We start from the raw sequence: 57,671 nt of genomic DNA, 5'->3' as shown, positions 1-57,671 counted from the left end.
AGACGCATGGATTCAATAGGTGCATGCCCGTGTCCAATGGCAATTGTACAGATCGTTCTTATATCAACTTTTATTAGACATCGTTTTGGTTATAAATATCAGGGCAGGCATTCACAGCCTGCTTGTCACTGATATTTCTATGCGAAGAGCTTGATTACTCCTTCAGAGGACGGAAGAACCGTTTCTCTTAGGCACATAGTCGGCTTTCACTCCACCAGAATAACGATGTCTTTCTGTTTTCTTCTTATCGCCGCTCTCTCCAGCTCCCCCTCTTTCGACATTAGTTGACAAGCTGCCTTGTGTTTCCCTAATCTCCGCAGCCTTGATATCCGGTTCCCCCGCCCCCTCCTTAAACCCATTTCAAGATTATAGGACCATAGATCCACCCATTAATATTAGAAGACAATGCAACTACAAAATTCACATATGCGAATAAATTTCTCATTTATGAAAAATTTGTTGACTAATCAAAAGATTCATTATAGTATTTGCTTATCACCTAGAAATGAAAGCGCAACCTGTTATGTTTTCTAACATCATGAGTTTTGTATTCTTACTTCTCGAGTAACATTGTGTTAAAATCTCGATACCAGGAGGAAACAAAATGAACCATTCTCCCAAGAAGTTGATGGCAGGTATGTTAGCAATCGTATTAATGTTTACACTGTTAGTTGGCTGTAGCGGGGGCAACAACAACACACCTGCAGAGAACAAAGGGAACACAGGTGAGAAAGGGAACGGCGGCAATTCGGGTAACGGCGGCAACGCCGCAGAAGGCGAAGTCTATCCGGAAAATGGACTTTCCAAGACAGAGAAAATCACCATCAAGTGGGGCTATTGGGAAAACGGCTATGGCCGCGCTTGGATGGACCATGCAGTGGAGAAGTTCACAGAGAAATACCCTAACGTAACCTTCGATATCACCTCCTCACCTGTAATACGCGACCTGATCAGCACGAAGATGGCCGCCAAGAACGATGATGACATGTTCGACATCATCTCCCCAAGCTTCAACGGAGACGAAGGAACCATTGCCCAGAAAGCAGGCTTGTTCGAAGATATGAGCGACCTGTGGGAGCGCGATGTTCCGGATGCGCCCGGTCTGAAGCTGAAAGATGCCGTACTCGATAACACAATGGAATACGCTCAGAAAATCGACGGCAAGTTCTATCAAATCCCAATGGGCGCTTACGCGCTCGGATTATTCTACGACAAAGCCTTCTTCAAGGAAAAGGGCTGGAACGAGAATCCGAAAAACTATGATGAATTTCTGGCTTTGATGGAAACGATCAAAAACGATGGCATCGCACCAATTACGTATCCCGGTGTTTATGCAACCTATATCAACTTCGCTTTCCTAATCAAACAGTTTGAACTGGCCGACAAAGCCGGGAATATCGAGCAGTACACGAAGGATTTCAGACAGGGAATCAACATGTATTCTGCACCTGAAGTGAAAGAGTACTGGACCCGTATGTACGAAATGGGCAAGAAAGGGTACTTCGTTGAAGGCGCAGCAGCCCTCAATCATACCCAATCCCAAATGCAGCTGCTGCAACACAAGGCCGCATTGGCGTCCACAGGTGACTGGGTAGAGAATGAAATGAAGGATGCTATTCCGGAAGGATTCGAGTGGGGCTTTATGGCCATCCCGTTTGTCGACGTAACACAAAACAAGGTTTGGGTCGAGAACGGTATTGGCGCAGGCAGCTTGATGATCTGGAAGAACAAGCCTGAGAACGTGAAGAAGTGGGCCAAGGAATTTGCGCTCTTCCTGATGACTAACGATATTCAAGCGGTCAACGGCGAGAACGGAATCTCCCCGATCCGTAAGGACTTCGCTGAGAATGAAGCGAACCTCGCGAAGCTGCAAGCTGCTCCAAAAGCCGTTCTGGAGTACGTCAAGAATAACAACGGACAATTCGCTACCGGAGTTCGCGACGTCGCATTCGCAAGTCCTGATGCTGCTAAAGCGACTAAAATGATCGAAGAATTAATCATTGAGGTTACTGCAGGCAAGAAGGATCCGCTGCCGGTACTTGAAGAAGCGGATAAGCTGATGAAGAAAGTTCTGGAGAGCGAAAAGTAAGCTGATTATACACTAGACATAAAAGTTGGAAGAGGGAGGGGACTGCTCCTCCCTCTCCTTTACAGCATGTGCTGCGAAATCGTGGAAGGAGGTCGGTGTATGGCCCAAATTGGAGCTAGTGTGCCTGCGACGCCTAAGAAGGTGTCAACGTTAAGCAAACGGAAAGTGCAGACAACAATCTTTATTTTGCTGGCGTTAGGCCCCAGTTACTGTGGATATTTGCTGTTCACCTTGTATCCGAATATCTTGTCCGCTTATTATTCCTTACTGGAATGGAACGGAATTACCGATCCTAAATTCGTGTGGTTTGACAATTACAAGTATCTGTTTCAAGACGAATACGTCTGGAGAGCGCTTGGCCATAACCTTATCCTTATGGTTACGGTCCCGATTCTGACGATTATCCCTTCTATCTTTCTCGCCTACCTGCTCAATGTTAAAGGCTATAAGGAATCACCCTTGTATAAAGTGATTTATTTCTTACCGAACGTACTAGCCGTTATCGTTATTGCGTTGATGTGGTCCTTTATTTACGACGGCAGCAACGGGCTATTGAACGCTATATTGAATCTGTTTGGTATCGACAATAATGATTTTTACTGGCTGGGCTCTAAGAAAACGGCCATTTGGGCACTGCTGCCACCCTTGATTTGGGGAGGCGTCGGATTCTATGTCGTCATCTTCATGAATGCGATGAAGTCAATTCCGCCATCCCTTTATGAAGCAGCGATACTTGATGGGGCATCCCATATGACGCGTTTGCGTAAAATTACGATTCCTTTGATCAATCCGATTGTGCGTATCAGTACGCTGTTTCTCGTCCTCGGTGTATTCAAAGGGTTCGAAATCATGCTGATCATGACCAATGGCGGACCGGCCGGTTCAACTGAAGTCATCGGCTTGTACATGTTTAACATGGCTTTCGGCAAGAGCTCACACAACTACGGTTATGCATCGGCGATCGGCATGTTCTTGTTTGTAGTCTTGGTCATCGCCAAGCTGCTCATCGACAGGTTAAGCTCGAAAGATCACGCCGAATTCTAGTCATCGGCAATTTCGGAAGGAGGCCACCTTTGGAAACAAACAAACGCACCTTTATCGATGTTATATGGCGGCTTATCATGTTTCTATGCGCGTTATCCGTCATCTTCCCCCTTCTGTGGATCGTGCTGGAGTCATTGAAAACAAACAAAGAGTTTTTCGCTAATGTCTGGGCATTGCCGGATAAGCTCATGTTTGAAAACTACAAAAAAGCTTGGGACTCCTATCACTTAGGCTCGACCTTGCTGAATACGCTCTATTATGTTGGCACCAGCCTAGCTCTCGGTACGTTTCTCACAGCATTAAGCGCCTATGTGCTGACGCGCCTTGAATTCCGCGGACGTAAATTTATCTGGGGAACGATCATGCTATCCCTATTCCTGCCGGGAATCAACGCGCTCGTGCCGCAGTATATCTTAATGCGCGATCTGGGTCTGACCAACAGTCTTACAGGCCTGATAATTCTGGATAGCTTCGGTGAAAGTGTATTCTTCCTTATGCTGCTCGGCGGATTCATGCAGTCTCTTCCGAAGGAGATGGAGGAAAGCGCCTATATCGACGGGGCCTCCTTGTTTCAAGTGTTTACACGGATCATTCTGCCGCTGTCAACACCAGGCATCGTTACAGTAGCCATTTTTAAATTCCTTGGCTTGTATAATGCCTTCCTGGGGCCGTTCATTTACCTTAGCGACTCCTCAAAGTATACGATTGGTGTCGCGATGTATCACGCCAATCAGATTATGCAGTACAAGGCCGATTGGGTTACGCTGTTCGCTGGCGTTACAATCGCGATGATCCCGACCATTATCATCTACGTATTCTTCCAGAAACAAATTGCTGAAGGCGCTACTCTTGGAGGTCTTAAAGGATAAGGAGCCTTCCGGGTATCTAACGATACTTAGCGAGGCTTCTCTCCTTCTCTACTACAAATACTAGGAGTGAACGATATGGGAGCATTACAACTGGATGATAAAGTCATCCTGATCACGGGTGCTCTAGGGGCAGCCGGAAGCGAGGCAATCAAGCTGTTCTTGGAACGCGGCGCTCTTGTCGCAGCTTGCGATATTCGACCTGTATCCGACTTTGCCGAGCTGGACTCTTTAACAGAAAAGTACGGCAGCGGCCGATTGATGTTCGTCCAGGGCGATATGCGCAATGAAGCTGATGTTCGTGAAGCTGTTGCCGCTATCGATCAAACCTTCGGCAGATTGAATGGCACCTACCATAATGCCTATGTCAATAAAGTAGCCTTAATTGCGGAGCAGTCTCTAGAGGATTGGGAGGATTGCATTCGCGGATGCCTCACCAGCACCTTTCTTGTCATGAAATATTCGGCCGCTCTCATGATCCGATCCGGTGGCGGTTCGATTGTCAGCACCTCCTCCGTTCTAGGAGGCAATATTTTGCGGTCAGGGAATGCCGGCTATGGCGCAGGGAAAGCCGGGCTCGAGCAGCTGACGCGGATCGCCGCTCTCGAATATGCCCCTTATGGCATCCGTGCGAATGCGGTTGTACCCGGAGATTTCAAATCCGATGAAGTATTAGCTGCGATCTCCCAAGCTCATCTCGACACTATGAGTAAGATCAGCATGCTCGGAAGAAGCGGAAGGGCCAATGAAATTAATGAAGTAGCCGCCTTTCTGCTATCCGATGCCGCTTCCTACGTAACCGGCTCTATGTACCCGGTAACCGGGGGGATTATGTCATGAAACAAATACGGCTCCATTACCATACCCGAGATGAAATAAACGAGCTCGCACGAAGCGGTGCTGCCGTCGTCGTACCCTTAGCCGCAACCGAACAGCACGGGCCTCACCTGCCGGTGTTTACGGACAGCTTAATCTGCGAGCACATTGCCGTCGAGGCCGTCCGCCAAGCGGCGGAAAGCGTCCCGATCCTGGTGGCTCCCGTACTCACGATTGGCTGTTCCCATCATCATCTGAATTTCGGCGGTACGCTCTCTTATACGTCAACCACTTATTTGCAAATGCTTCGCGATATCGGAGAAAGCCTGATCACCGACGGATTTCAGAAGATCATCTTTCTCAACGCGCATGGCGGCAATGACCCGATCATGATGCAAACTGCAAACGACCTCGCAGTTCGTTACCCGATTTGGACGGCAGCTGCCTCCTATTGGAGCATTGCCAGATCGGCATTGAACGAGAGCGACGCCGCCGAGGTTGGTATGGTTCCCGGCCATGCAGGCGGGTTCGAGACAGCCGCGGTTCTGGCGCTGCAGCCGGAGCTGGTACGCACAGAGCTATTCAAGGATACACATATTTCCCGGCCGTGGATCAATTCCGGACCGGCTGGAACGTTCATCGGGAAGCATAAGGAGCTGACCGGCTACGATGGTTATACCGATGCGCCGAACAAAGCCACGGCTGAGGCAGGAAGCCGCTACTTAGGCATCATTACAGGCAGTGTATCCGCCTGGCTCGTTTCAACCATTCAAGCCATGACTGATGGAGGGAATTAAAACATGTTCAATATTAATCCCATGCCCAAAGGGAATGTGAAACGGGTTGCCGTGATCGTGACCCAGTATTTCTTCAACTCTCATGCTGACGTTATTCTTGGCCGGTTATTCGGCGGCTTCGATTACCATCCGCAGGTGGAAGTCGTCTCTCTCTATACCGACCAGGTGCCGGATAATGATATGAGCCGCGGAGAGGCCGCACGCTGTGACGTTCCCATCTATTCGACGATCGAAGAAACGATCAAGACACCTTACCACAATGGCGGTGTAGACGGCATTATCATCATCGGCGAACATGGCGATTACCCCGACGATGAGAAGGGTCAGAAGATGTATCCAAGACGCCGGCTGTTAGAGGACACGCTCAAAACGATGGATGAGTTGAATCTGAATGTTCCGATCTTCTCCGATAAGCATTTATCTTATGATATTAAAGATTCGGTCTGGATGTACGAGCAGCTTAGACAGCGCGGCATCCCGTTTATGGGCGGATCATCGATTCCCCATATTCCTCCGGTTCCTTCCTTTGACCCGAAGCTTCTGGAGCAAGCAAGCGAGCTTCTTGTCGTCAGCTATTCCGATTCCATCGAGGCCTATGGCTACCATGGTCTAGAGCTGATGCAGTCACTTGCCGAGAAACGGGCAGGCGGAGAAACAGGCGTGAAATCCGTAAGCGTCCTGCAAGGAAGAGAGGTCTGGGAATCCATGAGCCGGGGCGAATGGCCGGAGGACCTGATGCTGCAAACCTTATCCCTCTATGAAGATAGAGAGAATGTCCACCCGAAGGAATCGGATGATCTTACAATCCTGTTTTCAGTCGAATATATAGACGGCTTCAAGGGCTACGTCATTCAACAAAGCAGAATCGTCGATCAATGGGGATTTGCCTTCCGCGGCAAGGACGGCACGATCACATCCGCGATTAGCGCGACGGATACCAATCGTCCTTGGAAGCATTTTGGCCGGTTGACCGGTATGATTGAACAATTCATTATCACAGGTAAGGAGCCTTTCCCTGCCGAGCGAATTCTGATGTCAAGCGGACTAACAAACTTGTCCATGGAGTCTTTATACCAGAAGAAAGAACTGGAGACCCCCGAGCTGAACTTCAGCTACGGACAGAGCAACTCTTGATCATCAACCTGTAGGAGGACAACAAACATGCAAAAGCCGAACACGTCGGAAGTACCCACTGGTTTGCCATTTTCTCCAGGATTCGAAACAGAGTCTTGCCTCTATGTTTCCGGACAGGGAGGGATAGACAGCGTGACCGGTCAAATCGTCGGTCCCGACATCGAATCGCAAACCATTACGACCATGGAGAACATCCGCAGCGTTCTGCTTTCACACAATATGGATATGAATGATGTGGTTAAAGTGAACGTCTATTTATCCGACAGACATCTGTACCGTGAATTCAACGAAGTCTATGCCCGTTTCTTCACGGCGCCTTTCCCGGCTCGAACGACGATCTATTGCGATTTGAACTATGACCTGCTGGTCGAAATCGATGCGATTGCCGTTCCCGGGAAGAAATAAGCGGACTGGTCACGAGGTAAACAACCGCGTGAAATGATCAACAAACGACTTGATTGATTCAAACCAATAGCAAACGGCAGCCGGGTGGCTGCCGTTTCTTTATGTTTATAACGCTATCGCGTCCTATAACAGAAGGCTGCCCTAAAGCCCCTTCCAATCAATGGCTACCGAAGCTTTGGTGCGCGATGACTCCACCATGGTCTCAATGATTACATCGACATTGAATCCATCCACTTCCGTACAATGACCGCGTTCGCGATTGATTAAGCATTGATGGAAATAGCGCATTTCCTCATCAAACGGGTTCATGGCATCAAACCGATATTCCGTTGAAGTTCCTCGTTCGTTATCATAGTGTACAAGCAGCACAGCATTATTCTCCGGCTGGTCCCATAAGACAAAATATAACTCGATACGCCCGTTCACACCGTTGATTTCCAACTTTTCGTCCCAAGAATTGCGTTCATAGCCGATTTTTTTTAGCGGGTGACCGAGCGCTTCGAAGCTTACCGTCATTCCGCTGCCATATTCCCAAATCGATGTGACTTTACGATCCGTTTGGGTCTCAGGTATATAATCTACATGAGCATATAAGCTGGACGGACGCCCAAAGAAATATTGGGTCATATCGATCATGTGGCTTCCAGCCATCTTAATGACAGCTCCGCCATACAATTGGATCGCTTGATCTACCCACTCGGGATACGGAGATTCAAATATGTTGCCCCATGGATGATAAGCCCGCACCTGTGCGCTAAAAATGCGACCGAGTTCAGGGAACAGCTCCTTCGCCTTCTGTACGGCCGGGAAATAGCGTTTCATGTATGCGCTGAAAAACAACCTTCCCGACGCCTGGGCGGTGCGGACAATTTCTTCGGCTTCCTCGGCATTGTTAGCCATGGTCTTCTCGCAAATGACATCTTTGCCCGCTTTCAGGGCAGCGATACATATTTCATAATGCGATTTGGCCCCTGTCAGTACACTAACGACAGTGACATCCGGATCCTCGATTACACGACGGTAATCGGTCGAGCACTTTGCTCCAAACCGCTGTGCATAGGATTTCGCTGCTGCTTCATTAATATCGGCGACATGAACGATTTGCGCACCAAGCTTCTCCAATCCACTGAAATGAAATCTGCTGATCCCGCCGCAGCCGATGATACCGTATTTAGGCTCCATACATTTCCCCCCGTTATGATTCATATTTACTGCTTACCTGATTGATCATGAGGCACTGTAACGGTTGCAATCGTATCCGTTTTGTTATTCGCATTGTCGGTTACCGTGTAGATTACGGTATAAATACGTCCGGCTCCTGAACCCGAACGTTCCGCACGCAAAGCAAACGAACTCGCCGCCGTACCTGTATCGGCTTCAATGTCGCTTGGATCGCGATCCGGTTCATTGCTTTCAATAGAAGATAATATCACGGATGCAACGCCTGAGGCAGCATCATTCGAATTCAGCTCCGCATGCAGGGTTGCCATTTTATGATTAGGGGGCCATAGAATCGGTTTATCCAGTTGAACAGTCAGCGATGGTGCTGTTTTGTCGACTTTAATGGCAGCTGTGCGCGGAGCTTCGATATTGCCTGCATTGTCGACGCTCCAATAAACTAACGTATGCACCCCATCTGTTGTGAATGTAACGGAAGTACCGCTTTGTTCCGCGCCGCCGTTGACGGTATAGCGGGTAGCCTTAACCCCGGAACCACTGTCGCTCGCGCTAAAGGTTACCGTAGTGTCTTGATTGACCCATCCGGACGGAGCGTTGTCCGTTGTCGCCGGCGCTATTTGATCCGCCGATATCGCAAGATGGTACAAGCTTGGCCCATGTCCGTCTTGCGGGGTGCCGTCTGTAAATCGGACATAAATGGTTTTCGACGGATTATTGACCAGCCATCCGCTTAAGCTGCTGTTTATTGTCGTTCTGCTTAGATTGCCATAAGCATTGGCAGCGGGACTCCAGTTCATTCCGTCTTTGGATACGTCCACGACATAATTTCCGGCTATATCCATCGTAAGCGCCGCATTGTTGATGCCATTCTCCAGATCAAATTTATATATGAATTGCCGGGTCTCGTCTGCATAGCGATGATCATTGTCGATCGAACCTGTATTTTGAATCATAAACTGATTGTCCAAGTAGCTTGGCGTGGCGAAGCTTACGTTTGTTATCTCAGTCGACACCGTAAGGTGGTACAAGCTCGGCCCATTCCCGTCTTGTGGAGTACCGTCTGAAAATCTGACGTAAATGGTTTTCGACGAATTATTGCTCAACCATCCGCTCAAGTCGCTATTTATGGTTATCCTGCTTAAGTCACCCTGGGCATTGGCCGCGGCACTCCAGTTCACTCCGTCTTTGGACACGTCTATGACATAGTTCCCGGCTATATCCATCGTAAGTGTCGCATGATCGGCATCATCCGCGAGATCAAACTTATAGATCCAATTGCCAGTGAGGTCTGCATATCGATGCCCGTTATCCATGGCTGAGAAGTTATCCTCGTAGATGTATATCGTCTCTTTATCGGAGTTGTTCGCGTCAAAACTCACACCTTTTATATTGGTATTTAATTTATTGATGGTAGCCACTTGATCCTGAGGCTTAAGGAAGACAAATTTACCAGGGTAATCCTGATTCAGCCGGTCTACCTCTGCTTTCAGACGATCAAAGAATACCGATTGACCGTTGGCATCCATACCATAATAGGCCAGAATGGGATAAATATTATGGAAAACCGGTTTCGCGGGATCCATAGGCACGTTGCTCAACACATTGTAAATATCTCCATATTGGGTGACCATATGGCCTTGCGGAACCGTATAGATGCCATGGTAGGCATTGATGGGCGCGCCATCGTCCCCCCGCAGAAGCCCCGTTACGCCAGATCCGACCAAACTATCTGCCATCTGCTTATGGCTCACACTGTTAATCGGGCTATGCCAGATTTGAGAGGTATGGATGCCCGCATCTATCAACCACTGCCTGTTGCGGGTTAACCATGTTGCGTAGCCGCTGCTGGAATACTTCTCGGGATAGATGAATTGATACCCCGACGGTCCCGCGACGAGTTCAATATTGCTCCCTGTTCTCGAATAAAAGTAATCCAGTATGGGCGATCCGAGCTCCTGCAAGACGGGCGCGATGGTGATTCCTACCGGCACCTGCCCCGCAGTCGCGTTCTGGAATTGGTTAATGAGCTGTTGATCATATTGCAGATTGTCTCCGTCGCTTGCCGTTATTGAAACATATACTTTACCCGGCTGCGCTTCGACGGCTGCGCCTGCAGGCTGTGAATAGGTCTTGTTTGCAAAACTGGACCATACGCTCCCGTTGGAATAATAATCGGAAACGACATACCCGACTCCGTACGGATTGGTGTAATCGTTCAAATCATCGGCGTTCGGGGCATACCCCAGCACGGGCGTGCCCGGCGGATAGCCGCCTCGTTGAATGATTTTGACGATTTCGTCCCGTTCCGCGGGGATCCGGGGATCCAGGTAGAAGGCAAACGACTTGCTGGCTACGGCATAATCGAAGATATTCCACGGATAACCGGTCCAATCCGGCGTTCTTAATCCGGCGGAAAACAGGATCCGCTTGTCGAGAGACGGCATGAGGTTGTCCAATGCCCAGTCGTAGGCCTCCACTCGTCCGGCCCAGTTCAATCGGATATCTTCGGCAGGCTTGCTGCCAAACTCGGCAATGAGGCTGTTCTTGATCGCATCCGTGACAGGCAGGCCATTCTCAAGCGAACCTTTCATCATAGCGATGTTGAACGTCCAGTCGCGGCTCCCTTCCCATACGATCAGCTTATTAACCAATGTGCTATAGTCCCTGTACATCGTTCTTAGCCCGGGATTGCTGCCCGACAGAAGTGACACGGTCTGATAACTTTTGCCGCTTTCATCCAGCCACGTTTGATCAAGATTGCTTTCTCTGGTCAGCACATAAATTTTGGCCGAGCCTTGATTGATCAGTCCTTGCAGAACGAGCGCGGCAAGCTTCGCCTCCGCCGTATCGTTCCTGATGTCGTATACGTACAACGTTTGAGCTGGCGCCATCTTAGGGAACTCGCCGCCTGCAGCTTGTACGTTCTTGACATGCAGCGCTGACACTGCCGCTGCAAATATAAATGTAAATATCAGTCCGATTGATACTGCTTTGCACCGCTTTTTGAACATGTCCTTTCCCCTCTCCATACCATATTTGGTCAAGCCAATGAAATTGCCTCTATCATTAACGGTTCATTTACTGAAAGCTTAATTTAACCGTAACGATTTGTTTCGCTTTAGCCGTAATGACGAAGTCTTTCTTTGTAAAAGGCAGTTCGGATAGGAACTCCTCATCCAAATTAACCAACTGTACGGAAGCAAGTTCTCGCTCGAATGATACCACTCCTTGACCTTCTTCTTCCGACACGTTAAGGAAACGAATGATATAGGCATTATCTTGGTCTTCAGAAGCTTTAAAGGCACTCACGATAAGATTGTTCGAATCCAGGTTCACGTAAGACCTGCTCAAGGGCAAATCCTGTACTCTCTTTTCCGGCGTTTCCCGATATCGTTTTCTTTGCTTGCGGTTCATAAACCGGATTCCGGTTACATAGTGCTGATGCTCCCGCCATAGCTGCGCAGGGTGAGTTTCTTCGGCCGCGAAAGGCCTTATGGCATAGCTAAATTCCAGCTCTCTCAACAATTGACCGCCATCGCCGCCGCCCGTCAAAACTTCTTTGCGCGTACTGCGGAACAAGGTCAATGCAATCGTGCGTTGTTTGTTGTCGCGAACGGCAACCTCGTAAAGCCCTTTGCTGTAAATCGCCAATCCGTACTGGCCGTCATCAACGGAAACGATGCCGTTATGCGGAGCGACTTCAAAGTCTTTGCGCAAATAATCGGTGCGGTCCGGGCGCTGAATCTCCCGCTTAACCAAATCGAACGGCGTGCTCGTATAATAATGCTCCGCACCCAATCCGGTTGGAAACAGCAGGCGCAGCCGATGATCTCGGGCTGCATTCCGCACGACTGTCCGACAATAAACCACGGGATCATTTTTTTTCAAATCGATAAACGTCATGATTGGAATTTCAATGAATTCCCCGCTTCTGCTCGTTTCATCGTGCTCGATTCCCTTCGGAACGCGGAGATTGATCTCGATGCGAATACGCGTTTGATAGCGGCCGTCGAATTCAGTGGCTATCGTTGCTTGTACACCAAGAGACCGGATGATTTCGTTATGTACCGGCGCGATATGACTCCAGCCGTCGCCAATATCCGCTTCATCCTCGAACAACAACAAGCCTTCATGCGTGCGTCCCGTTTGATTATCCTGGATTTCAATCGTTCCGTTCGTGCGAACCCGCAAACGAATACGGCCATTATCCCACGTGTTCTCATCCGTCTGCATAGAACCCGGATAACGAACCGGCGCTACTAGCTTCGGCGCACTATATTCCAATGGAGCATGATTTTCTATCGTATACCGTTCCAATCTGTAAACGGAATAACCAAACGAAGGAACACTGGCCATCATAGCAATGCGGAAGCGATCTACTCTTTCTTCACGGGGAAGCTCCCTGTAAGGCCTGTACCGATCTAAGCTGTTTTTGTGAACGGCAACAACCTGATAAGGAACTTCACGATGCTCGTCATCATAAATTCGGAATGAAGTGCCGTTCAATGAATTGTTCATCATAATGGCCGCATCCGTATTGGCGGGAAGAGCAAGCTCCACCTCTATGACTCCATCTATAATGGACTGCGAAGGATTAAAGACCGTAATCGCATGATTGCCGTTCAGAAGTTCCGGGTTCAGATGATTGGAAATAAAGCTCATCTGTTCTTGAATCATTTGTTCGCTAATTAATCTGGATTGGTCAAATCGATAAATCATATCCTTGTGCACTTGATCGATCGAACATCCGCAAATGGAATCATGCGGGTGATTTTGCAGCAGGAATTCCCACGATTTTGCAATAAAGCTCTTGGAGTAGGGCCGCCCCTCCAAGGCCGCGATCACCCCCAGCGGTTCCGTCCATTTTTCCAGCAGGTTCTCGCAAAGCTGGTTGCTTTGTTTCAAATGAACACGCGATGACAAGGTGTTCTCCGGAACCCAATTGTTCAAGCCATTGTAAGCAAGCTCTTTTTGCTCTCCTTTATAAACGCGCAGATTTCCGACCTTCTCGCTCAAATCCCGCAAATACGTCTCCAAATGGGAATGAACGAATTGAACGCCCAATTTCTTGTTTTCGTTCAACATTTCCAGCATCCTGGACAACTGCGGTTCGATTTCGATATGATCCACGCCATCCATGCCCAACGCAATTGTGGTCGTAGCCCTCTCGTTTTTGTAGGCCATCCATTTTTGGGCGCGCTCGAACAGTTCGACTTTATGTTCGTCATAGGCGTTATCGCGATCAAAGAACGGCCACCGCAAGGCGAAATAGTAGTCGCTATAGGAGCGATCTTCATCCAGCTTCAATCCTAAAACTCTGCTGCCATCGGCGCCCTCCCACCACATTTCCGCCGGATCCGCGTCCCCGTGAAAACCGCGGAACAAGACGGCATTGTCAATGCCAACCCCGCGAAGAATTTGCGGAAGCTGACTGTTGTGGCCAAAAATATCGGTCACGAAGCCGGACATCATGGGACGGGCGCCCCAGGCACGGGCCTGCCGCATCCCTTTCAGCAGGTTGCGAATCAAAGATTCACCGCTGACCAGAAATTCGTCCGGCATCACATACCAGGGACCAATCGCAATTCGGTTTTCTTGAATCAGCTTTTGCAGCCTGCCGCGATTCTCAGGCCGAATCTCCAAATAGTCATCCAGCATGATTGTTTGCCCATCCATTGTGAAATAGCGATATTCCGCATCCTGTTCCATATGCTCAATCAATTCATCCATCATGTATACCAAGCGGGTGCGAAAACCTTGGAAATCCTGATACCATTCCCGATCCCAGTGCGTATGCGAGACGACATATACTTTCTCAATGCCCTTCGTTCTATTACTCATGTTCTTGGCTTCTCCCCTACTCATTTGAATGCTGTTTGCATCACTTCAAATTCTGCCTGACTATCCCTTTACTCCCGTCATAGCGAATGCCTGTACAAAATATTTTTGCAGCCATAAATAAACGACAATGGGCGGAATCATCGTAATGGTCGCCAGAGCAAAGATAGACGGATAATCCGGTACTTTGCCAACCTGCTTCGTAGCCGCCATCAGCGAGGAGATCCCCGTCGCGATCACTTGTTTTTCCGTGCTGCTTATGGCGATTAGCGGCCATAAGTAATCATTCCAGATCCCGATGAATGTCATGATGACAAGCGCAGCAAGAATGGGTTTGGTCATGGGCAAATAAATCCCGAAAATCGTGCGGGCTACACCCGCTCCATCCACACGGGCCGCTTCTTCGTAATCAAATGGGAGTGAATCCATCATCTGCTTCATCAAGAAGATTGAATACACCGGAACAAGCCCGCCTACCAGGAGGGCAGCCCAAGAGTCGATCAACCCATGGCCCCCCTGGCCCAACCAATCGTTGCCGCCCGCAAACGGCCAGCGGGCATATAATAAATAGGTGGGGACTAACGTCACTTGTCCCGGAATCATCATCGAAGCCAGAAAGATAAGAAACACGCTATCCCGCCCCTTAAAGCGAAGCTTCGAAAAAACATAGCCGGCAACGAGCGACATGAAGCATGTGATGAAAATATACCAGGCGCAGCGGAGAAACGTATTGACATACAATCGATAGACTTCCGGCTTCAGAAATATATCGACATATCGGTCCACATGCCATTTTGTTGGAATCGGCACGATCAAGGTTGCGTAATAATCCCGATTCGAAGCCAACGATGCCAGTACCTGAAATAAAAACGGATAAAACATCACGATGCTGCCGATAACGAGTACACCATAAATTAGAAACGATTCTATGAACGATCGTTTATGAACCATGAATGCCTATCTCCTGCCATAAAGATTTTTGCATACCTTCGCTCTGTCAAGGGACGATGCCCATATTCATGTTCTTCCTTCTCCATGTCAGGTCACCTTGCGCTGCGAAACACGGTATTGCGCAACGGACAGGATCAGGGTGACTACCAATACGACAACTGAAGATGCGCTCGCCATCCCAAAGTTAAAGGATTGAAAAGCATCCTGATAGATGCGGAACAAAATAATATTCGTTTCACCATGAGGTCCGCCATACGTAATAAGCTGAACAGGCTCAAAAATTTGAAAGCTCCCGATGATACCCGTGATTAATAAAAACATCGTGATGGGACGGAGGGATGGAATGGTGACATGCCAAAACATATTCAGTCGGTTTGCTCCGTCGACTTTAGCCGCTTCATACAAGGTTGTATCGATTCCCTGCAGTCCCGCCAAATAAATGATGACCGTACCGCCCACTCCTTTCCAGACGGTAATGACAATGAGCCAAAAACTCATCCATAAAGCGCTTTCTTGAAACACGATGGGTTCCATCCCGAAACGTATCATCATTTGCTTCGCTAATCCATCGACCGGGTTGAGGAGGGTGGTCACCATTTGAGCCACGACGGCAAACGAGACGAGAACCGGCAAATACCAAATCGTGCGTATAGCCCCGCTTCCAAACCGAGCTTGATTCAATAACAGCGCGATCAAAAGACCGATGATCAGGCTAAAGAACAAGATGATGATTCCGTATACGCCTGCTCTAACCAGCGTCTCCACGTAATCGCCTTGTGTGAAGAACGCACGGAAATTTTTGAGACCGACCCACGCAGGAAGTCCATTTATTCCCGTCCATTCCGTAAACGATAAATAAATAACGAATAGAGCGGGAAAGATCGCGAATATCGCAAAATACAACAGCATGGGAGATAAAATGGAATAGCCGACGATCCCTTCCCGATGACGGTGTATCCACTTTTGCATGCGAGAGGAAGGCGGTATGCCGGCGGAGACAGCTCCGCCGGTAGATGCGATTTCCCGGTTTTTCATGTTCAATCGGCTCATTTCAATAATTCTTCCGCTGTTTTCTGTGCTTCCGCAATCGCTGCGTCGATTGGCTTGCCGCCTACCAATACCGACTCTTGCGCTTTATACCAGGCTTCCCACACTTTCGGACCGTTCTTCGGATAGACCGGAAGCGGAGCGGCTGCTTCATTCTCGACAATTTCGCCATAGATCGTTAATTGCGGAATGGCGTTGACCAGCTCCGGATTTGCGATAGCGGCTTTATTGGACGGCATTCTCCCCGTTGCCAACGCAAATTTTTCCTGGTATTCCTGACTAGCGATAATTCTTAAATACTCCATAGCTGCTTCCTGGTTCTTCGATTGCTTTAACACAAACCACAGTGTATTTCCGACGATCACGTTGGCTCGCTTGCCGCCGTCCGGAACGGGCAGCGGAGTGAACCCGCAATCACACTTTTCCGCCTGCGACCAAGAGATGTGCCAAGGTCCCGCAACGCCGAATGCGGCTTTTCCGTGATGCACCAGGTTGTACAGCGCATTCTCGTCCGACAAGGCCGTTGAGCCGCTAGGCGCTGTTAACGAGAGCTCCTTCAAGAAAGTCAATGCCTTTATATTTTCCGGGGAATTGAACGTGATGCTCTGCCAATCTTGCGTCGTCAAGTCGCCTCCGAGCTGTCTCATAAACGGCGCGATCCGGAACGTTCCGCCAAGTCCGACCGTTTGAACGACGGAGCCATAATACTCACCTTTGCCTGCCGCGGTAATTTTCTTGGACATGTCCAGCCACTCGTCCCATGTTTTAGGCGGGCTATCAGGATCCAAACCGGCTTTTTTCATGACATCTTTGTTGTACATCAAAGCGAAAATTCCCGTCATCCCGGATACCGCATAGTTCTTGCCGTCAAGCTTCGCCGCCAGCATCGGCCCTTCCGCCAAATCTTTGGCGTAATCGGCCGGCACTTCCGATAGAACGCCGAGTTTGGCCAATTCGGGCACAAAATCTTCGCCCCACGCGATATCGGGCGGATTGCCAGCCGTCGTGGCCAACATCAGATTTTGACGAAGATCGTCACCCCAGCCTTTACCTACATAATCAATCGTGATACCGGGGTATTTTTTCTCCATTTCGGTTTGAATAAAACGGTAGATCTCTTGATTTTTCTTATCGACGTTTGTCGGCAAGTCGATGCCGGGCTGCCCCCATACCGTTAACGTTACCGGATCATTTTGGGCTTCGGGGCTCTCACCGGATTCCGGTTTATTCGTGGACGAGCAGGCTGCCAATAATAATGACGCCACCATGACAACCGTTAAAACAAACCATGATTTTCTGCTTCTCTTCATGCACTAGCATCTCCCTTACGTGGTCTGGTCGATCTTGCTTCAATATTGCGCTCCCGGCGCATTCCGTTCTTCATTCCGTGGATATCGAAAGCCGGGAGAGAGTGACACCATCGCCTTCTTGCTGACTCCCGCTTTTGATGCGGACGTAAACGGTTTTCGTCGGGTTACGGCTCAACCAGCTGCTCAAATCGCTATTTACGGTTAGTTCGCTTACACTCCCTTGGGCATTAGCTGCATGGTTCCATTTCATTCCGTCTTTGGACACATCCACCACATAGTTCCCGGCGATCGCAAGTGTCAGCGTCGCATGCTCGACATCATCTGCAAGATCGAACTTATAGATCCAGCTGCTGGCACCGTCCGCATACCTACGTCCATTATCCATGGCCGTGTGATTATCTTCATAAATGTAGATCGACTCTTGATTGGTGTTGTTCGCGTCGAAATTCACGCTTCTATTATCGGTCATCAACTTGTGAATGGTTGCAACGAGATCTTGCGGCTTCAAGAAGACGAATTTACCAGGGAAATCCCGATTCAGCCGGTCAACCTCCGCTTTCAAATGATCGAAGAATGCCGCCTGCCCATCGGCATCGGTACCATAGAAGCCGAGTATCGGATAAATGGTATGAAAAATCGGCTTCTCGGAATCCTCTATTACGCTGCTCAAGACACTATAGATCTCTCCATTTTTCCATATCATATTGCCCTGCGGAACCGTATAGATCCCGTGATAGGCATTGATGGGCGCGCCATCGTCCCCCCGCAGCAGCCCCGTTACGCCAGACCCGACCAAACTATCCGCCATTTGCTTATGGCTCACACTGTTAATCGGGCTGTGCCAGATTTGAGAGGTATGGATGCCCGCGTCCATCAACCACTGCCTGTTGCGGGATAACCACGTTGGGTAACCGCTCTCGGAATACTTCTCGGGATAGATGAACTGGTACCCCGATGGTCCCGCGACGAGTTCGATATTGCTTCCTATTTTCGAATAAAAGTAATCCAGGATGGGCGTTCCGAGCTCCTGTAAGACGGGCGCGACGGTGATTCCTACCGGTACCTGCCCCGCAGCCTCGTTCCGGAAATGGTTAATGAGCTGCTGATCATATTGCAGATTGTCTCCGTCGCTTGCCGTTATCGCAACATACACTTTGCCTGGCTGCGCATCGACGGCAACACCTGAGGGCTGCGAATAGGTCTTGCTTGCAAAGCTGGACCACACGCTCCCATTGGAAAAAAAATCGGACACGACATACCCGACACCGTACGGGTTGGTGTAATCGTTCAAGTCGTCGGCGTTCGGGGCATACCCCAGCACAGGCGTGCCCGGCGGATAGCCGCCCTTTTGAATGATTTTGACGATCTCGTCCCGTTCAGCGGGAATGCTGGGATCCAAATAGAAGGCAAATGACTTGCTGGCCACGGCATAATCGAAGATGTTCCAAGGATAGGCGGTCCAATCCGGCGTTCGCAATCCGGCGGAAAATAGAATCCGCTTGTCTAGAGACGGCATGAGGTTATCTATTGCCCAGTCGTAAGCCTCCACCCGCCCGGCCCAGTTCAACCGGATATCTTCGGCCGGCTTGCTGCCGAACTCGGCCGTGAGGCCGTCTTTGATCGCATCCGTGACAGGCAGCCCCTTCTCGAGCGACCCTTTCATGAGCGCGATGTTGAACGTCCAATCACGGCTTCCTTCCCATACGATCAGTTTGTCGACCAAGTCGCCGTAGTCCCTGTACAGTGTTCTTAGCCCGGGATTGCTGCCCGTTAGAAGCGGCACGGCCTGATAACTTTTTCCGCTCTCATCCAGCCACGTTTGATCGAGATTGCTTTCTCTGGTCAGCACATAAATTTTGGCCGTGCCTTGATTGATCAGCCCTTGCAGAACGAGCGCCGCAAGCTTCGCCTCCGCTGAATCGTTCCGGATGTCGTAGACGGACAATGCTTCGGCCGCTGCCATCTTGGGAAAAGACCCTCTCTCTACCTGTGTCTCTCTTGCATAGAACGCAATTATGGATACCACCAGGATGCAGGTTAATGCCGTAACGAATAATAATGCTTTTTTTGGCACCCGATTTCCCCCTCGGATTTATTTCAATTCCGTTAAGGCGTAATCACGACTTTGACCGTCTTGCCTTTATCCTCTTTGCACAAGGTCATCGCCTTTTCGATGTCGGCAAGCGGCATTCGATGAGAAATGATCAAATCGGCTGGAATCGTGCCATTCTTCAGCATCTTGAGAACGATCGGGTAGTAAAGAGCCGGGCTGGCAAAGCTTGCTCGGAGCTGGAGCTTTCTGTAGTGGAAATCGTTCGCGTCGAATTGAATCATTCCGGATCCGCTCCCTATTCCGATATAGGACATAATCCCCCCGTAGGCCAACAATGAAATCGCTTCCGGAATCATTTGAACAGGTGCAGTGACGAGCACACGATCAAATTGACGGTGAAGTTCCGCGTGCTCCACAATAGAGCGGTCGCTGGCCACTACTTGAGCTCCCAGCTTTGCAGCCGCTTCCAATCGCGCATGATTTCTTGTCCTTCCGACGCAAACCACTTTATCCGCACCGCTTCGCAGCGCAATGGGGATCGCCATCAATCCAATCGGACCTGGGCCGATAATGCAAACCCGATCTCCATGCTGGATGTCCGCTGTTTTTACCATGTCATAAGCAACTCCAGCCGGTTCCGCCAAACTGGCCGCATCGGGCGTAAGACCGTCGTAGCGCACCACGCCGCAAGCCGGTGCAAACATGTAATCACTGAACCCCATGGAAGGTCCGGCATTCCAAAAATGAGGCGCCTTATTGCATAAATCCACCCTTCCGTTGCGGCATAAATCACAAGTCCCGCAAAATCCGGCCGATTCCAAAACGACGGTGTCACCGACCTGCAGCCCTTCGCAATGGGAACCCAGCTTTTCGACGACTCCGGCTATTTCATGGCCGAATGGCTGCCAATCGTCCATGTTCTCCTCTGCATTGCTCAAATCCGTACCGCATATGCCGCACGCTTCAACCCGTATCAACACATGTTTATCGGGGATCTGGTCTGGCAAATCAATCTTTCGCAGCATGCATTCCCAGGGCGATTTCATATACGCGCTTCTAATTTGCACGGATGCTAGCTCCTTTCCGACATTCTTCCGGCTTTCCACTCCGCTAGCCGTTAATTCCAATTCGATACCGTTCACCCCTCCCCGTCGACCGGCATGTGTATAGTTCAAACGCAATAGAACATTTACGCAAGTTGAGCATATATTAAACTAAATATCATGTCAATATAATATATTATAATATTTGATTCATATTTCATGATTAGTTTCCCATAGTACCTAATTTTTAAAAAGCATATTCGTTGGATCAGATAAACAGTTGGAGTTTTTCCAAATCTTCTGATACAATATTATATTAATACCTAATATTATAATAAAATTACCGAAACCAAATGGAGCGATTTTCATGAGAGATCAAGAAAAAAACACACCGCTTTACGTTCAAATCCGAGAATATATAAAAAATCAAATTGAGATGGGCATACTTAAACCTGGCGATCAGATTCCTACAGAATTGGAACTGAAGGACCAGTTTCAAGTCAGTATCATGACGATTAAAACCGCCTTGAGATTTTTGGTAGATGAGGGCCTTGTTTTTCGCATAGCCGGCAAGGGGTCTTTCGTCTCCACAGGTGAAAAACAGGAAGCTAAAGACCTTCTATTGGAGAACAAAGTAAAAATCGGTTTTTTAATGCCTCCGCTCGGAGATAAACTAAGCATCCAATTGTTTCGCGGAATAGAGGAATCATGCCGAGACGAAGGGCTTATGCTAATGGTTAAATCGGTATTAACCCAGTCGGAGGAGCGTTTCGCCATCCGTGAGATGATTGATGCGGGTGCCGAGGGATTGATTATCTTTCCAGTTGACGGGGAGGCTTACAGCGATGAAATTTTGAGGCTCAAATCGGACCGCTTTCCATTTGTTCTGGTCGATCGCTATCTTCCGGGAATTAAAACGAATGCCGTCTACTCCGACAATTATGATGGAGGTCATATCGGAACGGATTATTTGGCTCGCAAGGGACATAAACATGTTGGCATTTTATCTTTAAATCGGTCCAAAACATCCAGTTCGGAGGACCGCTTCCGCGGTTATTTGGATGCTGCCAAGAAAAATCAGCTTAGACTGGAGCCCAATTACTGGCTGACTCAAATCGATGATGCCTCCTTACCAGACGAAAATAATAGGAAGGAAATGATATTTGAATGGCTGCAAAACGAACCAACGATTACATCGGTTTTCGCCTTTTCACCGGAAACGGCTCTTTGTGCCGCAAAGATGGCAGTCAAACTTGGGAAAAAAATCCCCGAGGATCTGGCAATCATCTGTTTCGACAATCCCCAAATTAGGGGCTTGGAGAATGACTACTTTACCTGGATTGAACAAAATTTCGAACTAATGGGGACGGAGGCCGTTAAACTGCTGCTGCGATCCATGCACGATCCTTCCACACTAGAACAAATTGTCATCCCTCTATCTCTTCACGAGGGACAATCAACATAAGACACCAACTATGGCGGCCCTTTCGCAAGCGGCGCGAATCAAATCCCTCTTGAAGTTTCTCTGCAACGTATAAAATAACGGCTTGCCCCCTGGAGCAAGCCGTTTATATCGACTACTTATTGGGCTGTTCAATTCTTGTTTAACATCCTTAACTACTCAAACGCGCGATCCCGCGATAGGAATAAGCCAGCAGCGGCTTTCCCGGATCGATGTTGATGCCATTGTCCTCGCATTCTTCACGGAAGGCGAGCATTTCATCAGGCCCATAGTTCATTAAAGCCTTCCCGTTGCCGACACCCATGCAGAGAATATAGGGTGTGCCCGATGGGGATAAGCATTCCACCACATAATGATCGGACTTGTTCAATCCTTCGTCCGTGAATATCGTGACACACGCTTCTTTCCTGATCTCGTCCCCGGCCTGAATAACCGAGGCGGCATCCTCCGCAATCAGCGCCTTACTTACGATACCCTCGATCCCGTTCTTAGCCATTAATTCCGCATCTGCAAACGTACGGCATACGCTCATACACCCGCTCCTCCCTTTACTTTACCGCTGCATTCCCTCGCATCAATGCAGTTGTGCCTGTGCGAGATAACTCCACAATGCCATACACGCGCAGCAAATCGATAATCGCGTTTATTTTGTCGAGATCCCCTACTGCCTGAATAATCATATCGGCTGAGCCGATGTCGACAATCGAAGCTCTGAATACATCGACTATACCGACAATTTCCGGTCGTTTCAACGGCTCCGCCTTTACCTTAATCAAGGCAAGCTCCCTGGCTACCATGGCATGATCCTTAAGATGGTTAACCTTCAGCACGTCAATCAGCTTGAACAGCTGCTTCTCTATTTGTTCCAGCGTCCGATCATCGCCGGCAGTCACGATGACCATTCTCGACAGCCCCGCCTCTTCGCAATTCCCAACCGTGATGCTGTCGATATTGAAGCCGCGCCGGCCGAACAATCCCGAGACACGCTGCAGAACGCCAGGCTGGTCGTTCACTAAGACTGAAATCGTATGCTTCTTTATCATGCCATATCCCCCAATTTCATCTGATCTAATGTATCGCCGCTGAATACCATCGGATATACATTTTCCTCTGACGGCACCGTGAACTCCACCAGCACGGGCCCCAGTGTCCGCAGCGCCTCCTGCCAAGCTTCCAGCGCCTCTTGTTTGGTTCCCGCTCTTAGCCCTCTAACGCCATAGGCTTCGGCCAGCTTGACAAAATCCGGGCTTCCCGCCAGTTCGATATGGCTTAAACGGTTGTCATGAATCAGCTCCTGCCACTGTTTGACCATACCCAATACTTGATTATTAATGACGACAATCTTGACCGGGATGTTATGAATCGCGCATACAGCTAATTCCTGCGCGCACATCTGCATTCCCCCGTCGCCGTTGATGGATACGACCAGCCTGTCTGGATTTCCGATTTGAGCCCCGATGGCGGACGGGAACCCGTATCCCATCGTGCCAAGACCTCCTGATGTTAGGAGTGAACGAGGGTGGTTGAATTTGTAGAACTGTGCGGTCCACATCTGATGCTGGCCGACATCCGTTGTAATAATCGCTTCACCGTTCGTGGTTTCACTGATCATCTCCAGAACATATTGCGGCTTTAGCACGGTATCGGAATCCTTGTATTGCAGCGGATATCGTGTTTTGTTATTCACGATTTCCTCGATCCAGCTGCCTGAACGAGCTGGCCCGGCCTTCGTAATCGCATAGGCCAGGACGGCTTGGATGTCGCCGATACAGGCAATGTCCGTTCGTACGTTCTTGCCAATCTCGGCCGGATCAATATCAATATGGGCGACTTTCTTGGCTTGCGGAGCAAAGCCATCCAGCCTCATTGTGACCCGATCATCAAACCGGGAGCCAATCGAGATGATGAGGTCGGCGTTCTGAATGGCGGTATTGGCGGCATAGGTCCCGTGCATGCCGGGCATCCCAAGCCAAAGCTCATGAGCACTGGGGAATCCGCCAAGCCCTTGAAGCGTTGTGGTTACGGGAATTCTCGTTCGATCCGCGAACGCAATCAGCTCCTGAGAAGCATTCGAATGCACCACCCCTCCGCCGGCAATGATGACCGGCTTCTCCGATTCGGTAATCGCTTGAATGAGTTTATCGACCTCCGTTCGGTCCGGCTGCGGAGCGCCCTTGTAGCCGCGTAATTGGATGGGTCCGGATGGTTGTATGCGCATCAGTTGATTGGATACATCCTTCGGAATATCGATTAGAACCGGCCCTTTTCTTCCGGTGTTTGCTATATAGAAAGCCTCTTGTATGATTCGCGGCAGGTCATGAACATCACGAACCAGATATCCGTGCTTCGTTATGGGCATTGTGATGCTTACGATATCTGCTTCTTGAAAGGCATCTGTCCCCATAACAGCTGTAGGCACATTACCTGTGATGACCACGATCGGTACCGAATCCATATAAGCCGTTGCAATGCCTGTGACTAGATTGGTGGCCCCTGGCCCCGAGGTTGCAAGGCATACGCCTACCTTCCCTGTGGAACGGGCATAGCCGTCGGCCGCATGAATGGCACCTTGCTCATGACGGGTCAGAATATGCTTGAAATCCGGATTGCCGACCATCGCGTCATAAATGTACAGGACATTGCCTCCCGGATACCCGAATACACATTCAACCCCTTCCGCCAGCAAGCCGCGCAGAAGGACCTCGGATCCCGTAATTTGTTCCGCTTTATTCATCATGAAGACCTCCTCAACTTATTCATGGATCATTCATTACCGTTCGCCTGGCGCAGAAGTACGCCATGCGCGCAGAAAACCCCTTCCATCCACAACCGGCAGCATGCTGCCAGGTTAAGGGACGAAAGGGGTTATTTTCGCGGTACCACCCTGATTTGCCGAGGATCTTGCGAGCTTCGGCCTCATGAGGTAAGGAAGCTTCCTTACCTGCAGCACGATATCGTGTGCCACTCCGTTTGAGACTACTCGCCAAGACCGGTTCGGCTTTCGAATCAACAGCTCCGAGATGACTTCGTACGGGAGGATTACGGCGAGGGTTTCAGCGTTCCCCCCGCTCTCTGGACATAAGAGCTCCTGTACGTTTTTCTCTTCATCGCCTATTGCGCTATATATACAGAAAACCCCTTCCATCCACAACCGGCAGCATGCTGCCAGGTTAAGGGACGAAAGGGGTTATTTTCGCGGTACCACCCTGATTTGCTGAGAATCTTGCGATCTTCAGCCTCATGAGGTAAGGAAGCTTCCTTACCTGCAGCACAGTAACGTGTGCCACTCCGTTTGAGACTACTGGCCGAACCGGTCCGGCTTTCGAATCAACAGCTCCGAGGCGACTTCGTACGCGGGAATTATGGCAAAGGTTCCAGCAATCCCTCTGCTCTCTGGGCATAAGAGCCCTGTACGTTTTCCTCATCATCACAATCTGATGTTTTAGTTGGATCTTATTATAGCACAACGTAAAAATGATGCAATTGTCTTTTTTCAGGGACATAGCCTTATTTTTTTCTGGTCAGCGACTCCACAGGCTCATCGAACGTAATGTAATCGATATCAACTGTCAGCAGCAAATAACGCATACCTGTTTCAGGATCCGCGATAATCGTGTAGCCCCTTCCGGCGATCTCAATAATACCTTTGAAAGTTTTATCCTTCCATTCCGGATTATCCTTGAACGTCATAGAGAAAGCAGCCATTTTACCTCGATTTAATTGTAGAAATCTAGTGAATTTTGTTCCCGGTATCTTTTTCCTGTAAAACTTCTTCATATCATTACCATCCTCTCATCGTAAGCCGTTCCTATATTTATATGAGAGTGTTTATATGATTCTTGGACTTCTGGTGGTTCGGGCATCCTGCCGGAGGCATGTTCCATATTGGACCCCACAAAGTGATGCTAAGCTTTGCAGCTGATGCCGTTTACGTTCCGGGGACCCAGACAAGCACGATAGAACCTTTTTTTATGGAGTTGAAAATAGACCTTGCGCAGGCCGGAACATTATGTTAAATTGGCTTTACGAGTTATTGATTGATTAATCAATAAACGAATGGAGGTGAATACGAACCCATGGATAAGCTTTCCTCACGCAAGGAAGAGATTCTCGAAGCCGCCGTTTATGTTTTTGCATATAAGGGCTACTTCAAGGCTACAACGGCAGACGTCGCGAAGCACGCGAAGATTTCACAGCCCTATGTATACAATTTTTACAAAAGCAAAGAAGAGCTGTTGCTCGCTGCATTGGATCGGGCTATGGATAGAATTGTCACAGCCTTCTCGAACATTACGGGCGATTCTGCAACGATTGAAGCAGCAATGATTACTTCATATGAGGGGTTAATGAATACTCATAAAGAAGAGATTTTGCTTCAAGTTCAAGCTTTGGCGATCCGTGAACCGGCTGTTCAAGATCTTATGCAGCAAGGACTATGTCGGATCAAAGACTATGCGCTGCACAAATTCAGAGAAGCCGGCATTCAAGATTGCGAACAACGAGCTGCTGATTTTATGGCCAGAGGGATGTTATGCAATGTTGCCCTCGCCTTAGACTCGAAGGAGCTAACACCGCGGGGCATTGCAGAGAAAAAGAATGGAGCTTAGCATTCTTTTTTTGAGAAATATTTATTGATCAATCAATAAACTAACGGCCGACTAAAATGAACGACTATCCTAATTCCCCCCAAATTGAGAGGAGCCTATTCCATGAATCATTTAATCGTAATCGCCCATCCATCCCCGAAGAGCTTTAATCACGCCCTGATGAAAACCGCTGTCGATGGCCTTCAATTGAAAGGTCATGACGTGGTGGTCCGGGATTTATACGCCATCGGTTTTCAGCCTGCTGTCAGCAGCAGCGAGCTCCTTGGCGGTAATGGCGATGATATCCTTCAGGAACAGAAACATCTGCTATGGGCCGATGTCGTCACCTTCATCTATCCCATCTGGTGGACGGGGCTTCCGGCCATCATGAAGGGATACATCGACCGTGTCTTCTCTTACGGCTTTGCCTATAAGTATGTGAACGACGTCCAAATGGGTCTTCTTAAAGGTAAAAAAGCCGTTATTCTTAATACGCAAGGAAAGTCGCATGTGGAATACGCCAAGAGCGGCATGGATCAGGCGCTGCGATTGACTTCCGATAAAGGAATCTTCGAATACTGCGGATTCGAGGTCTTATACCATCTATTCTTCGAATCGGTACCGGGCTCGGATGAACAAACACGGCAAGCCTGGCTTCAGCAGATCGCAGACATGGCGAGTAAAGCGTAAGAAGGAATCGCTGCTTTGAGTACATTTACGCCCTTCTGTTCACCATATAAATACTCGCAAGGATGCAGAGCAGTCCAGCCAGCAGTGTGAGCGTAACCGATTCGCGGAGAAAGACTGCGCTGGACAGAATCGATACGAGCGGGATAAGGAATGTATAGGAGGCGACCTTGCTCGCCTCTCCGGCAGCGATCAGCTTATAGAAGACCAGCCAGCCGAGGGCAATGACGAACACCGCGATGAAAAGCAGGCATGCCACAAAGGCTGGATCCCAGTCGATATCGGACCAGTTCTCGATCATCGAGCCCGCAGAAGTCATGAACAGCCCGCCTATCATCAATTGCAGCGTGACGAGCCAAATGGGGTCCGCGAGCGGCCCCTTCTTCTTCACATATATCGTTCCCAGCGCCCAGCAGAGCGCCGTTCCCAAAGCCAGCAGGATCCCCATCGCAGACACATGAAAGGCCAAGCCTCCACTGCTTATAATGCCAACACCGGCGAAGCCGAGCAGCAGACCGGTCAGCTTGATGCCATTCATGGATTCGCCCAGCCACAGCCAGGAAAAAATACCGACCAGCACCGGCTGCAAGAACACGATCGCCGAGAATAGCCCGGCTGGCAAATGGTTCAGCCCGATCGTCTGCAGACCGTAATATAACACCACATTCAATAAGGCTGACATGAGATAGATGGGCCATGTTTCCTTAAAGCGCATTCTCCCGAAATTGGTGAGCGCGACCGGCAGCAGAAGCAAGCCGCCGAGCAGCGTCCGAATTCCGGAGAACAGCACCGGCGGCACGTAAGCAAGCGCGATCTTCGATAACGGCCAGTTCACGCCCCATACGATAACCAAGAATACAATCAGCAGACCCGTCTGCAGCTTCGTTCGTTGAATCATGATGTACAATCTCCTCGTTGTTCCTGTAGCCGCATGTCGCGAACTTCTACCAAACGATTCTACGCTCCTTTGTCCGCGTTGGCAATTCCAATTTGATTTCCTGCGTTTGCATTCGGGACTAGAGGGGTGTAGTTCTGCCATTTTGGATGACGCGGTCGCACACGGGTTGGGATGTTGAGCGGTAATTTAGACCCAACAATCGTTTACAGTGAGGTCTACGAAGACGTGATTAATAAGGTATTGGTCTCAGTGCCTACTGATGCCAACCCTCGTGTTAAAAAGTATGTATAGCCCCAGTGACGTTTTATCGTCCCGAAAGGGTGCTCAACGATTGCCGCTCTTTGCTTGCCATTCCGCCGGCTGGCGGATCAACTACAGCGGAATGATGATTTGCGAAAAGTTTACGATGATATGAACGAGCGTTGTATCTACGGTTCCAGATCAGCTCGTACGGGCTGAAACCGGTTGCAGCTCAACGATTGGTGTACGGACACTGTTGATTTGTTTGCCATTAAGAAGAAGGTAGTGCTTCCAGGTGGAGCAATCTATAAAGCGCGTGTCTGGTGTGCCAGCTACAATTAGTTCAGCTGCAGCTCATCATAAGCCTTTCCAGCTTCAGCTTACTTGGAGCCAGTTGAAGTCGGAAAGGCTTGTTGCCCGCGTTCAAAGCTCAATTATAGAAAAAGCCGCCAATCCCGCTCTTAGCGTGGGGTTTGCGGCTTTTTCGTCCTATTTTCGGGATAGTCATACGTGGGTGCTGCCCATTTGGGACAGCCCGCCGCCTGCGATTGCAGGTTGATTACAGCGCCCGCGCGATGCGCAGCAAAATCGTTGCTGCTTCGCTGGCGATATGTTTTCCGGCTTGCGCCTCTACCTGATTGATAAAGCTTTTTGCATTGCCTTGCTCCAGCTTGCTCTGCAGGCTGTTTGCGATCCCTTTATTGTCGATCCAGCCGTCGGTATAGAATTTTTGCACCAGCGCCTTTAAGCTGTCCAGACTGGCGGCAACTTGGAAACGAACGACACTGCTTGCCGTATTGCCCGACAAATCAGCGGCCGTAACAGTAAATTCATGCGCTCCCGGCTCCAAATGATACAAGTCGACCACAGAACCGGCTTGCACCGCTTTTCCATCCAGCATCGCCACAGTCTTCGAGGCATCTACGCCAGATAAAGCGTCGCTTACCGCAAACTGCAGCGTTAATTTATCAGCACTCGTATAAGTCCCGTCGACCGGCGCGGCGATCGTGATGACAGGAGCTGCAGCATCGATCTTGAAGTTAACCGCCTTCGCCTCTTCCACGTTTCCTTCGCTGTCTGTCGAACGGTAGCTGATGCTGTAGCTGCCATCCTTGTCAAAAACAAGCGGCTGCGTATAGGTCTGCCAGCTCGTTCCGCCATCCAGGCTGTATTCGGTTTGCGCAATGCCGATTTCCTTATCCTCAGCCGTCAGGCTGACCGTTACCGGCTGTTTGTACCAGCCATTTTGCCCATCCGGCTGTTCCGGCGAAACTGCAGCGGTTGTGACCGGAGCCGTCTGGTCAGTCTTGCCGTTAATGCCGAGAACTTCGATTTCATCGAGGAAGACCCAGACGTTGACCGGGAATTCGACTTTGACGTAACGGGCATACACTTTATCGGCTCCCGCATTCCCCGGCACACCGTCTTTTGCCCCGTCCCATCTCATGAACTCGGCCGAGGCGCCATTTTGCGATGGTGTCGGAGAAACGGTTGCCAGCTTGCTCCAGGATTGCCCATCCGATGAAACGGAATACGTGACGTTCTGAGGGAAATAGATGCCAGGCCCTTTATCCTGAAGAAAATGGGCTTTAATTTGACCGATCGATTTGTCGCCACCCAAATCAAATGTGATTGTGCGACTTCGTTCCTCAGGGTAGTCGTTTCCCGCATGGCCCTGCCACTGCTCGTTGCGGAAATCCTCACCGCCGAATTGGCCGTTCGTAAGTTCGTTCCCGGAATCGGGATAGTTGCTGTTAGCCCGCCGCGAAATCGTATAGGTTTGGCCAAGAACCAGATTGCTGAGACCCCAGCCGTCAGACCAAGCTTGAATGAGAACTTGGGCGTAGGAATCAAGCACCGATGCTGCCGAGACCGATATCAACCCTTGCGCTTGGACGGCAGGGTCATGAATATGCGCGAGAAAATCCTGCATATATGTTACAGCTTCATTCGGTTTGTTTTCGTCCAGAAGCTGCTTGATAATCTGCAAACGATACGACAACTCATTGCCAAAGGCTGAATTGATTTCATTCGACGAAATATAACGGTGTACAAGCTCCGCCATCGTCTCCGGCGCCGGGCTGCTGTCGATGGCGTACGTTCCGTTCAAATACTGGTACAGCCAGTCATACATTAAGCGCAAATTCGGATCCTGGCTTGCCCCCAAGTTGTACACGGCATTATTGCCTTGATAGTAAGCTCTGAAACCATTTTGCATCAGACCGCTTCTGACGCCGCTGTCCAAGTATTCGATAAAACGCTCGCGGAGTACGGGATCTGTCAGCATCCCGTCATCGAATTCAACTTCGTTCCCCATCCCGTACCGCTTTGCATTATTCGCGGCATCTTCCAAACGGTCGGAATCCATTCCGCCAAAGAAGTAATTCGGCTGGTAGGCGGCGGCGTCCACCCCGACGTCTTTCCACATAAACATTTTGTAAGCCAAAGAGTGAGGAATCCAGAAAACCTTCATGTTCATGGCGTGCACTTTTTCCGTCACCGCGAGAATCATGTCCGGTCCCGATTCGGATATCTCGATTTGTTCCGGCATCCAGTACATGCCGACAAGCTCAAGATTAGAGTAGTTTTCAGCCTGCCATCTTTGCCGGACCTGATCCAGCCACCACTGCACCGCTTTTTTTCTGTTTTCAAACGCCTTTTCTTTGCCTGCGGCGGAGTCGTTGAAATTTAATGAACCGCTACCGTCAATGTCGCCGAAATCCGTTAAGGATTCCTGGGATTCGGAATCATTAACACCGTCTTGACTTTATGATCAGGCTGGGTCAGCTTGGCTCCGACTTCTTTGGCAGCCTCATTCAACTGCTGCATATCCCCCGAGGCTGCAAATGTTTTATCCAAATACCATTTCCAATCGTCCAGATTCGCATGTCCAAGACCGAAATCGCGGCCGGAAGGCGAAGCTATCCCGAGATATAGAACGCCGTCAAAGAGCCAATCGACTGGCTCGCCGTCTTTATTTACATAGCTGATGTTAGGGATAATCCGTTCCTTGCTCCAATCGCCCAAACCATTCGCGTAATGTCCGTTATACAGCAGATTCAGATTCCGTATACCGGCTGTAGCTTCCCCCGGCTCCAAAAAATGAGGCTGCTCGGCCGGAACCTTTACTGCCCCGTCAACCTTGCCGTCCGTACCCATAATTTCGATTTCGTCAATATATTCCCATAGCGAATGATGCATCGTAAAGGCTACCTTCACATAACGGGCATAAGCCAGCTTGCCATCCGTATTCCCGCCTTTGATTCCGTCCCGGCTGCCATCCCATTCAAAGGTCTCTTGTCTGGGCGGTCCTTCTCCCCAGAGCAGCTGGGTGGCGTTATGGGAAAGCAGCCCCCAATTTTCTTTATCGTCGGAGACATACATCGATACCGACAACGGAACGAGGATCGAATTCGCAGGATAGTCTTGAAAAAAACGAGCGGTAATCTTCCCGATCGACTTTTCCTCACCCAGATCGAATACGACTTCACGCGTTTTTCCGCGCAGATGTCCTACCCATGCCGGGTCATTCATATCCAATGTGCCGTATTTTCCATCCGTAAGCTTGTATCCGTCATCGGGATGCGACGCTTCTGGCGCTTCGGACCATTCGTACGGGAGGCCTGCCGCGAGATTACGGAAATTCATCTGCTCCGCTGCCGATGATGCTGCCTGATTTGCGGACGCAGCCGTAACAGGCGAGTTCGCCTGCAACGCAGAAACCGGGGTCATCAGCAAAACTGCTGCCATTAGGAAGGATCCCCATTTTTTATTCAAAATCATCCAGATCAGCTCCTTTTTTTATCTCGAGTACAGAAATACCTGAAACCTATACCCATTTTGTGGTGAATGCTTGATGATCCCCCTTTCGTGAAATCAGACTATCCTTCGCTGCGGCTGCGTTTCTTACTACCGATAACGAGAGGCCCCTCCGCCAAAGTGCAGTGCAATCCAGGGAGGTGCCAGCTCGGTTCTATTGCTCCTTCGCCGCCAGAAACTCATCGATCTGCTTTTGTAGCTCCTGCTGAATTTTTTTGAGGGCGGGGCCGGCCTCCGCTTCGAATTTCTTCAATGTATCCTCCGGATCGATAACTCCGTTGAACAGCGCCGTGTAATATTGCCCATCAACTGTATTGTACTGGCTGACCTCGTTTTGCACCGGGGTACTGTCGAATTCGAAGCCGGCCAAAATATCGGTGGTGAACATGTCGGCATCGCGAAGCACGGCATCCATCTCCTCATTCTGCGGATCGCCACCTACAACACTGCGCTCATCGAACGGATTCCATAGCCAGACGTAGCCGAACGCGGAGTAGCCGGATGTATCCAGGTTTTTCATTTTGTCCTCTCCTGCCGCTTCCCAATGCTTCCCTTCGATGCCGTAAGAGAGCAGGTCGTAGTTTTCCTTCTCGTTCGCCCAGTTTAGGAACATAATCGCCCGCTCCTTGTTTTTGCTTACCTTCGGAACGGCCAGGAAATTCCACTGCTTAAAGTTGGTGATGTTCGCGCCCTTCTCCGGATTAAAGAAGGTGACCGTTTCCAGCTCGCCGTTCGGTACGTTGTTCTTGAACGTGTTCTTGAGGGGATCGCCGATGCCGAACGCGCCGTTCGTGACGATTGCCACTTTGCCTGCCGAGATCGGCTGGTGAAAATCTTTCGTCGTCAAAATGTCCTTGAAAATCAGTCCGTCGGTAAACCATTTGTGCGTATTCGCCAGCCACGTTCCGATCGGCTCCCGCTCCTCCAGCAAATTGTAAACTTTGCCGTCATTGTTCTTGTAGTAGAGCATTAGGCTGTTGCCCAGCGCGTGGGTCGGTCTGACATGAGTTTCGTAATCGTTCAGCGCATGGTGAGCGACAAATGAATAAGTGGCGGAGCCTGCGGTCATCGGGATGATGCCTTTCTCCTGCTCCTTCACCTTGTAGGCGAAAGCGATCAAATCTTCATAGGTTTTAATCGGCGGTACACCGAGCTTCTCGCGAATGTCTTTGCGCACCATGTAGGAATTGCCGGACATGTAGCTGACGCCGAGCGGAACGGCCATAATTTTGCCGCCGTACTTGTTGTAGTCCCACATTTGCCGAGGCCGTTTCTCCAGCACCGTCTTGCCGTACTCGGCCAGCAGGTCGTCCAGCGGCTCATAGAAACCGCTTGCAATCATCTGATTGATGTGCAGCCACGGCGCATCGAAGATAAGATCAATGTTTTCGCCGGAAGCAAGCGTCACCTGCGTCTTTTGCGCCAGATCGGACCAGGGCACGAACACGACGTCGAGCTTGACATTGATCGAATCCTTCATTCGTTTCTCCGCTTCGGCGATGACCAAATCCATATCAGGCGGCCGGTCGCCGGGAATCATAATTTTCAGCGTCACCTCCTCCAGCTTGGCGTCACCGCCGGCGCCGGTACTGTCTCCGGTCTTGCCCGAAGGTTCGGACGGCTTCCCTTCTCCTTCGTTCTTCCCCGTGCAGCCTGCAAGCGCGACGAGCGCGATCAACAGCACGAGCGCGGTGGACAAAAGTCTTTTCATGGTTGATTCCCCCTGTTTTGAAAAAATGAAGAAAATAGGCGGATGGGCCGGTTCATAAACGGATGCAGCCTGCAGCCGAACGGCCAAACGCGCCACACTCCTTTGCCTTCCTACCCTTTTACCGATCCAAGCGTCAAGCCTTTAATGAAGAAGCGCTGAATGAACGGATAGACGAACACGATCGGGCCGATGGTAACGCAGACGATCGCCAGCTGCATGCCGTAGGTCGGCACGACGACGTTGTACTGCGTCTGGCTGCCGCTTACATAAGCCATCACATTCAAATTGGACATCAGCTGGCGGATCATCATCTGCAGCGGCAGCATTTTGTAATTGTCGATAAACAGCAGCGACAAATACCAGTCGTTCCAATATTGCAGCGCATAGAACAGGCTCACCGTAGCAATGGCAGGCACCGAGATCGGCCAGATGATGCGAAAGAAAATATAGAGATCATTGGCGCCGTCCACCGTCGCCGCTTCATTCAATTCATACGGCAGCGTCCGGTAGTAAGAGACGAGAATGAAAGCGTAGAACGGATTTAGCAGATAAGGCAAAATGAGCGCCCATACCGAGTCTTTCAGATGCAGCCAGTTGGCGATCAGCATATAAAAGCCGACCAGCCCTGCACCGAACAGCATCGTCAAAAAGGTCAAAAACGATAAAATGTTGCGGTATTTCACTTTCCGGTGGCTCAGCGTATAAGCATAGGCGGCTGTCACGAGGACGCCCAGCGCCGTGCCGACGATCGTTACAATAATCGTAATGCCGTAGCTGCGGAACACCTGCTTGCCGGAGAGCAGAAATTCGTACGCATGAAGGCTGAATTTGCCCGGCAGCAGCTGATATCCCGCCGTTTGAAGGATCGATTCATCGGCGAACGAGTTGATGAACACAATCCAGAACGGGATGAAGCAAAACAGCGCAAACGCGCTCAGCACCGCGTACATGAAAACAAGAAACAACCGTTCTCTCACAAAAGATCACACCTTAATCCATCCGGCGAAAAAGGCTGCTTGGCCAAGCCTCCACCCGCTTCGCCGAACCTTTTTAGAATACTTCTTAGAATAGTCTTGTTAGAATAGTCTTGAATCCGTGTCCACCTTGCGGGCTATCGCATTGAAGATCAGAATCGTAACAAGACCCATGCAGGACTGGTATACGATGACGGCGGAGGACATGCTGAAATTGCCCAGCTGCCGCAGTGCGCGGTACGCATACGAGTCGATGACATCCGTCGTTGGAAAAAGTACGCCATTGTCTCCGATAATCGCGTAAATCATGCCGAAATCGCCGTAGAAAATGCGGCCGATGCCAAGCAGCGCCAATACCATCACGATCGGCCGCATAAGCGGCAGCGTAATGTAGAGCATCTGCTGCATCCGGCTCGCGCCTTCGATTCGTGCGCTCTCGTAATATTCCGCGGAGATGCCTGTAATGACCGCCAAAAAAATAATGGAATTGTATCCGGCAATCTTCCAGGCGCTGATTACGGTCAGGATGTACGGCCATGCGCCGGGGGTCAAATACCAGTCCACGCCTTCGAAGCCAAGAACGGCAAGCGCGCGGTTAATTAGCCCCTCCGATGTGCTGAACAGCGTTAGCGCCATCATGCTGACGACAAGCCATGAAATAAAGTACGGTAAAAAAATGAACGATTGCGCGATTCGCTTGAACAGCCTGTTTCGGACTTCATTCAGAAAGATGGCCAGCACGACCGCGCTGCCGAGGCCGGATACGAGAAACAGCGCATTGAGGAACACCGTGTTCAGTGTTACGCGCAGCCAGTCTTTCCCGTTGAAGAAAAACTCGAAGTTTTTGAATCCGACCCATTCGCTCCCCCATATCCCATCCGATAGCCGGTAATTCTGGAAGGCGAGCAGGTGCCCAAGCATCGGCATATACGCGAATACGGCCAGAAACGCGATGCCGGGCAGCGCCAGCAGGTACAAATATCTGTTCCGCGACAGCTCGCGCACGAACGCCCCGCCAAACCTTCTCCGTCGCTTCAAAAAGCGTTCCTCCTTTCTTATTTGGCTTGCAGGATTCGAACGATGCCATCGTAGCATTCACAATGAGAATCTGCCTAGTTTTCATTGGCCTTATTCGGTTCTCGATCGGCTGATTCGCGGGGTATTGGCAGGTTATTATTTGCCTGGCAAGTTTGCAATCGCCTGATGCGCCTGCTATTTCGCGGAGTTCTCGGCAAGCCGCGGCCGCTCCATCCGCTCGTTCTTCTTGCTGTCGCGATATTGGCTCGGCGTCATGCCGGTCGCTTTTTTAAAGGCGGTGAAAAAGTGACTTTTCGTCTGGAAACCGGATTGCTCTGCGATGTCGGTGATCTGCAAGCTCGTCTGCTCCAGCAGTTCCTTGACCTTCCCGATCCGCTCATTCAAAATAAAATTGGACAGCGGCATGCCATATTGCTCATGAAACAGGTGCCGAACATATTTGCCCGTCAACGCGATATGATCCGCGATCTCTTCCACTGACAGCATCGGGTCATGAATATGGTAGCTAACATACTCTATTATTTCCTCGACCAGCTTTTCTTTGCGGTTGAAGCCTTTTCGGTCGCTAAGCAGTCGGATGATCCGGCCGGTCTCCTCCTTTAGCCATTCACGGACGTCGGCAAGCGTGGCAAACTGCCTCAGGTGATGTTCGATCCCTTCAACACTCTGGATGGACGTCATTTTGCTGAACGATTTGACAATTGCAAACAGAAGCAGCTTCAGCTGGAATTGGCACTCGGTATAATTCATCGTCTGCAAGCGCACGAACAACCCATCCAGCATCGTCAGCGCCTTCTCCTCTTTGCCGCTGCGAATGGTCTGGATCAGGCTTTCATGCACAGCCTCCTCAATCGGAGCCTGTAGATCGGCATAGCGCTCGAAATCCTGTTCGATGTAGATTTTGTCATCGCCGCTGACAAACTTGAACAAAGTAAGTTCATTCATATCGTCGTATACTTTGCGCAAATCATCATGAACGCGGCGGGCTTCGCTTTCCGCGATCGTGACGTCCAATTTGACGTAGCTGGCAACTTGCCGGCGCAGCTCCTTCAGCTCTTTGGTCAATTCGGGGTCAGGCGAGGAACTGGCCGCGCCAACGAGCACAACGAGATGGTCCGAGCCGAAATCAACCACCTCTATCGGCCGTTCCGGCCGTCCCAGCAGTTCCTCCGCGATATTGCCGATTGCATACTTGAGCAGCTTGCGCGAGACAAAATCGTACTGCTCGGACATTTCATAGTAGGAATCAATTTTGACAACGGCGAGCCGAAGCCATTCGTAGTTAAGCAGACCGGATTCACGGACAATCGCCGCTCTGGTGCTGTCGGTCAGCCTGCCCTGCAGCAGCCACTGCCGCATATATTCGGTCTTGATCAGCGGGTAATGATCGCGAAGCATGACGACTCCCTTTTCAATGACGCCGTAATCATTCTCCCCCTTCACGTCCAGCATCCGCTGCAGCTGATCCGCCAACCGGCGGAATGGCCCGACGAAACGGCGTGAATTCCAATAGGCGATCAGGAGCAGCGCCGCAAGCAGCAGCAGCGAGCAGGCGATAATGACGGTTTTGAACGCATCGGCCTTTGCCCGGAATTGCTTCATCTCTGTAATGGATATAATGGTCCATCCGAGCGATTCAAGACGGGCATAATTTACGAACGCTTCCCCTCCAGCACGGTTCAGTTCGAAGGATCCACGCTTCAATCCTGTCCGGATGTTACGGATACTCTCCTCGAGCCGCTCATCCGATTCTCCCAGGATCAGCCTGCCCTGATCATCCACAATCGAGAGCAGCACATCCGCCCTTCCGCCGCCCGAGATCAAATGCTTTTGCAGCTCCTTCTTGTCGAAAAGGACGACAAGATACCCGTCTTGGTTTTTCTGCACAGGAGTCGAAGGAAGCTGGAGCGCCAAATACGAGTTTTTCCCGATTTGGTGATCAAAATAGCGGAGGAAGGTTCCGGGATTGCGCTCGATCCGCTTCTGCATCGGCTGATCGGCGAATTCCTCGAACTGGAGCAGTCCGACTTTGGAGTCGATAACCTCACGTTTGCGCATACTGAATAAGTAAGCGGATTCAATAAAAGGCTCATTGGACAAATACTTTGTTAAAACCCGCATCGTACCGGCATTTTGCAGCAGATTGTCGGCTGAAGAATACATCCAGTTCTGAACACTATGGTCTTCGTACATATTCAGGCTGTACCATTTCAACTTTGCCAGGATGAATTCGGTCCGCTCTGCCATTTCGTCGATGCGATCCTGATTGAATGTTCCCATCTGAGAGTATGCGAATTGAGAAAATCGGTTAGCCAGAAACAACGAAAACGGTACAATCGTAATTGCGAAGAAAATACCACTGATCACAAATATGCGCCAGGATGTCGATCTGAACATAGCTGATAACCCCTTTCCCCTTCGTCATTAAAGGTTCTCTTTTGACCGGTACGTCCTATCATATAGCACCTCTTTCTCGTTTGCCTAGTTCTCATTTGTCCGTCATGTTCTGATCTTCCCGATTCTGCCCCGCTCTGCATGTTTTAAAAGCCTATCGTTCGCAATGACATGCAGGAAGACACGAATGGACTGGCGAAAGGAACAGTCGTAGATCGTAATCGAGAAAGCGCAAGATAAGATGATGACAATAGCATTGCATAAACATATCTGAGTTTTGTCAAACCAGCACACAGATTACATTATAAGTAATTATAGGTTCGATATGGTTATCCAGAAAGAACAGCGGCCTCCTCCAACAGTCTAGACACATCCCGATTGATTTCGAAATAGTATTTCCCTGCTATTCTCTCGTAGTAGGCAAATTTCTTCAGCTGCTTGGTCTTATAATCAATACAAACTGCCTGAATTAACGCCTTCTTCTATTCGATACGATTATCATCATCATCCAACAATATAAAATTTGATTGTCTACTCAAAACGAATTTGAAAAACTTAATTGCTAGTGGGTTACTGTTGGCATTGCTGCTTATATCCAAGTTATACCGGTCTTTGGTTTAAAATTATATTCTCTTTCGAGGTGCGAGAGTTCTTTGTCTAGATTCAGGTTCTCACGATAATAAATCCAAACCGTCGCATCGCCTTCTTGGATCACACCTTGAGATACCCTACTATACTCCTGGATCAGCCCATCAAATTCCTGAACATACTTCATTAAAACATCTTTTGCTATTATCTCGCTGCTGAGCATGAGCCTAGCTACGCGGGGGCGCTTGGCAAGTCCCGTGACCGGACTTTCACCGGCTAAAAGATGCGTGCCTCTGGACATATACAAAAAAGCGTCCATTCTGGGACGCTCGTTTCGTTTCGGCTTCGCAGCGCATTACGGCATGCCGCCTCCCAAGCCTCTAGGATGACCCTAAAAGCGCGAGAGGTGAATGCTGCTCCATGATTAAGACTCGGACACAAGCGTGAACCGCTCGTTCATATGCTTAGGCCGCTCGATTTCATCGACGATCGCGATGGCGTAATCCGCATAACTAACGTGACTTTCTCCTTTGGAGTTGACGATCAGATTGTCTTTTCCTGCTTGGTACGTGCCGGTACGCCTTCCCTCCGGATTGAAGAAGGCCGCCGGACTTACGAATGTCCACTTGATGCCGGTCGAGTTGCGCAGATCCTCCAGGTTTTTGCCTTGATTGGTCGCCGTCGCCTTATACAGATCCGGAAACTCCGGGGTGTCGACCAGACGTGTCGTTTTGGCTTCATCCACGTACAGGCTGCCCGCTCCACCAACTACAATCAACCGCGTATTCGTCGAACCTTGAAGGGCTGCGATCAATGCACGACCCGCTTCTACATGCAGATGCTCATGGCCGGGAGTGGCCCCGAATGCATTCACGACGACATCGAACGCGCTCAAATCCTGCGAAGTCAGCTCAAAAACATCTTTCTCGATAACCGCAGCGCCTGCTGCATCCAGCTTCGCCGCATTCCGCACAATAGCCGTCACTTGATGGCCTCTTGCCGCCGCTTCCTTTAGAATGAGGGATCCAGCTTTACCGCTTGCTCCAATTATTCCGATCTTCATGTCGAATGACCTCCAGTAAAATATAGTGTACGAAAGGGTTCGTTGTAACCACGTAAGTTACAACTAATCGAAAAAAAATTGCTTATGCCCGCGCTTCTATCTGCTTGGATAACACGTTGACCAGCTCTTCCATCGTGACGTCAGCCAGAATCTTCTCCATGGCCTCCTGTGCGCGGCTCAGCAGAAGCTCCAGCACAGCTTGAATATTGGCGCCGACCGGACATGCCGGATTCGGCTCCTCGTGGATATGGAACAACCGGCCTTCTTCTACGACATCGACAGCCCGATAGACGGCCAGCAGATTTATTTCACTCAGACTTTTCGCGAGAAAAGCACCGCCGCTTCCGGCGCGTACCGTCACCAGCTTTACCTTCTTAAGCTGTCCCAATACCCGCCGAATTATAACAGGATTGGTTCCGACGCTGCCGGCAATCCAATCCGACGTGCTATGACCGCTTGGCTGAATCGCCAACAAGGACAATATGTGTACAGCAATTGAGAAACGGCTGCTAATCTTCATCTTCTAACACCCTTTCGTTGTAATCATTATAGTTACAACAAGAGACAAAAGTCAAGCGTACCTGCTATGGCTGCCCGCTCCTGACAAACCGAATCCTTACCGGCAATTGCCGCAGCGGCTCAGCTAACCGTTTATTCCGGATTCACAGCCATCGTGCGCACAACTTAGCTTGCCCGGATAATGAATCGAATGTATAGTGAAATGCAACAAAGTTCTTACAGTTCGGAAGCTGTTGACGCGATATTGGGGAGGGCGGAGTTCAACTATGGTTGTCATTCGGAGTTTTATCGGTGCTCACGACAAAGATTGGGAAGACGAACGGCAATGGAGCCATCGGGATGCGGAAATCACCATTGTGCTGGAAGGAAGCTGCCGGTTCCGCCAAGGCGATCACGAACGAACTGTGGAATCGGGGCAGATTGTCCTCATTCCGCCCGATCTGCCCCACTCTTTCCATGCGATAACCCCCGTCCGCTTCGGAGTTCTGCTCATCAGCGGACTTCCTAGCCGAATCCGGGACTTGTTCGACAGGATGGTTATGAGCGGAACCCCTCGAATCATCGCATTGTCGCGCCTGGATCAGGATCATTATGAACGACTGTTCCGCGAATGGCTGCGCGTCCGCTCCATGCCGCTCAAAGAACCGGAGAGAAACTACCTGGCCTGGATCGAGGTGCTGCTGTTATTCATTAATGAGCATTGCTATCCTGACCAGCAAGCGCGCTCGATTGCTCACATCGGCGACTACATACGGGAGCACCTGCAGCTGCCTGTTCAAATCTCTGCTATGGCCGAGATGGCCGGGCTGTCGGAGGAAGGGTTCCGCAAACGCTTCTATAAAGTATACGGCATGACGCCCAAGCAATATCAGCAATCTTGCAAGCTTGCGGAGGCCAAATGGCTGCTCAGCTCCTCGGATAAAAGCATGCATGCGATCGCCGAAATGATCGGCTTCTCCCAGCTTCATTCCTTCTCGCTCTGGTTCAAGAAGCAAGAAGGCTGCCCCCCTACCGAATGGAGAACCCGTCAGCGGCTGTATCATCATTAAATAGGCTGTCTCAGCATGAACCATGCTTGCAGCCTTCCCTGTTAGGACCCGGAACGTCATGGTCCGGTTTTGCGTAAATTGTGTTCGTTTATGACTAACGACATCTCGCCTGGTATCCGTTATTCTTGTGATGAATTGAGAAGCACGGCCAAGACCAGAGAGGAGAAAAGCGACATGAAGGTAACCATCGGACAGCGAGAATTGGAGCTCAGGAGCAAGTACCTGACCGAATTGCGCAGCAGCAATGATATTTTGGAGGATACGGAAGCGCTTCGAGCGCGTCTGGAGGAAGAGGGATACCTGCTCATTCGCGGTTTCCACGACCGTGAACGGATTCTGTCCGCCAGAGCGGAATTTCTGCGGAAGCTGGATTCCATGGGCAGATTAGATTCAGAGGCACCTCGGGAGGAAGGCATCATCTCCCCGGACAATAAGAGCGCCATGTGGGGAGGAAGCGCGGAAAGTCTGCAGGACGATCTCCCCGGATTTGTGGATGTTGTTACTCATCCATCCGTCATGAGCTTCTTCGACCGGCTCCTTGGCGGCCCCTCGATGACTTATGACTATAAGTGGCCTCGCGCCATCGCCCATGGCGGCAATACCGGCGCTCATTATGATGTCGTATATATGGGTAGAGGCACGAAGCGTGTCTATACGATGTGGACACCATTCGGCGACACGCCGATGGAGCTGGGAACGCTCGCCGTATGTCTAGGTTCGCAGCATTTTGATCGAATCAAGCAAACCTATGGTGAAATGGACGTCGATCGCGACAATGTGGCTACAGGCTGGTTCTCTGAGGATCCTGTCGAAATCATCGATACGTTCGGAGGCCAATGGGCCACGACGGACTTCCAAGCCGGAGACGTGATTATCTTTGGCATGTACATGATGCATACATCGCTTAATAACAGCACCAACCGATATCGAATCAGCTCCGATACCCGCTATCAGCTTGCTTCCGAGCCGGTTGACGAGCGTTGGATCGGGCGCAAGCCGAAGGGGCATTATGCTTGGGGCCAGACCCCTTCGAAATCCGTTGCGGATGCTCGTAAGGAATGGGGCGTATAAGCTTGGATCGATCCTGGCAACCTGTCCACGGACCGGTGCGAGGTTCCCATCATGTAGAGATAGATCGCAGCCGCTAACCTGAAACAGGGAAGAACTTAACGGTTCTTCCCTTGTTTTTATTGCGCGTATGGATTAGACGGATTCTTCTGATGCCAGTGCCGCTTGAACCATGGTTTCCGCCAGGGTAATCTCCTGAACATCATCCACTTGGAAATTCACCTTTTTCTCTGCTTGCAGTTCTTTCGTAACCGATTGAAACAGGTCCAGCAGGTCTTGCTTGCTAGCCTCCGGCAGCCGATAGTGGCCATTCTGTCCAGATATAATCATTAGACCTGTGTTCCCGCCTGTAACCCAGAATGAGAATGAATAGCTTGTGCCATCTTTCATCTCGACTGTCGCTCCGTAATCTGGAGCGGCAATATCCAGTTTTGCCATATCGTGCTCGGCAGCTGCAATAGCCTGAACGAAACGCGAGAACATCTTCTTGTCCGTTATTGCATAGGATTGATTATGATCTTGATTCATACCTTGGTGTAAGGTAAGGAGATCGATCTGGTCGGCATCGATCTGGTTCAACCCGGGTGGAGTCTTTGCCCCCGCATTCCCGCATCCCGCCAGACCAAGCAAGCTGAGTGTTAAGATGGTCATTACTACTAGGAGCCCTCTCATACGTGCCACCTCCTTCGCAATTAACCTTCAGACTCTCATGAAGGAAAAAAGGTTGCATGACGGGCAACGATTATCTATTCTGTAAAAACGCTTCAAACTGAGCCAAGCTGTCAAACCGGCATATGTCTACTCCATGAGCTCTGAGGTGGCTCTCGAGATCTTCATTAAGACGCGCTACTGCACTTCGAAGAGGCATTAGATCATCCGGGTCAAGCAGCGTAACCAAATTCGGGAAGCCGGCTTGTACATAATATCTTTGATAATCCAGACTAGGATCCAGAGCGACCGGCCAATGCCCTTTTGCTGCATAATATAAAAATCGGGCAATTTCATCTTGAACTCCTATGGCCCAGATGAAGGCGGAGTTATAGTCATTCATTTCACAAGCCGTTAAAAGTTTATCGAAGATCCCCTTCACCTCTTCGTAGAAACCCTTCATTCGATCCGAATAGGAAGGACCTTCGGCATACGTGTCTTTGTGTTCAATCAACACTTGCAGCGTATCCTGAACGAGCTGCTCGCAAGCCGCTCTGATATCAAGGCAAACATGTGCATTCATGATCGTGTCCATCAGCTGTTTAAGATGGGTTGGCTGGAGTGGGAAATTCATGATTTGTTCCGTATTTTTGCCCCAGCCTTTCGTGAAATAGGTCTTATTCAATAGAGCGAGACTATAGAGCACGCTGGTCAATAATCCTTGAGCTTCATTGCGGTACAGGGTGATGTTCTCCGTATCGCCGCTGCGGCTCATTTTGTATAAATGCACATAAGCTTCTTGAAGCTTGGACTCTGCCTTCTCCATGAACTTCAATCCATGCCGGGGCATCTCCCCAATGGTTTCACGCAGCTTCAAGAAGCGGTCCCGGTCATCTTCCGAACGGGTATATAATAGTTTGCACTCGGCGATGATCGACGTGGATGGTTCTTCGAATGCTGCCATTCTCCCCGCTCGTTCCCAGCTGATCGGCCAGAAATCAAAGCTAATATCATCGATCACAAACTGAATACTGGCCTGATAGCCATTGGATGTAGCGGGAATGAAAAAGAAATCCAAGTCCGACCGCTTGGTAGCTGTTCCTTGCGCGCGCGACCCATAATAAGCTATTACAGCAACATCGTCCGGATAATTGTTCTGTATATAGCGGACTAGTGTATGGGCAACATCAAGAACGTTCTGCATCCTATATCCCCCTTTGTTATCCCTCTCGTATACTGTTCATTATAAGGATGAATTCCTGCTAATGGTTGTAAAAACAACTACAAACCGAATAATACTAACGCTAACGCCTGAAATAGACATCGGTAGAAATGCTCGATGATACAATGGACTCATCAGGAGGAGATCCCATGATTATAAGAACATATCAAGACTCCGACATTCAGCCGATTGTCTCTTTATTCTACGAAACCGTGCATACGGTCAATAAACGGGATTATACGCAAAAACAGCTTGATGCTTGGGCACCCCAAGCCGAGGTCGCATCCAAGCTGGCAGCTTGGACGGAATCGCTGCGCCGCCATATCACCTATATTGCCGAAATCGACGATGTCATCGTTGGTTTCTCGGACATGACTCCAGCGGGCCACTTGGATCGATTATATGTCCATAAGGAGTTCCAGGGACAAGGAATCGCCTCGGCATTGGTGAAAAGGCTTGAGTCTGATGCTAGAAGATTAGGTCTTACCGAAATCGATACAGAGGCGAGCATAACGGCAAAGCCCTTCTTCCAGCGGCACGGGTATCAGATGATTCAGCCGCAAACGTTAGAGCGGCGGGGTGTTCAGCTTGTTAACTACAAGATGATCAAGCATTTGCCGCCTGACAATCGGGACGGAGAAGCGGCCTCTGGGTGATTATGTCATACTGCTCTTTATTAGCAAGATTCGACAATATTCATCCACATCCGACCTGACTTATGATACCATCGGATTAGGCTTCCATGCTGCTAACGGCTGCTCCGGAGGCCGAATTTGTTAGTGGAGCGAATGGAACCATGGGAACGCCTTATTCCGCAGTCATAACTCTTATCGTCGCAGCCGGTGTCATCAATGTCCTAATGGGCATCTACGTGCTGTCCAACCGGACCAAGCATTCGATGGCGAAGACCTTCATCTTCTTTACCTTGTTATCAGCCATCTATACCTTCGGCTCAGCACTTGAACTGTCCGCCGGTTCACTTGCCGAAATCAAGTTCTGGATCAAGTTCGAATACTTAGGAATGCCGTTTCTTCCTCCACTCAACCTACTGATCATCATGCATTTCCTAGGTATGGACCGTTATCTCAAGCGCGCATGGAAGATGGCGCTGTTCATCATGCCGGCCGTGACTTTGGCGCTCGTCTGGACGAATGAATCGCATCATCTTTATTACCGCTCTATCGGGCTCCGAGAGGGCACTACCATGCTTAAGGCCGATCTCGGAATAGGGCCCTGGTATATTATTCAAGGGGGCTACACCTTCGCCTGTATGATCGGCGGGGTCACGCTGCTGCTATTGTATTGGCAGCGCATGAAATCGTACCGGCCCCAAATATTCATTATGCTGACCGGGCTGCTGCTGCCGTTGGCGGGCGACTTTGCCTATCTCGGCCAACTGACGCCCGAAGGGATGGATCCCATCCCGGTCATTATGACAGGTACATCCGCGCTCTACCTGTGGGCACTTGCCTCACGGGGGATGATGAATGTTGCTCCAATCGCGAGAGACAATCTATTCGAAAGCATGCGCGACGGTGTACTCGTGCTCGATTTGGAGAATCGGCTCGTAGATTACAACCCTGCTGCAGCCGTCATCATACCAGAGTTGTCCGCCAATTCCATCGGTCATCGAATAGAACCGTTATGGCGTATGCATACAGATGAGCCTCTCCTCGATGCCGTCCGCAAGGACCGGAAAGAACGGACTGCGGAAACATCCAGTATTCAAGAAATGGAGTGGAGGGTTGGCGAACAGGCGTACGACTACCATATTCGCTCGTCTATTGTCCGGAAGAAGGGCGGTCAAGAGACCGGAAAGCTGATCGTACTGATCGATGTTACTGAACGGGTCCGGCTCCATAAGCAGCTTCACGAGCTCGCCTACCATGATGGCTTGACGGGAATTTTCAACAGAATCCACTTTATTCATCTGAGTGAAGAACTATTAGCCAACGCCGGTGCAGACGGGTCGTCGCTCGCACTAGTCCTGTTCGATATCGATTACTTCAAGCGTATCAATGACACCTATGGGCATGATATTGACCGTGCGCTGCTTCACATTGTTGAGATATGCCGCCGTATGCTGCGTCCCCAGGATGTCTTCGCACGCTACGGCGGGGAAGAATTCGTCATAGCCATGCCCGGTCTGTCTCCGACGGAAGCCGAGTCGGCGGCACAGCGCATCCGTAGTGAAATTGCGGGACAGCCCATGTCAGGTCCCCAGGGGAATTTGCCGATCACAGCCAGCTTCGGCGTCGCTGTCTCCCAAGGCGGCTTAGAGTTTTTAGAGGAAGAAGCCACCATTAACCTCCTATTGAAGGATGCCGACCGAGCGCTCTATGAAGCGAAGAACGCCGGCCGTAACACGGTACGTCTGGCAGGCAGCGCCAAGGTTCATGACGCCACCGGATAAACGTTATTCTCAAGTATGAAGTTCTAGTTGCTAATACCGCAATCACCAAGCTTCCGGTTTGCAAAGTTAGGGGTAGTGCCGTTCAAATGACCTGCCAAGGTTTTTGTTCTGCATGTGTTGTACCTGCTTTCAAACGGAGGTTTTCTATGAGCAATAATAAATTCAATTACATGGCATCTAACCTATGCTGATACAACAAAGTGAATACGTATTCATTGAATTTATGCATATGCATTCAGAATGACCGTTGAAGTGAGCAAGGAAGCTTGTGGGTGAGGAAGAAGAAGTAGAGCATCGCAAGAAAGAACGGGGAGGAATGTCTCGAATATCCTTCAGGCGGTTTTTCGTTCTATTAGAGAGCTCGTAACTCCCACAGGCGAGCTGATATCCGAAGAATAAAAGTTATTCAGGTGTTGTCCACATGTTATCCTGTGCGTTCTGTGGATAACTATTTCGATATGTTGGAAGCTGCTTCACTATCCACAACCTTGTCGCGGAACTATCTTTCTATTTAACGCGTCTATATTAAACGAACCAAGAAGCAGCCATTATGCGAGGTGAGCATCATCAATCATTCCATGCGATCTACCATCATGCTTTGCCTGTGACAGCCCTCCCCCTTCCCTGGATGCTGGCACAGGCAAAGCCCCACCTACCAGGGAGCGTGATGGATATTACATTCAAACCATTCAACCGGGACCGTGCCTATTACCGCCACCATCGAAACCGTGTCATTACTCGCAAGCGCAATATTATGAAACAGTTTCATTGGCGTCTGCCTGAAGACCAAATGGGCCGATTAGCCAAAGGTAAGATTCACTGCTCCTGCTGGTTGTGCTCCAAGAAGTCCCATCGGCTAGGATTTCCTAAATCGGAGATGGCGCAAATCGAGGATCAGAATCAGCAGCTGGAGGACATGCAGGAAATCACCGTACCTCGGCTCACCTAGAGAGCACAAAGAGTAGTTATGCAGGTGTTACCCACATGTTTCCCTGTGTATATTGTGGATAACTAAACCATCTTCCTGCGCTCTTGAAAGCACAAAAGGGAACGTCACCGTTCCCTTTTGTTGCTGTCATTAGAATCAAGCCGCTAGTTTCCCATAACCTTGCGTATCGTCTCCAAGACCCGATCTTTATGGAACGGCTTCACGATAAAGTCCTTTGCCCCTGCTTGTATGGCATTAATCACCATACTCTTCTGTCCTATTGCCGAGCACATAATCACTTTTGCTTGCGGATCATGCTTTTTGATGGCTTTAAGCGCTTCAACCCCATCCATCTCGGGCATTGTGATATCCATTGTGACCAGATCGGGCTTCATCTGCTTATATAGATAGACCGCTTCTTCTCCATTTGCCGCCTCTACCGCAATCTCATGCCCGGCTGCCCGAAGCACGTCTTTTAACATTTGTCTCATAAAGGCTGCGTCATCCACTACCATAATCTTTGCTGCTCGTACAATAAGCTCCTCCTTTAGTCACCATCGGTATTGAATGTGAGGGATAGAAGGCGCCCCCGCTCTCTACCCCTCTGCCAATGGAGTCTTTGGGCAATTGCAGGCATCTCTGTTGTTCTCTATTGTGCCGCTCATTGCCGCCTCAGTCCTACCCCATCCCATTGTACCAGCCCAATCTGACAAATTTCTTGCAAATGTAAACCTATGGTGTAGAATCCATTAGAAAGGATCATAGACACTCATCCATAACAGGATGCGAAATGGTTCTTTTAGTCATCAAATACACGATGGTGATACGACACGCCATACTGGCTTCACCGGCTTATTTTCTGCCGAACAGCTTCTTGCGCGATACCATCAGGATGGCGGCCGACAATACGACAACCACGGCGATCCATAGAATCGTACGATTGACGGTCGGCTTCTCGCTGCTTGCAGCAGCAGCATCCACTGCAGGTGCAGATGCAGCAGTTGCGGCAAACAGTTCTGATTGCTGCCCTTCAACCACGTTCACAAGGTCGCGGCCAAACTTCTCATACAGGAATTCTGCATGTTTTTCCGCATACGGGGTAATACCGATCTCCACTTTATCGCCGACTGCTCCCGTGTTCGTTACGGTGAAACCGAGCTGTTCCAATTCCGCTTGTCCCTGCCCGGTCACATAGGCATCGATCTCCGTTTGCTTCTGCTCCAGCGCATCGTCTGCGGGAGCATCGCCTTCGACTGAAACCGACGCTAGTAATTGGGCTTGCTGGCCTTCCACCACGTTCACAAGGTCGCGGCCAAACTTCTCATACAGGAATTCTGCATGCTTTTCCGCGTATGGGGTAATACCGACCTCCACTTTATCGCCGACAGCTCCTGTGTTCGTTACGGTGAAACCGAGCTGTTCCAATTCCGCTTGTCCCTGCCCGGCCATATAGGCATCGATCTCCGTTTGCTTCTGCTCCAGCGCATCCACGGCAGCCCTCTCTGAGGTTTGAATCGTACGTACGGCTGGCTGTTCCGCCGAAGCCTGCACAGTAGTCGCCGTAAATAATACGGCCCAACAACCTGCAACCAGCAATGCACGGAACACAGTTCCCTTTATCTTCATCTTCGGATTCATATGATCCTCCTCTAATTGATCTCTTATGGGGCTTTGAACTGCTCAGCGAATGACAATGCTTCATCCTCCAACAGGTTACCCCGCAGCTTGTATTGAACGCCGTCAACATGCCATCGGAGCTGGATTCCTGTATTCTGATGGTCAGGATCGTCATCCGGTGGTCCTATATAACCGACAGTTCCGTTAAGATCTACTTGTTTATCGTTGTTTACGGGCTCTGCAATTTCCTGCTTATGTGCACTCCATTGGAATGATCCCGCGCCCTCCTTGTCGTACTGAAATTCGAGTGTGTCGGACGTTCCATTCTCCGGACCCGTCGCACGAATCTGCCTTAGCTCGAAGCCATCGGGTACCGCCCTTGGCAGCATCAGCCCCCCGCCGAAGGATAGAGCGGCTTCCTCTACAGTCGCAGGCAGCCAAGTGGTGCCGTCTGTCGCCGACAGCAGTCCCGGTAAATCTTCGCCCTTCAGAATCGTTGGCGGATCATTCAGCGTTCCGCCTATGCCTTCATTCGCGCCGTGCTCCACTCGGTCGATGAGCGTCCGACTGCCCCCCGCAGGTTCGCCGGGGCTACCGAAGAACGTATCGTCCGCAAGAATCATTACCGCGATTGCTGCGGCAGCCACGGAGACAAGGAGCAGCCGGCGCCAATCGAACTTGGAGCGCTCAATGCGCGGGGAACTCATCTGATTCGTCATCGCATGGCGCAGTATTTCGTTTTTCATCCGGTCATCGAATTCCAGCCCTTGGAACAGCAGCTCGTCGACTTCGTTCTTGAAGTATTCGCGGATATTGTGATCCGTGCTGTTCATTGCACCAGTCCCTCCTTTTTCAGATGCTCCCCAAGCAGCTCTCTGGCCCGATGCAGTCTGCCGCGCACCGTCCCTTCCGGCGTACCGGTCGCTTCCGCAATCTCGCGGGTCGACAGCTCCATATAATAATAGAAGTATATGACCTCATGATAATGCGGCGGCAGCTTGGCGACATGCTTCAAAATCAATGTCCGGCTGTATCGGACAAGAGCCTCATCCTCTGCACTGTCGCGCTCGGCATGCTGCAGCAGCTGAGGATCCATCAGCTGCTCGGATGCCATCTTCAAGCCCAATTTGTCCCGGCATACATTGACCGTGATCCGAGTCAGCCAGGTTTTCACCGAGCAATCTCCCCGGAAGGAGGACCAGTTCCTATAGGCTCGAATGAACGCTTCCTGGCTGGCATCTTCCGCCAGATGGCGATCGCCCATATAAAAATGCGCGGTTCTCAGCACCGCTGTTCCATAATCAGTCATCATCGCCTCAAGTGCTTGGGAGGGATTCTCAGGGAAGCTTAATTTGTCGAATCGGCCGGCCGGCCCCGCCATATCCTCACCTCCGTACACTATAGACGGCCGCTCGAAGAAATTCGCTACACCAAATGAAAATTTTTTTTCGGAAGCCGCTTGGACGCATGGATTTTTTAGAGAGCGGATGGTGCTGGACTCAAAAAAAACCGCCGCATTCCGAAATCGGAATACGACGGTGTACAGGAAGCCTGACATCGCGGCGGGATTATCTCACTTCAATGATTCGCGCGGAGCCTTGATTTACACAAACCATGACGGCTGAATACGGCTTATCATTATCCATATAGGTATTAGCGCGTACCTCCTTGCCGTCCACATAAAGCACTTCATGCATACCCGGGAATGCGGCATTCCAGTTCAAGGGACCGCCCGTATGATTATCCAGTCTCGAACTTCGCAGACCCCTATGCTGGAGATGAACTTCACCGTCGAATAAAGGAATCCCCCGGAGCGCAGCATCAGGTGTCTGGGCCGTTAAGCGCGGGCACGTATTCAACGTTCGCGTCGAGGCATTAGGGCGAATGCCCATCAATCCTTCCGCAAGACATCCGATCCAGGAGAACGATACCTCGGGATATACTCTGCGTTTCATGGATGGATCCGCCAATCGCTGCAGAAAGTTATATCCTTCTTCATTCAGCCATACTTATATAAAACTTCAGGCACGTATGACATCATCTCGATCAGGGGAACTTTGTCGAAATAACTCCAATAGGTGATGTCATCCAGAAGGTTCCGTGTAGCCCTGTCATCCGAGGCAATCCCGAAGAAGCCGAGCATAACGTTATTCCACTCATCCGTCTGACTCATGTCCTGGAACATGGCCGCATAATATTTGCCGTTTGCCGGATTAATCCATTGGTGATGAAATCGCTGCTGCAGCAATCTGGCCTGCTCGGCGAACACTACGGAGCGGTCGTTTTCATTCTTCAAGCTCAGAATCGCTGCATAAGCTCTATAGGCCGCAAACTGAGCGGCAATCAGATCGGCCCCGATCCGAATATCGCTGTTTCCGATGTTTTCTTCGATATATGAGGCGATTCCACGCCTCCCGTACTCGGGAAGATGCTCCAACATGCCGTCCCCGTCTTTGTCCCAGGCTTGAACGTACGAGGTTACCGTGCTTTCGTAGAAACGGTTAAACGCCTGATCTTCGAGATAGGCAGAATCCCCCGTCCACAGGTACATCCGATAGCAGCAATAGAGGACATCGAAATTAGCGGGCAAATTATACCAGAAGTCTTTATCGTTAAGATAATCCACCGATGCGGGCTTATCCCATCTGTTGATTTCCCAGTAGCTGCACCAGTCCCGATTCGGAGAAATGTTCATGGCAAACTTATGAAGCATATTCTTCGTATGCTCCGCCAGTCCCAGCAGCTGCGCACCGGCTGCATGATGGGCCACATCTCTCATGCAGAAGGCTTCGCGGCCGGGTAATGCCGCTTCATACCATTGTCCAACCGGATCATCTTCGAACACATAAGACAAGGCTTGCTGCTTCGCCCATTCAAAGCTCGCCAGCAGCCGTTCATCGGAAGTTTCAAACTGCAGCCGGGCTGTCCGCTTACTCATCAACTCTTCCTCCCTCACTATTCTTGCAACTAAAGACCGGCGATAGACACCATTACTGTTACAATTGTCCAAATGAGAGCTTCGATAAGGTTTCTTCCCCAGTGAAGCAGATGGTTAGCTTCACCGTCTCCCCCTCTATGCTCCAATCGCCTTGACCATTATCAACGCTTAAACCCAACACAGTAAAACCTGCTGGCACATAGTACCAATAATTCTCCGAAGTACCGGGTACACCTGCAAGCTTCAGTGTATGCAGGCCATTGTCCCAGCTTTCATGAAGCACGCTGATCGCGTCCATACTGACATGCCGTGAGGATGCAAGGAGAACAGGTTTATGATCAACCGGGCAAACCGCCATGATTTGACAGCTGCCGACTTCAAGCTCATGGCACGGAATGGATTCGGTATACCTGCCCATGTACTGCTGCTGCCAGAAATCGAACACGGCATATTCCCGCGCTGGATTTAATCCAAGCTGTGCGATCTCTAGAACGGATGCTTGCAGCGGCTCCGTCGCGAACCGGCCGGCTACGCACCAGGTTCTATCCGTTGTCTGCATATGGATCGCCCATAGGGTCGTAAACGGATGACCGGGATGACCGACCGGCGGTTTATGGCCGTGACCCGTATGCTGTTGATCCGCTTTATCCAGATCAATGGCATAACCCTGCACATGCGTCCAAGCGAACGCAGGGTAGTTTATATCGAGCGCACCTGTCTCAGCCGTAACGGTGGATAGCGGCGGCAGATTGCGGCGAATCATATGGATCCTTTCATCATCATAGTTCTCAGGCTTATCACTGATCATTAACAAGCTGCCTGTCAGGGCAACGAGCGAAATGGCCGACTTCGCCCACTCCATTGGTGCGCGTACACATACGTGGTCCGGATCGTTCAGGAAGAGTATCCGGTGCGTATGGAACCAGCGGGCGGTCTCCACCAGCTGCATCCGGATGGCTGGCCAGCTCGGATTGGAATCAGTGGCGATTCGGCATGCGTCTGCGAGACCGACAACCTCACTAAACACGCCCCAACAGGACAACAAATAGGCGTCCCCGATCTGTTCCTTGGCACATGCCAAGAAAGCCCTGAATTTCGCTTCCGCTTCGTCGTTACTGATCAGTCCCTCTTTCACAGCCTCATGCAAACCATCGTAGATTAAATGGCGTATCGCATCGGTTTTGAAATACGTATAGCCGAATTCATTCATTCCCCTATAGTATGGGGCGACATGACGGGCTAATGTTTCCGGCGTACAATCCAAGACGTAACCGATCCATTTGCCCTTGATCGGGCTGCCTTCCTGATCCTTGATACAGGAATCGCTTAATGCCGCGAAATCCGGATTTGTGACTACGGCATTCGTCCAGATTCCGGGCTGCAGCCCACATTCTTTAATACCCGATGTAAGCCCCTCATGACCCGATGGAAACTTTTCATTCGTTCTCAACCACGCTTCTGCCACTGTGCCGTCAGCTGACTGCGGTATGAGCGAGGGCTGGAAGCCATCGTCCAATTGCACATACTCCAGTCCATACGCCTTGAAGTGATCACTTATGAAACGGGCGGAGCTTAATACATCCGCCTCTTCGATATCTCTGCGGTATGCTTCCCATGAACACCAGCCGGATACCGGCTTCAAGTTCGGGCGCCATTCCCATGGCTTATGGTAAGAGAAATTCAGATGCTTCCGGTAATAGTGCATTCGCAGATTGATAATCCAGGGTGTCACCCCGACCTCTACATCGATCTCGGCGATGGCGTTTCCATTATCTTGAGTTCTAATTCTATCGCAAGCCCAGCGCCAATCCGCCCCATGCCAATCGATTAATAAATCCTGCAGCACATCATACAGGCCATTCGCCCCATAGATGGTTGGCCGGCCGGACTGGCCGAGGATCGCTTCCCCATCTGCGGCCCGCCGAGGACGCATATTTATGGCATCCTCACTTAATTCAAATGTAACCCGAACACGCTGCGGCCGTTCGAATGCCAAATACAATTGCTGCACGAACGGACTGGTCTGAAGATTCCCGTCGGACACGCGGCGGTAATATGCTTTGACGCCTTCCGGCAGCGGTATCGAAATAATCGTTCTGCCGTTGTAATGATACTGGAGCAGGTTTGTTTCCTCATCCCATGAGTGGTTCGCTTGCGCGATTGGCGGTTCTGCTGCTGCATGACGCATCGACTGGTTCAAGCTTATTTCCTCCTTTGATTTGTAATCCGGGAGCTGTGTTCGGAAGAACATTCTTCCCGCACAGCACGTTGTGTTCGCTTGCTATCCCTTGACGGCTCCTAAGGTGATGCCGCCGACAAAATACTTCTGGAAAAACGGATAAACGAATATAATCGGCAGCGTAACGACCATGGAGGTTGCCGCCCTAAGCGTGAGTGGCGAAATGTTCCGATACTTGCTGTACGCGAGCTGCTGATCCGCCACCTGCTGCAAGGCTTCCACTTCAAGCAGCAGCCTTCGCAAATAGACCTGGAGCGTATCCCAATTCCCGCTAGAGTTATATAAGATGACGTCGAACCAGGCGTTCCAATGCCCAACCGAGCTGAATACGGCAATGGAAGCGAACACCGGAAGCGAGATGGGAATAATAATGCCAAAATAAATGCGCAGCTCGCCCGCTCCGTCGATCCTGGCCGATTCAGATAAGGACTCGGGCAGATTTTGCATATAGGATGCCATGATCAGCATGTAGTAGGCGTTTAATAAACTCGGAATCCAATACACTTGAAAGGTGTTGATTAACCCCAGCTTCATCATCAGCATATACGTCGGAATAAGACCTCCCCCGAAGTACATGGTGAACAAGAACAATAACCGGAGCATTTTTCGGCCTGAGAATCCTCGGATGGTGACGATATAAGCCAGCAGTCCCGTCATGAATACGCATGTGCTCGTTCCGACGGCTACCCGCAGGATCGATATCCCGAGCCCGGATAGTAAATTATTATTCTGAAACAGGAGCATGTACGAATCGAATGAAAATTGACGGGGGTATAAATAAATACCGCCTCGAGCTGCATCCGCCCCGTCATTCAAAGACAGTGCGAGCAAGTTAAGAAAAGGGTAAATCATGACACTTGACACGATAAGCATAAATATGACATTGCAGACGTCAAATATTTTGCTGCCTAGACTTGGTTTCAGAAAGGATTGCTCCATATTTGCGCCCCCCTAGAAGATTGAAGTGTCGAGTACTTTTTTAGAAATGCGATTCGCACTAAACACAAGGAATACCCCAATGACCGCTTTCATCAATCCAACGGCTGCCCCGTAGGAATAGTTGCCCAATTGAATGCCGTATTTATAGGCATACGTATCAATAACTTCGTAATATTCGCGCGTTTGTGAGTTACCGATCAGCAGCTGCTGCTCGAAGCCGGCATTGAGAATGCCGCCGATGCCCAAGATCCAGAGCAGCACAATCGTCGGGCGAACGCCTGGCAGCGTAATATGCCACATCGCTCCCATTCGTCCGAGACCATCGACTTTGCCAGCCTCGTAAACCTCCGAGTCCACCCCGGCCATCGCCGACAAGTAGATGATCGTTGACCAGCCAACGTCTTTCCATAGATTCGATGCGGTAATAATGCCCCAGAAATACTTCCCTTCCCCCAAATAAGAGATAGGTTGGTCAATAATGCCCAAGCGCAGCAGGATATCGTTTAATATGCCTTCATTGCCCAGAAGTGTGAACAGAATGCTCGCCACAACGACCCAAGAAATAAAATGGGGCAAATACGAAATCGTCTGCACCACCTGTTTAAATCTCTTCTTCCGCAGTTCATTGAGCAGCAGCGCCAATACGATGGGTGCGGGAAATCCGACCAGTATATTTAATCCGCTAATAACGAGCGTATTGCGTACAACATTCCCGAAATCCGGTGAGTCGATGAAAGCCTTAAAATGCCTCAGCCCGGCCCAATCACTGGAAATAATCGATTTACCCGGCACATAGTCGACGAAGGCCATCATGATTCCATACATCGGAACGTAGTTGAATATGATGACCCAAGCGATTAAAGGAAGACTGATGAACCATAGGTTCCTTTCTCTGTATAACGTTTTCTTCCGACGCGCCCATTTAGAGACGGGTCCTGCAGGAAGCGGCAAGTGTTCAACAACCGGTTTATCCATGTAAGCTTCCTCCCTAAAGGTTGAACAAAAGGAAGGCAGCAGCCTTCCTCTCTTATGACCCTTCTACCATTCCGCCAATCGTCTTTGGTTCTCCTTCGTGCGGAAAGCCTCAATGTCTTTCAATCCGGAGCTATTCAACTTATCGCGCATATCATTGAAATTCTTGACCGATTCTTCCTCGGTTTTGGACGTGACAGCTTTGGCCCACAGCGTTTCAAGCATCTCTTCGATCTGCGTATTGGTCACAGCCAATAGATCATTGCCTGGAATCTGGATGACGCTGAGCGTATTATCATAGATCGTATCCTTCAAGTTCTCGTTCATCAGCTTCTTCCACTTCGCTTCATCGTTGAAGTTCTGATCGAACCAATATGTGCTCTTGCCATCATCCTTCATCGTTCCAACACCTTCGACAAGCGTGAAGACGCCTTGTCCCAGCTTGTCGCTGTTCGTGAAATCATAGGTGCCGTCTACGACCGCTTTCTTCATGGCCTCCACCCATTTGAATGTTCCGTTCTCATAGGTCCACACAGAGTTGGCCGTATTTGGAACGCCCCATCCGATAATTCTTGTACCCATATCGGTAATGGAGAAGTTGAACCATTTCATGATTTCTTCCGGATTCTTGGCCTTATCCGTAATGATGGTGCGATAGGATCCGCGTCCATTCAAAGCGGTCAATTTGGCCTGCTCGGCAGAATCCGCCTTTACCTTCACTTGTACGAAACGTTCCTCGTCCTTCCAATTCGGATTCGTCTTCTGCCAAACTTCATGTCCGGCATTCCAGGATACCCACCAGGAGCCGATATGACCCATGACGCGTTCGGCAGAGAATTTCGCTTTCCAATCGTCAAACGTATTGATAAAGCTGTCCGGGTCGAGCATGCCGTCGCGATAGACCTTATTCATGAACTTTGTCATTTCCAGCCCTTCCGGCGTGTTTACCCAGTGCGTGTTCGTTCCGTCCTTATCGACCTTATACCCGGCCTGCAAGCCCCACATGCCGCCAAGAGTGGGCGCAACCACTTTGTACATCGGCGCATAGCCGGAGAGGGCGTAGGTTTTCTCCCCCTTGCTGTTCTTC

Annotated in this window: 50 protein-coding genes and 1 pseudogene (2 of these 51 cut by a window edge); 17 read left to right on the top strand and 34 right to left on the bottom strand. The window is 50.1% G+C overall.

From position 1 onward, the window contains the following. The 8 genes from NNL21_RS20085 to NNL21_RS20050 all read left to right on the top strand — a co-directional run. Window positions 1-2: a 2-nt sliver of an IclR family transcriptional regulator gene (locus NNL21_RS20085; protein WP_204819750.1), read on the top strand. It extends 751 nt beyond the left edge of the window; only 2 of the gene's 753 nt are visible here; its start codon lies off the left edge, out of view; its stop codon straddles the left edge of the window (only 2 of its three bases are visible, at window positions 1-2). Window positions 3-604: 602 nt separating this feature from the next. Further along, window positions 605-2,089 (top strand): ABC transporter substrate-binding protein, encoded by a 1,485-nt coding sequence (locus NNL21_RS20080; protein ID WP_204819749.1) that lies wholly within the window; start codon window positions 605-607, stop codon window positions 2,087-2,089. A 99-nt stretch (window positions 2,090-2,188) separates the two neighbouring features. Continuing rightward, on the top strand, window positions 2,189-3,133 hold the full coding sequence (locus NNL21_RS20075; protein ID WP_204819748.1) for a carbohydrate ABC transporter permease: 945 nt from the start codon (window positions 2,189-2,191) through the stop codon (window positions 3,131-3,133). A gap of 29 nt (window positions 3,134-3,162) precedes the next feature. Then, window positions 3,163-4,002: a carbohydrate ABC transporter permease gene (locus tag NNL21_RS20070; protein WP_256555352.1), complete on the top strand. Its 840-nt coding sequence runs from the start codon at window positions 3,163-3,165 to the stop codon at window positions 4,000-4,002. Window positions 4,003-4,077: 75 nt separating this feature from the next. Beyond that, window positions 4,078-4,839 (top strand): SDR family oxidoreductase, encoded by a 762-nt coding sequence (locus NNL21_RS20065; protein WP_204819747.1) that lies wholly within the window; start codon window positions 4,078-4,080, stop codon window positions 4,837-4,839. Further along, complete coding sequence (locus tag NNL21_RS20060; protein ID WP_204819746.1) at window positions 4,836-5,612, top strand: creatininase family protein; 777 nt, start codon at window positions 4,836-4,838, stop codon at window positions 5,610-5,612. Before NNL21_RS20065 ends, NNL21_RS20060 begins: the two co-directional genes overlap by 4 nt. Before the next feature lie 3 nt (window positions 5,613-5,615). Next, window positions 5,616-6,746, top strand: coding sequence for a hypothetical protein (locus NNL21_RS20055; RefSeq protein WP_204819745.1), 1,131 nt, complete (start codon window positions 5,616-5,618; stop codon window positions 6,744-6,746). 27 nt (window positions 6,747-6,773) lie between these two features. Beyond that, window positions 6,774-7,151: a RidA family protein gene (locus NNL21_RS20050; protein ID WP_204819744.1), complete on the top strand. Its 378-nt coding sequence runs from the start codon at window positions 6,774-6,776 to the stop codon at window positions 7,149-7,151. A 141-nt stretch (window positions 7,152-7,292) separates the two neighbouring features. On the opposite strand, the gene NNL21_RS20045 is transcribed toward NNL21_RS20050, so the two are convergent. The 8 genes from NNL21_RS20045 to NNL21_RS20010 all read right to left on the bottom strand — a co-directional run bounded on the left by NNL21_RS20045 (window position 7,293) and on the right by NNL21_RS20010 (window position 20,596). Beyond that, window positions 7,293-8,333, bottom strand: coding sequence for a Gfo/Idh/MocA family protein (locus NNL21_RS20045; protein WP_204819743.1), 1,041 nt, complete (start codon window positions 8,331-8,333; stop codon window positions 7,293-7,295). Window positions 8,334-8,359: 26 nt separating this feature from the next. Then, a complete protein-coding gene (locus NNL21_RS20040; RefSeq protein WP_204819742.1) occupies window positions 8,360-11,341 on the bottom strand; it encodes an OmpL47-type beta-barrel domain-containing protein in 2,982 nt (993 codons plus the stop codon). Between the two features lie 67 nt (window positions 11,342-11,408). Beyond that, window positions 11,409-14,171, bottom strand: a complete 2,763-nt coding sequence (locus tag NNL21_RS20035; protein ID WP_204819741.1) for an alpha-mannosidase — start codon at window positions 14,169-14,171, stop codon at window positions 11,409-11,411. Window positions 14,172-14,231: 60 nt separating this feature from the next. Beyond that, a complete protein-coding gene (locus NNL21_RS20030; protein WP_204819740.1) occupies window positions 14,232-15,119 on the bottom strand; it encodes a carbohydrate ABC transporter permease in 888 nt (295 codons plus the stop codon). 87 nt (window positions 15,120-15,206) lie between these two features. Further along, a complete protein-coding gene (locus NNL21_RS20025; RefSeq protein ID WP_204819739.1) occupies window positions 15,207-16,169 on the bottom strand; it encodes a carbohydrate ABC transporter permease in 963 nt (320 codons plus the stop codon). Beyond that, entirely contained in the window at window positions 16,166-17,476 is a 1,311-nt protein-coding gene (locus NNL21_RS20020) for a sugar ABC transporter substrate-binding protein (protein ID WP_204819738.1), read from the bottom strand. The genes NNL21_RS20025 and NNL21_RS20020 overlap by 4 nt, the downstream gene beginning before the upstream one ends. Before the next feature lie 70 nt (window positions 17,477-17,546). Further along, a complete protein-coding gene (locus NNL21_RS20015) occupies window positions 17,547-19,550 on the bottom strand; it encodes a GxGYxYP domain-containing protein (RefSeq protein ID WP_204819737.1) in 2,004 nt (667 codons plus the stop codon). Between the two features lie 32 nt (window positions 19,551-19,582). Next, complete coding sequence (locus NNL21_RS20010) at window positions 19,583-20,596, bottom strand: zinc-dependent alcohol dehydrogenase (RefSeq protein WP_256555351.1); 1,014 nt, start codon at window positions 20,594-20,596, stop codon at window positions 19,583-19,585. Between the two features lie 343 nt (window positions 20,597-20,939). Here NNL21_RS20010 and NNL21_RS20005 point away from each other — a divergent pair, with 343 nt between their 5' ends. Then, window positions 20,940-22,037, top strand: coding sequence for a GntR family transcriptional regulator (locus NNL21_RS20005; RefSeq protein ID WP_204819735.1), 1,098 nt, complete (start codon window positions 20,940-20,942; stop codon window positions 22,035-22,037). Window positions 22,038-22,185: 148 nt separating this feature from the next. On the opposite strand, the gene NNL21_RS20000 is transcribed toward NNL21_RS20005, so the two are convergent. From NNL21_RS20000 to NNL21_RS19985, 4 genes are all read right to left on the bottom strand, one after another. Next, the gene (locus NNL21_RS20000) at window positions 22,186-22,566 is read right to left on the bottom strand and encodes a hypothetical protein (protein ID WP_204819734.1); all 381 of its coding nucleotides are present in this window, start codon (window positions 22,564-22,566) and stop codon (window positions 22,186-22,188) included. 16 nt (window positions 22,567-22,582) lie between these two features. Next, window positions 22,583-23,077: an acetolactate synthase small subunit gene (gene ilvN / locus NNL21_RS19995; RefSeq protein ID WP_204819733.1), complete on the bottom strand. Its 495-nt coding sequence runs from the start codon at window positions 23,075-23,077 to the stop codon at window positions 22,583-22,585. Then, window positions 23,074-24,771, bottom strand: coding sequence for a biosynthetic-type acetolactate synthase large subunit (gene ilvB, locus NNL21_RS19990; protein WP_204819732.1), 1,698 nt, complete (start codon window positions 24,769-24,771; stop codon window positions 23,074-23,076). The genes ilvN and ilvB overlap by 4 nt, the downstream gene beginning before the upstream one ends. A gap of 770 nt (window positions 24,772-25,541) precedes the next feature. Continuing rightward, entirely contained in the window at window positions 25,542-25,811 is a 270-nt protein-coding gene (locus NNL21_RS19985; RefSeq protein WP_204819731.1) for a spore coat protein GerQ, read from the bottom strand. Window positions 25,812-26,110: 299 nt separating this feature from the next. Between NNL21_RS19985 and NNL21_RS19980 the strand changes: the two genes are divergently transcribed. Beyond that, the gene (locus tag NNL21_RS19980) at window positions 26,111-26,641 is read left to right on the top strand and encodes a TetR/AcrR family transcriptional regulator (protein ID WP_204819730.1); all 531 of its coding nucleotides are present in this window, start codon (window positions 26,111-26,113) and stop codon (window positions 26,639-26,641) included. Window positions 26,642-26,743: 102 nt separating this feature from the next. Continuing rightward, window positions 26,744-27,310 carry an NAD(P)H-dependent oxidoreductase gene (locus tag NNL21_RS19975; protein ID WP_204819729.1) on the top strand — a complete coding sequence of 189 codons (567 nt, stop codon included), beginning with the start codon at window positions 26,744-26,746 and terminating at the stop codon, window positions 27,308-27,310. 25 nt (window positions 27,311-27,335) lie between these two features. On the opposite strand, the gene NNL21_RS19970 is transcribed toward NNL21_RS19975, so the two are convergent. Beyond that, the gene (locus NNL21_RS19970) at window positions 27,336-28,205 is read right to left on the bottom strand and encodes a DMT family transporter (protein ID WP_204819728.1); all 870 of its coding nucleotides are present in this window, start codon (window positions 28,203-28,205) and stop codon (window positions 27,336-27,338) included. A gap of 535 nt (window positions 28,206-28,740) precedes the next feature. On the opposite strand from NNL21_RS19970, the gene NNL21_RS19965 reads away from it, so the two are divergent. After that, entirely contained in the window at window positions 28,741-29,004 is a 264-nt protein-coding gene (locus NNL21_RS19965) for a hypothetical protein (protein WP_204819727.1), read from the top strand. Here NNL21_RS19965 and NNL21_RS19960 read toward each other — a convergent pair whose 3' ends face one another. The 9 genes and pseudogenes from NNL21_RS19960 to NNL21_RS19925 form a co-directional block, all read right to left on the bottom strand. Continuing rightward, window positions 29,005-30,510 (bottom strand): OmpL47-type beta-barrel domain-containing protein, encoded by a 1,506-nt coding sequence (locus tag NNL21_RS19960; RefSeq protein ID WP_507176566.1) that lies wholly within the window; start codon window positions 30,508-30,510, stop codon window positions 29,005-29,007. Between the two features lie 111 nt (window positions 30,511-30,621). Beyond that, window positions 30,622-31,604, bottom strand: a pseudogene (locus tag NNL21_RS37045) (DUF4855 domain-containing protein); the annotation flags it as partial. A gap of 814 nt (window positions 31,605-32,418) precedes the next feature. Then, entirely contained in the window at window positions 32,419-33,975 is a 1,557-nt protein-coding gene (locus NNL21_RS19955) for an extracellular solute-binding protein (RefSeq protein ID WP_204819726.1), read from the bottom strand. A gap of 110 nt (window positions 33,976-34,085) precedes the next feature. After that, complete coding sequence (locus NNL21_RS19950) at window positions 34,086-34,952, bottom strand: carbohydrate ABC transporter permease (RefSeq protein WP_204819725.1); 867 nt, start codon at window positions 34,950-34,952, stop codon at window positions 34,086-34,088. 99 nt (window positions 34,953-35,051) lie between these two features. Next, a complete protein-coding gene (locus NNL21_RS19945) occupies window positions 35,052-35,987 on the bottom strand; it encodes an ABC transporter permease (RefSeq protein ID WP_204819724.1) in 936 nt (311 codons plus the stop codon). A gap of 174 nt (window positions 35,988-36,161) precedes the next feature. Then, a complete protein-coding gene (locus tag NNL21_RS19940) occupies window positions 36,162-38,384 on the bottom strand; it encodes an AraC family transcriptional regulator (RefSeq protein ID WP_204819723.1) in 2,223 nt (740 codons plus the stop codon). 586 nt (window positions 38,385-38,970) lie between these two features. Beyond that, window positions 38,971-39,288, bottom strand: a complete 318-nt coding sequence (locus tag NNL21_RS19935) for a hypothetical protein (RefSeq protein ID WP_204819722.1) — start codon at window positions 39,286-39,288, stop codon at window positions 38,971-38,973. A gap of 105 nt (window positions 39,289-39,393) precedes the next feature. Continuing rightward, window positions 39,394-40,032: an NAD(P)-dependent oxidoreductase gene (locus tag NNL21_RS19930; RefSeq protein WP_204819721.1), complete on the bottom strand. Its 639-nt coding sequence runs from the start codon at window positions 40,030-40,032 to the stop codon at window positions 39,394-39,396. An 82-nt stretch (window positions 40,033-40,114) separates the two neighbouring features. Next, a complete protein-coding gene (locus tag NNL21_RS19925; protein WP_204819720.1) occupies window positions 40,115-40,552 on the bottom strand; it encodes an Rrf2 family transcriptional regulator in 438 nt (145 codons plus the stop codon). 265 nt (window positions 40,553-40,817) lie between these two features. On the opposite strand from NNL21_RS19925, the gene NNL21_RS19920 reads away from it, so the two are divergent. Beyond that, window positions 40,818-41,600 (top strand): helix-turn-helix domain-containing protein, encoded by a 783-nt coding sequence (locus NNL21_RS19920; RefSeq protein ID WP_204819719.1) that lies wholly within the window; start codon window positions 40,818-40,820, stop codon window positions 41,598-41,600. Between the two features lie 174 nt (window positions 41,601-41,774). Continuing rightward, a complete protein-coding gene (locus NNL21_RS19915) occupies window positions 41,775-42,671 on the top strand; it encodes a phytanoyl-CoA dioxygenase family protein (RefSeq protein WP_204819718.1) in 897 nt (298 codons plus the stop codon). Between the two features lie 132 nt (window positions 42,672-42,803). Here NNL21_RS19915 and NNL21_RS19910 read toward each other — a convergent pair whose 3' ends face one another. Both NNL21_RS19910 and NNL21_RS19905 read right to left on the bottom strand, forming a co-directional pair. Continuing rightward, complete coding sequence (locus NNL21_RS19910; protein WP_204819717.1) at window positions 42,804-43,340, bottom strand: YhfM domain-containing protein; 537 nt, start codon at window positions 43,338-43,340, stop codon at window positions 42,804-42,806. 70 nt (window positions 43,341-43,410) lie between these two features. After that, window positions 43,411-44,520, bottom strand: a complete 1,110-nt coding sequence (locus NNL21_RS19905) for a kanamycin nucleotidyltransferase C-terminal domain-containing protein (RefSeq protein ID WP_204819716.1) — start codon at window positions 44,518-44,520, stop codon at window positions 43,411-43,413. 167 nt (window positions 44,521-44,687) lie between these two features. On the opposite strand from NNL21_RS19905, the gene NNL21_RS19900 reads away from it, so the two are divergent. From NNL21_RS19900 to NNL21_RS19890, 3 genes are all read left to right on the top strand, one after another. Beyond that, on the top strand, window positions 44,688-45,194 hold the full coding sequence (locus NNL21_RS19900; RefSeq protein ID WP_204819715.1) for a GNAT family N-acetyltransferase: 507 nt from the start codon (window positions 44,688-44,690) through the stop codon (window positions 45,192-45,194). An 86-nt stretch (window positions 45,195-45,280) separates the two neighbouring features. Next, window positions 45,281-46,951, top strand: a complete 1,671-nt coding sequence (locus tag NNL21_RS19895) for a histidine kinase N-terminal 7TM domain-containing diguanylate cyclase (RefSeq protein WP_256555350.1) — start codon at window positions 45,281-45,283, stop codon at window positions 46,949-46,951. A 550-nt stretch (window positions 46,952-47,501) separates the two neighbouring features. Further along, window positions 47,502-47,900 (top strand): hypothetical protein, encoded by a 399-nt coding sequence (locus NNL21_RS19890; RefSeq protein WP_204819714.1) that lies wholly within the window; start codon window positions 47,502-47,504, stop codon window positions 47,898-47,900. Between the two features lie 143 nt (window positions 47,901-48,043). Here the strand turns inward: NNL21_RS19890 and NNL21_RS19885 are convergent, their stop codons facing one another. The 10 genes from NNL21_RS19885 to NNL21_RS19840 form a co-directional block, all read right to left on the bottom strand. Then, window positions 48,044-48,394 carry a response regulator gene (locus tag NNL21_RS19885; protein WP_204819713.1) on the bottom strand — a complete coding sequence of 117 codons (351 nt, stop codon included), beginning with the start codon at window positions 48,392-48,394 and terminating at the stop codon, window positions 48,044-48,046. 337 nt (window positions 48,395-48,731) lie between these two features. Next, window positions 48,732-49,517 (bottom strand): hypothetical protein, encoded by a 786-nt coding sequence (locus tag NNL21_RS19880; RefSeq protein WP_204819712.1) that lies wholly within the window; start codon window positions 49,515-49,517, stop codon window positions 48,732-48,734. A 23-nt stretch (window positions 49,518-49,540) separates the two neighbouring features. After that, window positions 49,541-50,329, bottom strand: coding sequence for a hypothetical protein (locus tag NNL21_RS19875; RefSeq protein WP_204819711.1), 789 nt, complete (start codon window positions 50,327-50,329; stop codon window positions 49,541-49,543). Beyond that, window positions 50,326-50,877: a sigma-70 family RNA polymerase sigma factor gene (locus tag NNL21_RS19870; protein ID WP_204819710.1), complete on the bottom strand. Its 552-nt coding sequence runs from the start codon at window positions 50,875-50,877 to the stop codon at window positions 50,326-50,328. The genes NNL21_RS19875 and NNL21_RS19870 overlap by 4 nt, the downstream gene beginning before the upstream one ends. Before the next feature lie 187 nt (window positions 50,878-51,064). Further along, entirely contained in the window at window positions 51,065-51,451 is a 387-nt protein-coding gene (locus NNL21_RS19865; protein ID WP_204819709.1) for a hypothetical protein, read from the bottom strand. A gap of 44 nt (window positions 51,452-51,495) precedes the next feature. Further along, window positions 51,496-52,434: a hypothetical protein gene (locus NNL21_RS19860; protein ID WP_204819708.1), complete on the bottom strand. Its 939-nt coding sequence runs from the start codon at window positions 52,432-52,434 to the stop codon at window positions 51,496-51,498. Between the two features lie 58 nt (window positions 52,435-52,492). Next, window positions 52,493-54,634 (bottom strand): alpha-galactosidase, encoded by a 2,142-nt coding sequence (locus NNL21_RS19855; protein WP_204819707.1) that lies wholly within the window; start codon window positions 54,632-54,634, stop codon window positions 52,493-52,495. 81 nt (window positions 54,635-54,715) lie between these two features. Next, window positions 54,716-55,612 carry a carbohydrate ABC transporter permease gene (locus tag NNL21_RS19850; RefSeq protein ID WP_204819706.1) on the bottom strand — a complete coding sequence of 299 codons (897 nt, stop codon included), beginning with the start codon at window positions 55,610-55,612 and terminating at the stop codon, window positions 54,716-54,718. Between the two features lie 12 nt (window positions 55,613-55,624). Then, complete coding sequence (locus NNL21_RS19845) at window positions 55,625-56,587, bottom strand: ABC transporter permease (protein ID WP_204819705.1); 963 nt, start codon at window positions 56,585-56,587, stop codon at window positions 55,625-55,627. A 63-nt stretch (window positions 56,588-56,650) separates the two neighbouring features. After that, window positions 56,651-57,671: the 3' portion of a type 2 periplasmic-binding domain-containing protein gene (locus NNL21_RS19840; RefSeq protein WP_204819704.1), read on the bottom strand. Its footprint extends 665 nt past the window's final position; 1,021 of the gene's 1,686 nt are visible here — the last part of the coding sequence; the start codon falls outside the window, past its right edge; it ends in the stop codon at window positions 56,651-56,653.

It is taken from the genome of Paenibacillus mendelii, from assembly GCF_024498075.1.
Classification (GTDB): domain Bacteria; phylum Bacillota; class Bacilli; order Paenibacillales; family Paenibacillaceae; genus Paenibacillus_Z; species Paenibacillus_Z mendelii.
Note: the sequence above shows the minus strand (reverse complement) of the source record. Positions and strands in the feature narration are given on the sequence as shown.

Bases quoted from the DNA above. Each gene is read 5' to 3' on its own strand.
- NNL21_RS20080 (WP_204819749.1), top strand. From the start codon at position 605: ATGAACCATTCTCCCAAGAAGTTGATGGCAGGTATGTTAGCAATCGTA.
- NNL21_RS20075 (WP_204819748.1), top strand. From the start codon at position 2,189: ATGGCCCAAATTGGAGCTAGTGTGCCTGCGACGCCTAAGAAGGTGTCA.
- NNL21_RS20065 (WP_204819747.1), top strand. From the start codon at position 4,078: ATGGGAGCATTACAACTGGATGATAAAGTCATCCTGATCACGGGTGCT.
- NNL21_RS20060 (WP_204819746.1), top strand. From the start codon at position 4,836: ATGAAACAAATACGGCTCCATTACCATACCCGAGATGAAATAAACGAG.
- NNL21_RS20055 (WP_204819745.1), top strand. From the start codon at position 5,616: ATGTTCAATATTAATCCCATGCCCAAAGGGAATGTGAAACGGGTTGCC.
- NNL21_RS20050 (WP_204819744.1), top strand. From the start codon at position 6,774: ATGCAAAAGCCGAACACGTCGGAAGTACCCACTGGTTTGCCATTTTCT.
- NNL21_RS20045 (WP_204819743.1), bottom strand. From the start codon at position 8,333: ATGGAGCCTAAATACGGTATCATCGGCTGCGGCGGGATCAGCAGATTT.
- NNL21_RS20040 (WP_204819742.1), bottom strand. From the start codon at position 11,341: ATGTTCAAAAAGCGGTGCAAAGCAGTATCAATCGGACTGATATTTACA.
- NNL21_RS20035 (WP_204819741.1), bottom strand. From the start codon at position 14,171: ATGAGTAATAGAACGAAGGGCATTGAGAAAGTATATGTCGTCTCGCAT.
- NNL21_RS20030 (WP_204819740.1), bottom strand. From the start codon at position 15,119: ATGGTTCATAAACGATCGTTCATAGAATCGTTTCTAATTTATGGTGTA.
- NNL21_RS20025 (WP_204819739.1), bottom strand. From the start codon at position 16,169: ATGAGCCGATTGAACATGAAAAACCGGGAAATCGCATCTACCGGCGGA.
- NNL21_RS20020 (WP_204819738.1), bottom strand. From the start codon at position 17,476: ATGAAGAGAAGCAGAAAATCATGGTTTGTTTTAACGGTTGTCATGGTG.
- NNL21_RS20005 (WP_204819735.1), top strand. From the start codon at position 20,940: ATGAGAGATCAAGAAAAAAACACACCGCTTTACGTTCAAATCCGAGAA.
- NNL21_RS20000 (WP_204819734.1), bottom strand. From the start codon at position 22,566: ATGAGCGTATGCCGTACGTTTGCAGATGCGGAATTAATGGCTAAGAAC.
- ilvN (WP_204819733.1), bottom strand. From the start codon at position 23,077: ATGATAAAGAAGCATACGATTTCAGTCTTAGTGAACGACCAGCCTGGC.
- ilvB (WP_204819732.1), bottom strand. From the start codon at position 24,771: ATGATGAATAAAGCGGAACAAATTACGGGATCCGAGGTCCTTCTGCGC.
- NNL21_RS19985 (WP_204819731.1), bottom strand. From the start codon at position 25,811: ATGAAGAAGTTTTACAGGAAAAAGATACCGGGAACAAAATTCACTAGA.
- NNL21_RS19980 (WP_204819730.1), top strand. From the start codon at position 26,111: ATGGATAAGCTTTCCTCACGCAAGGAAGAGATTCTCGAAGCCGCCGTT.
- NNL21_RS19975 (WP_204819729.1), top strand. From the start codon at position 26,744: ATGAATCATTTAATCGTAATCGCCCATCCATCCCCGAAGAGCTTTAAT.
- NNL21_RS19970 (WP_204819728.1), bottom strand. From the start codon at position 28,205: ATGATTCAACGAACGAAGCTGCAGACGGGTCTGCTGATTGTATTCTTG.
- NNL21_RS19960 (WP_507176566.1), bottom strand. From the start codon at position 30,510: ATGGCGGAGCTTGTACACCGTTATATTTCGTCGAATGAAATCAATTCA.
- NNL21_RS19955 (WP_204819726.1), bottom strand. From the start codon at position 33,975: ATGAAAAGACTTTTGTCCACCGCGCTCGTGCTGTTGATCGCGCTCGTC.
- NNL21_RS19940 (WP_204819723.1), bottom strand. From the start codon at position 38,384: ATGTTCAGATCGACATCCTGGCGCATATTTGTGATCAGTGGTATTTTC.
- NNL21_RS19935 (WP_204819722.1), bottom strand. From the start codon at position 39,288: ATGGACGCTTTTTTGTATATGTCCAGAGGCACGCATCTTTTAGCCGGT.
- NNL21_RS19930 (WP_204819721.1), bottom strand. From the start codon at position 40,032: ATGAAGATCGGAATAATTGGAGCAAGCGGTAAAGCTGGATCCCTCATT.
- NNL21_RS19925 (WP_204819720.1), bottom strand. From the start codon at position 40,552: ATGAAGATTAGCAGCCGTTTCTCAATTGCTGTACACATATTGTCCTTG.
- NNL21_RS19920 (WP_204819719.1), top strand. From the start codon at position 40,818: ATGGTTGTCATTCGGAGTTTTATCGGTGCTCACGACAAAGATTGGGAA.
- NNL21_RS19915 (WP_204819718.1), top strand. From the start codon at position 41,775: ATGAAGGTAACCATCGGACAGCGAGAATTGGAGCTCAGGAGCAAGTAC.
- NNL21_RS19910 (WP_204819717.1), bottom strand. From the start codon at position 43,340: ATGAGAGGGCTCCTAGTAGTAATGACCATCTTAACACTCAGCTTGCTT.
- NNL21_RS19905 (WP_204819716.1), bottom strand. From the start codon at position 44,520: ATGCAGAACGTTCTTGATGTTGCCCATACACTAGTCCGCTATATACAG.
- NNL21_RS19900 (WP_204819715.1), top strand. From the start codon at position 44,688: ATGATTATAAGAACATATCAAGACTCCGACATTCAGCCGATTGTCTCT.
- NNL21_RS19895 (WP_256555350.1), top strand. From the start codon at position 45,281: ATGCTGCTAACGGCTGCTCCGGAGGCCGAATTTGTTAGTGGAGCGAAT.
- NNL21_RS19890 (WP_204819714.1), top strand. From the start codon at position 47,502: ATGCGAGGTGAGCATCATCAATCATTCCATGCGATCTACCATCATGCT.
- NNL21_RS19885 (WP_204819713.1), bottom strand. From the start codon at position 48,394: ATGGTAGTGGATGACGCAGCCTTTATGAGACAAATGTTAAAAGACGTG.
- NNL21_RS19880 (WP_204819712.1), bottom strand. From the start codon at position 49,517: ATGAATCCGAAGATGAAGATAAAGGGAACTGTGTTCCGTGCATTGCTG.
- NNL21_RS19875 (WP_204819711.1), bottom strand. From the start codon at position 50,329: ATGAACAGCACGGATCACAATATCCGCGAATACTTCAAGAACGAAGTC.
- NNL21_RS19870 (WP_204819710.1), bottom strand. From the start codon at position 50,877: ATGGCGGGGCCGGCCGGCCGATTCGACAAATTAAGCTTCCCTGAGAAT.
- NNL21_RS19865 (WP_204819709.1), bottom strand. From the start codon at position 51,451: ATGAAACGCAGAGTATATCCCGAGGTATCGTTCTCCTGGATCGGATGT.
- NNL21_RS19860 (WP_204819708.1), bottom strand. From the start codon at position 52,434: ATGAGTAAGCGGACAGCCCGGCTGCAGTTTGAAACTTCCGATGAACGG.
- NNL21_RS19850 (WP_204819706.1), bottom strand. From the start codon at position 55,612: ATGGAGCAATCCTTTCTGAAACCAAGTCTAGGCAGCAAAATATTTGAC.
- NNL21_RS19845 (WP_204819705.1), bottom strand. From the start codon at position 56,587: ATGGATAAACCGGTTGTTGAACACTTGCCGCTTCCTGCAGGACCCGTC.